This is a genomic window from Halomonas sp. DP5Y7-2 (genome assembly GCF_019802025.1).
Classification (GTDB): domain Bacteria; phylum Pseudomonadota; class Gammaproteobacteria; order Pseudomonadales; family Halomonadaceae; genus Halomonas; species Halomonas litopenaei_A.
This window is the reverse complement of record NZ_JAHVHY010000003.1, coordinates 171,611-229,281: the sequence shown is the minus strand read 5'-3', so window position 1 is coordinate 229,281 and position 57,671 is coordinate 171,611. Positions and strand designations below refer to the sequence as shown.

The following is a 57,671-nucleotide window of genomic DNA, read 5'->3' as shown; positions in this document are numbered from 1 at the left end:
GTCGAGCAGACCGTGCCGCTGTCGCTGGGCAGTCGCGACGGGGTGCTCGAACTGCAGCTCAACCAGGCCGACTTCGGTACCGCCGAGCGCATGGTGCGAGCCATCAATGACGAGTTCGACTACCCAGTGGCGTCAGCGCGCAACGGCGGAGTGATCGCCCTGAATGGGCCGACCAACGCCAACTCTCGGGTCAACTTCATGGCCAGGGTCGAGAGTGTCGAGCTGACGCCAATGCCGGCCCGAGCCAGGGTGGTGTTGAATTCGCGGACTGGCTCCATCGTGCTCAATGGCAGCGTGACCCTGAAGCGGGCAGCGGTGGCCCACGGCAACCTGTCGATCGTCATCGATACTGCCTTTGGCGTCAGCCAGCCTACGCCCTTCAGCGAGACCGGCAATACTGCGGTCGTGCCAGATTCCGATATCACCATCAACGAGGAACAGGGCACCCTGCAGATCGTTGAGGGGGCGAGTCTGCTGGACGTGGTGGACGCGCTGAATGCGCTGGGTGCGACCCCCAATGACCTGATGTCGATCCTGGAAGCGCTCAAGGCGGCAGGATCGCTCAGAGCGGAGCTGGAGATCATCTGATGGCCATATCCGATCTGTCGTCGAGCCTTCCTATGGGTCTGTCCGGGTCTGCCCTGGCGGGAGCCAGCCGTGCCACGGGCAGTGTGGGTCAAGCGGGCTTCGCGCTGGACATGCAGGGACTGTCGCGACTGAAGACCAGTGCGCGCCAGCAGGACCCGACCGCCGCCGCTGAGGCCGCGCGCCAGTTCGAGGCGATGTTCATCAACATGATGATGAAGAGCATGCGCGATGCGGTGCCCAGCAGCGGCCTGACTGAATCCCGCCAGACTCAGTATTACCAGTCCTTGCTCGACCAGCAGTGGTCGCAGACCATGGCCAGTCGCGGCATCGGCCTGGCCGACCAGCTGCTGCAGCAGCTGCGCGGGCCCCAGCAAAGCGCCGAGGCACAGCGCCAGGACGTGGAGGCCTTGATCGCCGGGATACCCCGCGGCACCCCGCGCCCGCTGTCGAATGCCTTGAGAAACGATGCAGCGACTGCTGACGAGGTCGAGATGCCCGCCAGCTTCCTGGATGAACTGGGCGCCGTTACCGCGGGGCTGGATCGGCGTGCAGCGGATGCCCAGATCAGCGGTCGCGATGCTCGCGACACGCCGGCCCATGTCCAGGCCTTCCTCGACAAGCTGGCGGCGCCTGCCCAGGCGGCCAGTCGTGCTTCTGGCGTGCCGGCAGAGCTGATTCTGGCGCAGGCGGCCCTGGAAACCGGCTGGGGACGTCATGAGATCGCGACCGCCGACGGCGGCAACAGCCACAACCTGTTCGGCATCAAGGCCGGTAGCCGCTGGGAGGGCCCGACGACTCGCATCACCACCCATGAGGTGGAGCAGGGTCAGCGCCTGCGCATTCGTGATGACTTCCGCGTCTACGGCTCCTTCGAGGAGGCCTTTACCGACTATGCCCGCTTGATCAGCGACAACCCGCGTTACGCCGCCGTCACCACGGCCCCCGATGCCGAAGCTGCTGCCCACGCGCTGCAGCAGGGGGGCTATGCCACCGACCCGGCCTATGCCGCCAAGCTGATTGCGGTCATGCATACCTTCGGTCCGCTGAGCGATGCACCTGCAGCGACCCAGGTGGCCGCCGTCGAGCGCACTGGCGCTGATGCAAGCGCCAGCCAGGCAAGCGACAGCGGAGACTGGTTGGCGCGGGCGGATATTGCGACAAACCCTACCCGCGTCTTCTAGACCCGCAGCACAGCAACGGATGAAACGGTGCTGTCGGCCTCAAGCCTGAAGCGGTTTGGCCGATAACGCTTCTATCGGCGAAAGGAATTCCACCATGAGCATGTTCTCCATCGGCTTGAGCGGTCTGAATGCTGCCCAGAATGCCCTGTCCACCACCAGCAACAATATCAGTAACGTCTACACGCCTGGCTACAACCGCGAGATCACGGTATTGGGCGAGGGGAACGGCGGTACCCAGGGGGTGCAGGTCAACGACATCGAGCGTCAGTTCAACCAGTACGTGGCGGACCAGCTCAATGGCTCGATCAGCGCCTACTCGGCGTTGAATGCCTATCAGACCCAGGTCAACCAGATCGACAGTCTGCTGGCAGATCAGGACGCCGGCCTGGCACCGTTGATGCAGAACTTCTTCTCCTCGATGGAAGACCTGGCCTCGGCACCGTCCGACCCTGCTGCCCGTCAGGGCGTGCTGGGGTCGGCGGATACGCTCAGTGCCCAGTTCCGTGCCTTTGACAGCTATCTGCAGGACATGCAGGACGGCATCAATGGCCAGATTCGCGATGAGATCACCCAGATCAACAATCAGAGCGAGGCGCTGGCCTCCCTCAACCGCGAGATTGCCCTGGCGCGGGCCAAGACCGGGGAAGCGCCCAATGCCTTGCTCAACCAGCGCGACCAGCTGGTGACCGAAATGAGCGAGCGCATCGGCGTCGAGTTGACGGTCCAGGACGGTACCTCCTATCGCGTCAATCTCCCCGGTGGTCAGCCGCTGGTGGCCGGCACCCAGTCCTATCAGTTGAAGGCGGTATCGTCTCCCAGCGACCCCCAGCGCATCGTCGTCGGCTACCAGGATCCGGGGGGTGGTCTGCAGGTGCTGGATGAAGACGGTCTGCAGGGTGGCTCCCTGGGAGGCTTGATCCAGTTCCGTTCCGAGACGCTTGATCGCACCCAGAATCAGATCGGCCAGCTGGCGGTGTCCATGGCGGTGGCCTTCAACGAACAGCACGCTCTCGGCAAGGACCTGGAGGGTATGGACGGTGGCGCGATGTTTGATATCGGCGCTCCCAGGGTCTTCACCCACGATGCCAATACGGGCAGCGCGACCCTGACCGCGAGCTTTGACACCGCCAATATCAGCGAGCTCAAGGCGGCGGACTACCAGGTGCGGGTCACCGATGCCGCGGCCACACCGCCGACCTTCGAGGTCACCCGCAGTGATACCGGTGAGACGATCACCACGACCTTTGATGCGGTAGAAAACACCCTCAGTTTTGGCGGCGTGACGCTCACCATCGACGATCCCACGGCGCTGGCCGATGGTGACCGTTTCGAGATTCAGCCGGTGCGTCGCGCTGCCGGTGAATTCGAGACCGCCATCAGCGATCCCGACAAGATTGCGGCTGGCCTGTCCGGAGCCAGCGGCGACAACGAAAATGCGCTGGCCATGCAGGGGCTGCAGGATGCGCTCACTGTTGGTGGCAGTGCGACGCTCAGCCAGGCCTACGCGTCACTGGTGAGCGATGTGGGCAACCGGACCAATGTGGTGCAGGTCAATCTGGCGGCACAGCAGGGGCTGACCGAGCAGCTCAGCGCGGTCAAGCTGTCCGAGTCCGGGGTCAACCTGGATGAAGAGGCGGCCAATCTGATCCGCTATCAGCAGTATTACCAGGCGAATGCCAAGGTCATCGACACCGCCACCTCGGTGGTGGACACCATTCTTGGACTGAGAGGCTAAGGAGCATCAGGTCATGCGTATCAGCACCGTTACCATGTTTGACCAGAGCGTCAGCTCACTGAACCGTCAGCAGTCCGACTTTATGCACCTGAGCCAGCAATTGGCGACCGGGCGCCGAGTGGTCAACCCGTCAGATGATCCCCAGGCGGCCTCCCGCGCGGTGTCGGTCAGTCAGGCCCAGGCGGTGACCCAGCAGTACACCGATGCCAGGGTCAGCGCACGCAATGCGCTGTCCCAGGAAGAAAGCGTGCTCAATAGCGTCAGCGACGCCCTGGCCAGTGCCAAGACCCTGGTGATTCAGGCGGCCAACGGCACCCTCAGCGATGCCGACCGTCAGTCCATCGCCAGCGACTTGCGCGGCATCTACGAGACGATGATCGGTCAGGCCAATGCGACCGATGGCAATGGACGCTACCTGTTCGGTGGCTATGCCGATGGCAGCGAACCGTTCAAGGACTCTGGCAGTGGCATCGAGTACGCTGGCTCCGATCAGGTGCGCGAGCAGCAGGTCGACGCCTCGCGCAAGATGCCGGTGGGGGATACCGGTGCCGACATCTTCACCAGCGTGCCCAGCGGGGCGGGCTACGTGGCCGAGCAGGGCAGCACCAATGCCGGTAGCGTGACCTTTGCCGGACCTGATGTCGTCGATACCGCTGACTCGGGTTATGGCGATCGCTACCGGGTCGCGTTCGGTGGCACGGCGGATGCGCCCACCTACAGCGTGGAGGTCGACGACGGCAGCGGCAACTGGGTCAGCGCTGGCGCTGCGTTCGAGGATCAGCCCTTTGCAGCCGACGGCACCACGATAGAGGTCGGCGGCCTGCGCCTCGAGCTCGAAGGCGAGCCTGTGGCAGGCGATACCGTCGTGTTCGGCCCCGCCGATAAGATGAATACCAACGTCTTTACCACCTTCGAGAAGGTGTTGGCGGTACTCGAAGCGCCGGCGGACACACCCGCCCAGCAAGCGACGCTGGAGAACACCCTCAACGGCGCCATGCGCGAGCTGGATGCCAGCCTCGACAACGTGCTGACCAAGCGCGCCTCGGTCGGCGCACGGCTCAATGAGCTGGACGTGATCGACTCGGTCAGCGGCAACCGTGAACTCAACTACGCCCAGACCATGTCGGACCTGGTGGATCTGGATTACAACCAGGCGATCTCCGAGTACAGCCTGCGCCAGGTGGGCATGCAGGCCGCCCAGCAGGCCTTCATCGGCATTCGTGACCTGTCGTTGTTCAACTATCTGTAAAAGGGTGGGGCTTGCCCCCATGTCTCTTCCCGTCCCCATGCAAAAACGGCGCGTCCTCTCCAGGGCGCGCCGTTTTTATGACAGCAAGGGCACCGGCGAATCACCGGTCATCAGTCTGTCCGTGGGGCTTGGGCCGGGCTCCCATCACCGGCTGCTCCATGTCGTTGCCCCAGGCCGTTGCCCCATGCCGTTGCCGCCAGACTAGTCACTCCAGGGTTGACGTATCGATCAATATGTCCATAATTCCGGACATATGGACACTAAAGACTTTCAACCGACTCTCGATACCTTCGCGGCGCTGTCCCAGCCTACTCGGCTGGCGGCCTTTCGCCTGCTGGTGCGGCATGAGCCCAATGGCCTACCGGCGGGGGAATTGGCGCGCTTGCTGGAGGTGCCCCACAACACCCTATCGGCCCACCTTGGCGTGCTCAGCCGCGCTGGGCTGGTCAGCCAGCGCCGAGAAAGCCGCTCGATCGTCTATCGGGCAGATCTGGCGCACATGGCCAGGACACTCGACTTCCTGGTGCGCGATTGCTGCGCCGGACGTCCTGAGGTGTGTCATCCGCTGGCCGACCTGATGACGCCTGGCTGTAGCGACCCCACCTGACGGAGCGACCCCGACCATGACCCTGATCTATCACAACCCAGCCTGCGGTACGTCACGTAATACCCTGGCGATGCTCAAGGCCTCCGGCGAGACCCCAGAGGTCATCGAGTACCTGGTGACGCCCCCCAGTCGCGAACGCCTGGTCGCGCTGATCGATGCCATGGGCATCACGCCGAGGGCATTGCTGCGCCAGAAAGGGACGCCCTACGCAGAACTGGGCCTTGAACAGCCAGACCTGTCGGACGAGGCATTGATCGACGCCATGATGGCGCATCCCATCCTGATCAATCGGCCCATCGTGGTCACCGACCTGGGCACCGCCTTGTGCCGGCCCTCCGAGCGCGTGCTTGACCTGCTGGCGGCTCCGCTGTCGCGGGTGGGGGGCACCTTCACCAAGGAAGATGGCGATATCGTGACCCTCAAGGAGGGCAACTCATGACCGCAGCATCCTTGTTGCATGATCTGCCGAACATTGATCCCGAGCACTTCCAGGCCATCGATGTAGATGCCCTGGTACCCGCCGATGCTCCGCGCCATGCCCCGCGCATTCTGGTGCTGTACGGCTCGCTGCGCGAGCGCTCCTACTCGCGCCTGGTCGCCGAGGAGGCGACGCGGCTGCTGACGGCTTTCGGCGCAGAGGTGCGCACGTTTTCCCCGGTAGGACTGCCGTTGCCTGACGGCGCCGAGGCCGATCATCCCAAGGTGGCCGAGCTGCGTGAGCTGGCGACCTGGGCCGAAGGCATGGTGTGGGTCAGTCCGGAACGCCATGGCGCCATGACCTCGGTGATGAAGGCACAGATCGACTGGCTGCCGCTGTCACTGGGCGGGGTACGTCCCACCCAAGGCAAGACTCTGGCGTTGATGCAGGTATGTGGCGGTAGTCAGAGCTTCAATAGCGTCAACCAGATGCGCATTCTGGGACGCTGGATGCGCATGCTGACCATCCCTAATCAGTCCTCGGTGCCCAAGGCATTCAATGAATTCAACGAGGCGGGCCGGATGCGTCTGTCACCGTTGTATCTGCGTATCGTCGATGTCTGCGAAGAGCTGGTGAAGTTCACCTGGCTCAATCGCGACCGTGCGCGCTACCTGACCCAGCGCTACTCCGAGCGGGTGGAAAGCGCCGAGGCGCTGTCGGCGCGGGTTAATCAGGACAGTCTTTGACAGGGAGTCGAGCATGTTGGCCTTTGCTATTTTTGTGGTGACCCTGGTGCTGGTGATCTGGCAGCCGAAGGGGCTCGGCATCGGTACCAGCGCCCTTGGCGGCGCGCTGGTCGCCCTGGTGGCTGGCGTCGTCGACCTGCCCGATGTGCTGGTGGTATGGGATATCGTGTGGGACGCGACCTTCACCTTTGTCGCCCTGATCCTGATCTCGCTGATCCTGGATGAGGCCGGGTTCTTTGCCTGGGCGGCTTTGCACGTGGCCCGTTGGGGCGGTGGCAACGGCCGTCGCCTGTTTCCGCTGATTATCTTGCTGGGGGCGGTCATCGCGGCCTTCTTTGCCAACGATGGTGCGGCGCTTCTGCTGACGCCCATCGTCATGGCCATTCTGGTCCGCCTCAAGTTTTCTCCCCAGGCGTCATTGGCCTTCATCATCGCCACGGGCTTTGTTGCCGACTCCACCAGCCTGCCGTTGATCATCTCCAACCTGGTCAACATCGTCAGCGCCAACTACTTCGACATTTCCTTCAATCGTTACGCCATGGTGATGGTGCCGGTGGACCTGGTGTCGCTGGCGGCCACCCTGGTGGTACTGGGCTGGATGTTTCGTCGCGACATTCCTGGGCAGTACGACGTGGCCTTGCTGGAAGAGCCGCGTCAGGCGATTCGCGACCCGCTGGTGTTTCGCGCCGCTTTTCCGGTGCTGACGGCGCTGCTGGTGGCCTTCTTTGTCACCGCACCGCTGGGCGTGCCGGTGGCGGTGGTGACCGGATCCGCCGCGCTGATCCTGGTGGCGCTGGCGGGGCGCTGGGTCCAGGGTGGGCGTAGCGTGATCTCCCTGCCCAAGGTGTTCAAGGGAGCGCCCTGGCAGATCGTGCTGTTCTCCGTGGGCATGTACTTGGTGGTCTACGGGCTCGGCAATGCCTGGCTGACGGCAGATGCCAGCGCCCTGCTGACCTGGCTGGGTGAACAGGGCACCCTGGTAGCCACCCTGGGGACCGGCTTGGCGTCGGCGCTGCTGGCGTCGGTCATGAACAACATGCCGTCCACCCTGGTTGGAGCGCTGGCCATCGACCAGGCCCAGGTCAGCGATCTGACCCGGGAGCTGATGGTCTACGCCAATGTGATCGGCAACGATCTCGGACCCAAGTTCACCCCCATCGGTAGCCTGGCGACGCTGCTGTGGCTGCACGTACTGGCCGACAAGGGCACCCATATCAGCTGGGGGCAGTACATGAAGGTCGGCATCGTCATGACCCCGCCCGTGCTGCTGGCGGCACTGCTGGCGCTATGGCTGTGGTTGCCGGTGGTGTGACCTGGTCACACTAACCTCTGAGCCGTGCCCATCCGCTCACCTATCGGCGGCTGAGTGGCTCTGGGCCTGCAACGCGGCATGGGCCAGGGTAAGCTGTGTTGCCTGAACCTTCGGGGAAGATGATCTTCTCCGCTGAATTGCTGGCCTGCCGCCTGGTCGCGGTGGCCCATGAGGAGCCTTCCGTGCCCGTAAGTCTGAGCAGTGAACACAAGGATGCCCTTGTCGCGGGTGTCGAGGACGCCGGTCGCCTGGTGCTCGAGATCTATCAGCGTGACTTCGACGTCGAGCACAAGGATGACAACAGTCCCCTGACCGAGGCCGACCTGGCGGCCCATCACGCGCTGGTGGCGCTGCTGGAACAGCTGACGCCCGGCACGCCGGTGCTGTCCGAGGAGTCCGGCGAGATTGCCACCGAGACGCGGCTGGGCTGGGACTGTTACTGGCTGGTGGACCCGTTGGATGGGACCAAGGAGTTCGTCAATCGCAACGGCGAGTTCACCCTCAATGTGGCGCTGATCGAGCACGGTGTACCGGTGCTCGGGGTGGTGCACGCGCCGGTACTGGGGGTGACCTGGTTCGGTGATCGCCAGCAAGGCGCCTGGCGTACCGAGCAGGCCACCAGCGGCCAGGCGCCCGTGCGCCAGCCTATTCGAGTGCGTGACTTGCCGGACCCCGCGGTAGCGCCGTGGGTGGTGGTCGGCAGCCGGCGCCATGGGGCTGAAGCCTTCGAGGCCTTCTGTGCGGGCCTGCCCGCCAGCGAGTGCACGTCCATGGGCAGCTCGCTGAAACTGTGTCTGGTGGCTGAGGGCAAGGCGGACCTCTATCCCCGCCTGGCCCCTACCTGCGAGTGGGACACCGCCGCGGCCCAGGCCGTGGTCACGGCCGCAGGAGGCGAGGTGCTGGATGCCGAGACGTTGATGCCACTGCGCTGCAATCGTGGCGAGTCACTGCTCAATCCGTTTTTCGTCGTCTGCGGCCAGCGTGACCGGCGCTGGGAACAGGCCCTGGCCGCCGCACTGGCGGACTGAGTCACGCTGTTCGGCCGGCTTCAGAAGGTGTAGGCCAGCGAGGCGCTGATGACGTCATATTCAGTGTCGCTGGCGCCCAGCGTGGTCTGTCCCGACAACGACATGACCACGCCTTTGCCGAGGCGGTGTTCAGCCCCCAGGGTCAGGACGAAACGGTCGTCATTGCTGCCGTCCAGGTGGTCGGCGTCGTCGTCCACGTCACTGGACAGGTCGTAGTGATAGAACAGGTGGCCATAGACCCGTCCCGCGCTGAAGCGGGTGCTCAACTTGGCGCCAGCAAAGACCTCACCGGTCTCCTCACCATAGTCAGTGCGCTGCCCCAGGTAATCGCCGTCCAGGTCGTCCTCAAGATAGGCGCCGCCCAGGGTAAGGCCGGTGTCGACCCGGTGATAGCGCGGTAGATAGTAGGTGCCCGAGGCTCGCCCTCCCCAGCGGTGTCCATCCACGTCGATGGGGGCGGCCAGATAGTCCCGATGTGCCTCTCCATCCAGGTCCTGGTACAGCAGGGTGGCATCCAGCACCAGACGGTCATCGAGCAGGGCCACCGCCGCATAGGGCATGACCAGCTCTCCTCCCAGATCGGTGCGGCCGCCATGGTCGCCATGTAGTTCGATATCGCTGTGGCCCGCGGCGAGGCCGACGAGCCAGTTCCGGTGGCGGTAGTCCACCCCTGCCAGCACCGCCTTGGTATCTCCCGAATATCCTGTGTGGTCTGTTTCCCCGTCCAGATCGCCGACCTCGCTGGTCGTCCAGACGCTGATGCCCGGACCTGTCAGAGCTTGCTGAGCGCGCGGTTGCATATGCGCGTCGATGCGCTGGGTGACGGGCTGGAAGTGGCGTGCCAAGGCTTGTTTGAGGGCACCGTACAGGCTCTGATCGATGTCGAGAATGCCCAGGCGGGACGCTAGTGCCAGGGTCTCGTCGCGATCTAGCTCGCTCATCGTTCCGCTGAACAGCAGCGTGCCATCGTCAGCACGCAGGGATATCGGCGTGGTGGCGTTCACGGCGGCCAGCGGTGTGCCGAGGGGCAGCAGAAGGCTAATGGGACGACCATTGAGCACCGCCGTCACACGGTTGTCCGGGCTGCCAGGAGCCGTTTGCTGGAGGTGCTGCAAGGTGAGGGGCCGGCCTTCGAAGCTCGTGTAGAGCGTGCCTGCTGCCGCGGTTGTCGGAAGCGTCTGGGCCAGCCCTGTAGCAGGCATCAGGCTGAGTGCCAGGCTGGGGACCAACAGGCAGCGAGCCAATAGTGAGGGTGCCGGGGCGACGGAGGGGTGGTGGGGTAGGGTCGGTTTCATGGAAATGCCTTTTCGGGATAGAAACACCTTTGGGGCGGCTGATTAGGGGAAATACATCAGCCTTTTCATCCGATTCTTAGCTGAAAATGCGCATGTTGGATGAGGTGTTATCCAGTATCAGGCATTAGAAAGTAACTAAATGTATATACTGTGCCTAAATGGAATTAGGGTTGCATTTTTTTGCTATTTCATCTTTTTGGTGGCGAAAAAGTGCTCAAAAAAGCAGAGAAGGGTAATTAAGAGCACAGTGTTGGTCGGTGTTTGCTGAAAAAAAGACCCATCGCTGTCTTGGCGAGTCAGCCGGGGCTTTGTGAGGGGGCCGGAGCAGGGAAGGACGTGGGTGCAGGGAAGGACGTGGGGGTAGGAAGGGAAATGGGTGTTGTGAAAAAAACGTGGCGCTGTGATCGAGGGTAGAGCCGTTGCTCGTCAGGGTGAGGCGCCGTGCAGGTCATGACCAGAGGATTACTTGCGCGATATCCCATAGCCAAAAAGCTGCAGCAGGCGCTGGGCCCACGCTGGAGGAAGCAGCGTCAGACCTTGGGTCGCCAGGCACAGCGGCAGTGGAAAGCTGACTCTGGGGCGATTGGCATCCACTGCCTTGGCGATGCGTTTTGCAGCGCGCTCCGCGCTCCACATAAAGGGTTTGGGGCCGGGCATGGCACGCGCCATGTCGGACGCCACGTACCCGGGCATGACCAGGGTAACCCCGACGCCGTCACTGCCAAGGGGGGCCCTTAGCGCCTCGGCGTAGGCCTTGATGGCCGCCTTGCTGGCGCTGTAGCTGGGAACGGCCGGCAGGCCATGCCAGGCGGCCAGGGAGCTGACAAAGACCAGCTGGCCGTGACCGCGGCGGCGCATGGCGGTCGCGAGCTGGCGGCTCATTTCCATGGGCACGCGCAGGTTGATGTCCATCAGCTGACGAGCGGCCTCGGCGCATTCATCGAGCCGAGCGGCGCGGATGCCGGTGTTCATGCCGGCTGCCATTATCACGAGATCTGGCGTCGCGCTGAGGCTGTCCAGCCAGGCGCGACGGGCCTGATCATCTTCCAGGGTAACGCTGAACAGGCTTACCTTGGCCCCCTTGGCGCGGCAGCGTGTGGCCAGTGTGTCCAGGACGTCCTGCCGCCGGCCGTGTAGCAGCAGGTGCTGGCCTGGCGCCGCGTAGTGTTCGGCCAGGGCGCCACCGATGGCCCCGGTGGCGCCGGTGATGAGAATCAGCCGAAGGGGCTCGGTCATCTCGCAAGTCCTCAGTAGGGTCCATGCAGGTAGCGTCGGGTCAGGCGGTAGAGGCGCTGAAACAGGGTGAGTTCCTGCTGGTTCTGGCGCGCCGATGCCAACAGCTGGACGGCGGTTTCGACGTTGATGAGCTGACGACTGCGGGGGTCGACGTAGCGGGGGTAGCGAATCAACGCGGCCACCACCAGCTGCTCCAGGCTGATCTTGCGGCCACGACGATCGGGTGCCGGTGCGTGGTCCTGGGTCAGCCCCCAGCCCGCATAGAACGGCACGCCATAGGTGACCACCCGGCGCTCACGAATCAGCGCTTCAAAGCCGGTCAGGGAGGTCATGGTATGGACCTCATCGACCCTGTCGATCAGGGTCGTGATATCGACGTCGGCGACCAACCTGTCCCAGTCGTCGGGGGGGACCTGCGCTCCTTGCCGCACACCCGCCATTACATCCGGGTGGGGACGATAGACAATGAAGGCGTCAGGCCTCGTCCAACGGACCTCCCTGAGAAGCTGCGCATTGGTGCGGATTCGCCCGGCGCCCAGGCGCACCGAGGCATCGCTTTCCACCTGGCCCACCACCAGTAGCAGCGGTCGATCACCTGGCAGTTCAGGCAGGCGGGAAGGCTCGTGGTGAGGGTTGTACTTGCTTAGCTTGAGCTGTCGCAGCTGCTGGATCAGCCGGGCCGCCCGCGCGAGTTCGCGGCGGCTGAACTGGCCGTGGGCGATCAGCCGTTCCAGCTCGCTGGGGCGGCCAGGATCGTAGTGAATGCCACAGCGATCGATGACCAGCGACAGCGGCCTGACCAGGTCGATGCCCAGCCCCACGGAGCGTAGAAAGCCATCTTCCATGCGTGATACCCCTGTCGCTGCTGGTACCTGGCTTCCCCAGAGCAGCTGCCGCTCCGTGGAGGTGGCCACCGGTGATGGCTTGATGCGCTCGTGTGAGTGATGACTGATACACGCCTTGGGTCCCAGAAAATCCCCGACAAACCGCTGCTTCCAGCGTGACAGGCCGTGGCATCGCCAATGCCCCCTGCCGGCGTCGATCTGACGCTGCTGGTCTTCCAGCAGATCCAGGGTGTCCTCCAGGGTGGAAGGGGCGCCGGTATAGGGGTTGGCGTAGCGGCTGTAATGCAGATAAGCGGCGGCGAACAGACGCGGCAGCGAGGCTCGACGGTGACGCCGAGGACAGCGGAGGTGGTCAGTGGTCAGGCCCCATCCCGCGTAGAACGGGAGGCCGTGGCAGGTGACGGGGAGCCCCGCCAGCAGGGCCTCGAAGCCAAGCTGGCTGGTCACGACGTGAACGGCCTGCACCGCATCGAACAGCGCCCAGGGGTTGATGTCATCTGCCAGCAGTTGGCAGCGAGGGTGGCGGCCCGCGTGTTCCAGATGGCCCTGGCGTCGCCCGGCGATGACCTCGGGATGCACCTTGACCAGGATGTCGGCATCGGGATGACGGGTCAGTGCATGGTCGAGCATCTGTTGAAAACATTGACGGTCGGCCAGGCCACCGACGATCGAGGCGTCGTCCCGGGTCTGGTCGACCACCAGTACGCGTGGCCGAGGGCTCGCCGGTAACGGTATGTCCGGGGCGTGGTTGACCTTGGACAGGCGGGAGTGGCGCAGGCGCGCGATCAAACCGCTGGCGCGAAGCTCGTCCTCGGGTGAAATACGGCCATGCTCGATCAGGGATTCCAGGTCGGAGGGGGCCGAAGCGTCGTAATAGATGCCGCTGTGATCGACCACCAGTGAGTGACTGGCATATCCCTCTGCCGCGGGCCCCCAGGAACGCAGGAAGCCTTCCTCGAGTGCAATAAAGGGGAGTTGGTGACGTATCGCCCACTGTCTGGCCCTGGCGGTGGTGGGACGCTGCCCCCAACCCACCACGGCGTCCGCGCGACAGCCGCGGCGGCGTGGCCAGGGGACGATATCAGAAAACTCCGGCAGGCAGGGAGCCAGCGCCGGCAGTCGGGCCAGGGCGGTGGTGGCAGTCAGCGCACAGCCTGTTGGCGACGTGGCGTCACGAAGCTGTGGCGAACGCATGAGTGACCTCTACCCCTTGGACGAGTGTTCAGGATGCTGCCGTCGAGCAGCAGTCGCTAATGCTATCAGGGTGATAAGGGCATCAGGGCGGCGCTTTATGCCGCAGCCAGCAGAGAGGGTGAAGGCGTCGTGAGGGCTCAGCTCGACAGCGGGGCCAGCGTCTCGAGCAGCGACTGCAGAACGTTCAGACCCTGATGGAAGTGGTGCTGCAGGAAGCGGCCCAGGTCGGTCATCAGCACCATCAACAGCGCCAGTCCAACGGTGAGGGAGGTGGGGAAGCCGATGTTGAACACCGTCAATTGGGGAGCCGCCCGGTTGAGGATGCCCAGCGCCAGGTTGATGGTCAGAAGGGGGGCGACCAACGGCAGAGCCAGCAGCAGGCCGGTGGCGAAGATGGTGCCACCGTAGCGCGCCAGCATGATGAAAGCATCTGGATTGAAGCGTTGGATGCCGATCGGCAGCGTTTCGAAGCTGGTGATCAGCAGCTCCAGCACGATCAAGTGGCCGTTGATGGCCAGAAACATCAGCAGGGTGATCATGTAGAGATAGCGCGAGACCACCACCATGTTGGTGCCACTGGACGGATCGAAGAAGGTGGCGAAGGCCAGGCCCATCTGCAGGCCGATGAATTCACCGGTGGCCTGCACCACGACCAGCAGCACCCTGATGCACAGCCCCATGGCGACCCCGATGACCAGCTGCTCCACCACCAGCCCAAGGCCGGCCCAGGAGGCAATCGGAATATCGGGCAATGGGGGCAGCATGGGGCTGATCAGGATGGCGATGGCGCCCGCCAGGCCAATCTTGGCCTGGGTCGGCACTGCGCTGTGGCCCCACAGGGGAGCGCTCAGCATCAACGCAGTGATGCGCATCATGGGCCATAGGAAGAGGCTGAGCCAGGCGTGTAGCTGGTCGAAGGTGACCTCTACCATGGGAGCCGAGTGTTTCCGGTGGTCATGATCTTCACAGCGCTTCCTGCTATTCGGCCACTTGCCATGTTCCGCTGACTGACGCTATGTCAGGACACGAGAGCCGGGATATTGCTGAACAGCTCCCGGGTGAAGGTGATGATCAGTTCCAGCAGCCAGGGGCCCGCCAGTACCAGCACGGCAAACACCGCCAGGATCTTGGGGATAAAGGACAGCGTCATCTCGTTGATCTGGGTCGCCGCCTGGAACAGGCTGACCAGCAGACCGGTGAGCAGGGCGGTCAGCAGCAGCGGCGCACCCAGCAGCAGGGTCACGCGCATTCCTTGATAGGCCAGGCTCATGACGGTCTCGGGGTGCATGGGGATCTCCTTAGAGCGATGTGGCTGGCGCGTGCTAGAGGTAGAAGCTTTCGGCCATGGAGCCGATGATCAACTGCCAGCCGTCCACCAGCACAAACAGCATCAGCTTGAACGGCAGTGAGATCGTCACCGGCGGCACCATCATCATCCCCAGTGACATCAGTACGCTGGCCACGACCAGGTCGATGATCAGGAACGGGATGAAGATGGTGAAGCCGATCTGAAAGGCGGTCTTCAGCTCGCTGGTGACGAAGGCCGGCACCAGGACCTGCAGGGGCACGTCCTCGGGGCCTGCCATGGGGCCGACGTCAGACAGTCGTGCAAACATCGCCAGGTCCGGCTCCCGGGTCTGGCCGAGCATGAACTCGCGGAAGGGCTGCTGGGCAATGTCGATGAACTGGCCGAAGTCGATGGCATCAGTGGTCAGTGGCAGCCAGGCATCCTGATAGACGTCACTGAGCACCGGCGACATGATGAAGGCGGTCAGAAACAGCGCCAGCCCCAGCAAGACCTGATTGGGAGGCGTGGACGCGGTGCCCATGGCGGTGCGCAGCAGGCTCAACACGATGATGATGCGGGTGAAGCTGGTCATCATCAGCAGCGCGGTAGGCAGAAACGCCATCGCGCTGAGCAACAGCAGCGTTTGCACCGACAGCGACCATTTCTGGCCGCCGTCGGCCAAGGGCTCGCTGATCACGCCAGGGATCTGCTGCGCCACCGCCGGCGTGGCGGCTAGACCGCTAAAGGCCAGCACCAGCACCACGGCCAGCAGCGGTGTCAGTAGTCGCGCCAGTGACCGTCGAGTCAGAGGCTGCCAGAAATAACCCGCGGCAGGGCGGCCGGAGGGGTGGGGCAGCAGGCTGTCGATCATCGCCATACCCATCAACGCGGTCGCTGTCCGAGGTTGGTCTTGAGGGCCTGTGCGAAGCGCTCGCCGAAGCTGTCCGCCGCAGCGGACGATGCCGGCAGTTCTGGCTCCTCGGGTGCTGGCAGGCTGTCGAGGCGATTGACCCGGCCTGCGCCGACGCCGAGCACCAGCCAGCGATCCTGAACCTGCACGACCACGACACGCTCACGCTGGCCCACGGCGGTGCTGCCGATGATCTTGAGCCTGCCAGGCTGGCCATGCAGGCCTCCACTGCGCCGTTTGATCAAGGCCGAGAGTCCGAACAGGATGGCGATGATCAGGGCCAGGGCGGCTGCTGTCTTGCCCAGCATCGCCAGGCCCAGCAGGCCGTCACCGCCCTGGGCCAGACCGTCGATCGCTGCGCTGGTGGTCGTCTCGTTCATCGGTTGAGCTTCTGTACCCGCTCGGAGGGGGTGATGATCTCGGTGATGCGAATGCCGTAGCGATCCTCGACCACGACGACCTCACCCTGGGCGATCAGATAGCCGTTGATCAGGATGTCCATCGGCTCACCGGCCAGGCCTTCGAGTTCCACCACCGACCCCTGGGCCAGTTCCAGCAGCTGCTTGATGGTCAGGCGCGTGCGGCCGAGCTCCACGGTCAGCTTGACCGGGATATCCATGATCATGTCGAGATCACGGGTACCGCTGGCGCTGCTGCTGTCCCCCAGTGGCCGGAACACGCTGTCTCCGGCGGCCTTGGGGGTGGGGCTGTCGGCGGCCGTTGCCGTGTCATCGTTGGGGTCGGCGGCCTGCTGTTCCGCCATGGCCTCTGCCCAGGGATCGTCTTCGGGCGTGGTGGCGTCGTTGTCCTGTTGTTCGGACATGGCGGCGGCCCAGTCATCGTCGCCGACCTGGTCTTCGGGCTTATTGGGGTCAGTCATGCTCTGATTCCTTGGAAGGAGGCCGTGTGCCTTTGACGAAAGCATTGCCGGAGGGATGCCCGGCGGCGTGATCGAACATTCGCAGGACGCGCAGTGCGCGCTGCTCGCGCTGGCTACCGTACTCGCACTCCATCACCGGCACGCCGTCAACCTGAGCGGTCACCGTGTCGGGCAGGTCCAGCGGCAGAATGTCGCCGACGGAAAGCGCCATCACGTCGGCGATTCGTGAGTCGACCGTGGCAAAGTTGGCGACCAGCTCGACCTCAGGGTGGCGCAGCTCACCGGCCATGCGGCGATGAAAGGCGCCGTCCTTGTCACGACTGCTTTCGCTGAGGGGGTTGGTCAGCAGGTCCTTCAGCGGTTCGATCATGCTGTAAGGCATGCACACCTGGAAGGTGGACGACAGGCTGCCGACTTCAAGGTGGAAACTGGTGCTGACCACGATCTCGTTGGGCGAGTTGGTGATGTTGGCGAACTTGGACTGCATTTCCGAGCGCAGGTAGCTGATATCCAGCGGATAGACCGACTTCCAGGCTTCGCTGTAGCCCTCGATGGCGAGGTTGAGGACCCGCTGGATAATGCGCTGCTCGGTATTGGTGAACTCACGCCCTTCGGACTTGGTGACGAAACGTCCGTCTCCACCAAACAGGTTGTCCACCACCATGAACACCAGACTGGGGGGAAACACGATCAGCGCCGAGCCTTTGAGTGGCTTCATGGCGATGATGTTGATGTTGGTGGGCACCGGAACGTTGCGTGAGAATTCGCTGTAGCTCAGATAACGAACGGCATCCACGGTGATATCCGCGCTACGCCTGAGCAGGTTGAACATGCCGGTACGAAAGTGACGAGCGAAGCGCTCATTGATGATATCCAGCGCCTGCAGCCGCTCACGGATGATGCGCTGCTGGTTGGCCGGATCAAAGGGGCGCAGGCGGCCCCGGGGCGCGCTTTCCTCGCCATCGGTGTCATCGTCACCGCTGACACCCTTGAGCAGGGCGTCGATTTCTTCCTGAGACAGGAGATCGTCTTGAGACATGATCGCGACCTATTGGACGATGAACTCGGTGAACAGCACGTCGTCGATACCAATGCGGGCGCGATCGGGGCCGAGCACGTCCTTCAGGGTCGTGACGATGTCGCTGGCCAGGGCGCGCTTGCCTGACGCCGTCACCAGACTCTCGGCGTCCCGGTCCGACAGCAACAGCAGCAGCTTGTTACGCACCTGGGGGCGGTGCTGCTCCAGGGTTTCCAGGCTCTGCTCATCGGTCAGTTGAAGCGTCATGCCGGCATACAGAAGACGCGGAATATCGTCGTCATCTGCCAGGTTGACGGTGAAGGGCTCCAGCTTGAGATAGATGGGCGCCACCGCAGGGTGTGCCGGGGTGCTGGCATCCACCAGGGTGTCGCCGATGGCATCTTCGAGACTGGCGTGAGCGGACGTCTTGGCCTTCTCCTGGTAGAGCAGGTAGAAGCCGGCTGCAGCCCCGAAGGATGCCAGGATGACCAGGATCACCAGCAACCAGATGAGCCGTCGAGATTTCGCCATGTCCTGAAGTCCTGAGCCTGTTGTCCCTGTACGGGAAGTATGGGTACACGCGGATGTGCCGCACCCTCAGTATGCCGCTTGAGGGTGCGTGTCGATGGCAAGAACAGGCACCAAGTTCGTGCTTATCTTGGGATATTGTTTTATCGAGGCGCGATTCCACCAGAGCTCTAGTTCACCAGAGCACTCTTTTGCCAATGCTCTAGGCCTCGACAGCGTTACGCATAGAGATCGACACGCCCCTCGCCGAGGGGCAGTGACGGCGCCTGCTGGGAAGTGGCCTCCTGGAGGCCTGTGTCTGTGGAGGGAGCGCTGGCCAGTGCGGCCTGGCCCCCGCCAGCGGCGCTGTCCTGGCCGTTGCCCTGGGAGCCCGGATGCGTGCCCTGGTCGCTGACCGAGGCGTCACCGAGCTGGATACCCTGCTCCGCCAGCGCTTCGCGCAGCTGTGGGATGGCCTGCTCCAGGGTCTGCCTGACCTGAGCATGGGCCGAGAAGAACTGCGCCTGGGCGCCATGTTCGCCGAGCTTGAGAGTGACGCCCAGGGACCCCAGCTCAGCAGGATGCAAGCGCAGTTCGATCTTCTGTTCAGCATCGCCGGCCTGGCTGGAAAGACGCGCCAGGGTGTGGCCGAGCTGCTGAGGCCAGGCGTTGTGGTTGAGGGACAGTGCTGCGGCGGTGGCGGGAAGCGCTGATGCCGCCAGGGGGGCCGCGCCGCGGCTGTTCAAGGATGCCGGAGCTGCCAGGCCATCGGTGGCTGCACGAGCCTCAAGCGAGCTTTCGCTACGAGGCTGATCGGCAGCCTCGCTGGCACCCTGCAACATGCCGCTGGCCAGGGTCGTTGGCGCTGGCGGCTGAGCGGCGTCGGAGACCGGCGCTGACGGCGCTGACGCGAGCGGCGATGACGGCTGGGCCGCGCTGGTAGTCGCCTGGGTCGGATGCTCGCCGCGAGGCGTCAGATGCAGGGCGAGAGGATCGACGGAGGTGGCCATCGCGCGGCCAGTGGAGCCGTCACTTGGCGCCTGATGAACCTTGGCGGTGTCTAGATGCGGTGGCGGAGTGACCTCCGCCAGCGATGACATCGCCCCCGCGCCCTGGGCCGCGCTGGCCAGAGAAGGGCCCGTCAGAGTGGGGGTGAGCGGATCGGCGGCATGAGAACCTAGGCTGGCCTGACCTGCGGCGAGCTGGGACGCGCTGGTGACATCGGCACGGGCGAGACCAGCGCCCTGGCCAGTACTGGCTGTCGTGGCTGTCACCGTGTGCGCCTGGATCGCCGATGCGCGGGCGATGGCCATGGCAAGCTCACCGCTTGCCGGCAACCCTTCGCCGTGGATAGCGATGGGGGCCATGCTGAGACCAGGCAGCGCGGCATCAGGATGATGGGCCGCGACGAGTTCCCCAGCCATGTTCTGATCGCCGTCCTGCGAGGCTGCGCTGCCCCCGCGATCGCCATTGTGGGACCCCTGCACGCCAGGCTGCGTCGTCGAGGAAGCCACCGCGGCCAGGTGCTCGGCGAAGTCGCCGCCGGAGGAGGCTTGGCCATCCGTTGCTGACGAGGCCTGTGCGACGTTGGTCGTGGACGGGCCGGCGAGGCCCAGCAGAGTCAGGTCCATGGGATATCCTTATCGCTCAGTAACCGCCGGGAATGGCGTTGCCACGCTGCAGGCGGCTGTTGATCAGGTCATCGCTGACGCGCTGTTCCTGGCGGGCCTGATGACGCAAGCCTTGCTGTGCACGGCGTTGTGCCAGGGTGTCGTAGGCGCTCAGGCGCTGTTGTTCTTGCTGCCATTCCTGCTGGCTGCTGGTGACCTTGTCACGCTCGCGCTGGAGCGCGCCGCGTGCCCTGGCCAGGGCGTCATCCAGTGACATCAGGAAGCGCTGGGTGTTATGCAGCGTGGCCGGATCGATGCCACGACGCATGTCCTGGTGCAGGCGCTCGGCATATTCCTGCCGGTAGTGCTCCAGCGAAGTCAGCTGGTCGGCCACCTGGCGCTCGTCGCGGCGGGCGCTGGCCAGATGCTGCAGGGCCTGGTCTCGGGCATCCCGGGCCAGCTCGATCAGGGTATCCAGTGGGGTGCTCATGCTGCTCCTCCCAGAGTGGACGAGAGCGCCTGACGCGAGGCCTCCAAGCTGGCGCATTCGTCGATTCGCTGTTGCAGAAAGGCTTCCAGATCAGGGTAGCGGCGCACGGCATCGTCAAGACGCGGGTCGTGACCCGGCTGGTAGGCGCCGACGCTGATCAGGTCGCGGTTGCGCTGATAGCGTGAAAACATGGCCTTGAAGCCCTGTGCCTGGCGGCGCTGGCCGTCGTCGACGATGGCGTTCATGGCACGGCTGATCGAGGCTTCGATATCGATGGCGGGATAGTGGCCGGCCTCGGCCAGGCCTCGCGACAGCACCACGTGGCCGTCGAGTATGGCCCGCGCCGAGTCGGCGATCGGGTCCTGCTGGTCGTCGCCTTCAGTGAGTACGGTATAGAAAGCGGTGATGGAGCCTCCGCCGGGCGCTGCGTTGCCCGCGCGCTCGACCAGGCTCGGCAGCTTGGCGAAGACCGAGGGCGGATAGCCCTTGGTGGCCGGGGGCTCGCCGATGGCCAGGGCGATTTCGCGCTGGGCCATGGCGTAGCGGGTGAGCGAATCCATGATCAGCAGCACGTTCTTGCCGTCGTCACGAAAACCTTCGGCCAGGCGGGTGGCGTAGGCGGCCCCCTTGAGTCGCTGTAGAGGCGAAGTATCTGCCGGGGCCGCGACTACCACCGCACGACGGCGTCCTTCGGGGCCAAGAATGTTATCGATGAAGTCCTGTACTTCGCGGCCACGCTCACCGATCAGCCCGACCACGATGACATCGGCCTGGGTGTAGCGAGCCATCATCCCCAGCAGTACCGACTTGCCCACGCCCGAGCCAGCGAACAGCCCCATGCGTTGACCGCGACCTACGCTGAGCAGCGCGTTGATGGCGCGGATGCCGACGTCGATCTGTTCGTCGATCGGGGCCCGCGACAAGGGGTTGAGCGGAGGGGTGGCCAGCGGTGCGCGAGGAGCGTCGTCGAGCTCGCCGAGCCCGTCGAGGGGGGCGCCGGTGCCGTCGACAACGCGCCCCAGCAGACTGTCGCCCAATGGAAAGCGGCGCGAGGCATTGGCGCCACCCTCACCCAGAGGCAAGACGCGGGCGCCAGGCATCAGGCCACTGATCTCTCCCAGCGGCATCAGAAACAGACGCTCGCCGGCAAAGCCCACCACCTCCGCCTCGGCGTACTGGCTGGCCTGGCTACCGTCTGGTTGGCGTGGGCCTTCACCGGGGAGTTCAATGCGACAGCTGTCACCCAGCGCTACCTGCAGACCCACCACTTCGATCACCATGCCGGTGGCGCGAATGACACGTCCGGTGGCTCGCGTAGCGGGCAGGCCATCAACCCGTTGGGTGACGGCCTGAAGCACGCGCTGCCAGTGCTGATGATGGGCCTGAGGTGAGTTCATGGGGCGCTGTCCTCGCCGCTAGTGCCGTCGTCGTCCGTCTCGCGGGGGGCGCGGCGGCGGACCTGGGCGGTGACGGCCTGCCAGCGGCGCTCCCAGGTGGCGTCGATATCGCCCTGGTCGCCGCTGACGCGACAGCCACCCCGATGCAGACGTTCGTCGACGCGGAGCGTCCAGCCGGCGGTCTCCAGCTGCTCTCCCAGATGGCGCTCAACCAGTCGCAGGTCCAACGGATGCAGCCATAGGCGTTGGCGGCCCACCAGCGGCGGATCGGTATGCAGCAGCTGTTGCACCAGCTCGACGACCTGGCGAGGGCGTGCCTTCAATGCCTCGCCTGCCAGCTGTCGACCGGTGGCCAGGGCCAGGTCGGTCAGCTGTTCCGCCACGGCATCATCGAGCTGCATCAGCGCCGCCTGGAAGTCTTCGACCAGCTGTGCCAAGGGAGCCAGCGCTTCCTCGCTACGGCTGTCGATCGCGGCGGCGATTTCCTGCTCGGCCTGGGCACGCCCGGCGGCAAGCCCTTGCTCCAGGCCCTGCTGATAGCCCTTGGCATGGCCTGCGTCGAAGCCTTGCTGGTGACCCTGGGCATGGCCTTCACGGTGACCTGCGTCGCGCGCACGCTGGCGCTCTGCAGCCAGCTCGTTGCGCGTAGGTGCGTCAGGCGCGGGCGCCTCGTCTGCATCTTCGGGCAGGGCTCCCATGTTCCAGCGACGCCAATGGCTCATGCCCGCGCCCCCTTGTCATGCGTCTTGTGCACGCCCCTAGACATAGGCTTCGTCCCCTCCACTGAGCACAATTTCGCCGTTGTCGGCGAGGCGGCGCACCACTTGCAGGATGACCTTCTGTTCGGCTTCCACCTGGGAGACCCGAATCGGGCCGCGGGCATCCATGTCTTCCTGCAGCAGGTCGGCGGCACGTTGGGACATGTTGACCAGGAACTTGGCCTTGAGGGTTTCCGGAGCGCCCTTGAGGGCGATGACCAGACTGTTGGTCTCGATTTCCTTGAGCAGCAGCTGGATGCTGCGATCGTCGAGGTCGCCGATGTTCTCGAACAGGAACATCTCGTCGATGATCTTCTGGGCCAGGTCCTCGCTGTGGGAGCGCACCGTGTCGATGGCGGCCTCTTCCTGGGTGGTATTCATCAGGTTGAGGATCTCTGCCGCGGTACGTACGCCACCCATCTTGCTGCGTTTGAGGTTCTGCCCGTCGAGCATGCTGGTCAGCACTTCGGTGAGTTCCTGCAGCGCTGCTGGCTGAACGCCGCTGAAGGTGGCGATCCGCAGCACCACATCGTTGCGCTGCTTTTCGTCGAACAGTTCGAGTACATCGGCGGCCTGGTGGCGCTCCAGGTGCACCAGCACGGTGGCAATGATCTGCGGATGCTCGTCGCGGATCAGCTCGGCCACGGTGGCCGGTTCCATCAGGTTGAGGGCATCGATGCCGCTGCTGGTGCCGGCGGTTTCCAGCACGTCTTCGATCAGGCTCGAGGCGCGCTCGCTGCCTAGTGCCTTGGTCAGCACCGAGCGGATGTGTTCGCTGGAATTCATGTTGAGACCGATGAACTCCTCGGTCTCGGTGTGGAAGTCATGCAGGACCCTTCGCATCTCTTCGTGGGAGATCTGGCCGAGCTGGGCCATCTCCCGCGATATCTGCTGGATCTCTTTGGCATTCAGGTACTTGAATACCTCTGCAGCGCTATCTTCGTCCAGGGCAAGCAGCAGCACGGCGCTGCGTCGAATGCCGCTCGAGGTTTCGATGCTAGTCATTGGCGTTCATCCAGCTGCGCACGATCATGGCGACCAGACGTGGGTCTTCCTGAGCCATTTCCCGCAGGTCATTGAGATTCTGTTCGTAGGCATTGGCCTTGCGCTTGCGTCGGTTGTCACGGCTGTATGTGGCCGCCTCGTCTTCGCCTGACTCGCTGTCGCCATCAGCCTTGTGCTCGCCTTCGGCCTCTTCGTCGCCGACCCGGGCCGAGAAGGCACTGGGCATCGCAGGCGCTGGCGGGGTTTCCGTATAGCGGCGAATCAGCGGGCGCAGGACCAGCAGGTACAGCAGCAGTGCAGCCAGCAAGATCAGCAGGTAACGACCTATCTCCTTGGCCAGCTGGTGGACCATGGGGTCCTTCCACCAGGTCGGCTCGACCAGCGCATCCGGCTGGGTAAACGGACGGTTGACCACGGACAAGGCGTCGCCGCGCTCCTCGGAGTAGCCCATGGCCTGGCGCACCAGGGTCTCGACCTCGGCCAGCTGGGTGTCGGAGAGGGGCGTGCGGGTGGCTTCGCCGGCGTCGTCGACGCCATCCTGATAGTTGATGACCACCGCGGCGGAGAGGCGCTCGATGCCTCCACGCTGGTGCTGTACGTGGGAGACCTGGCGGTCGACCTCGTAGTTGGTGACGTCATCGCGGCGAACTCGCTGGGCGCTGGCCTGTTCGTCGCCGGCGGTGTCCTGGGCGTTCCCCGGCTGCTCGGCGGCCGCCGGGTCGGTCTCTCCGTTGTCAATCGGCGACGCGGCGGTGGTCGGGGCGCTGTTGCTCAGGGCACCCGGGATGCCGCTGGCCAGATCGCCCTGGCCATTGATGTCCAGGCTTGACTGGTGACTGCGCACGGCGGCCTGGTTAGGGGGCTGATTGGGGCCGTAGCGCTCTTGGGTCTCTTCACGCTTGGAGAAGTCGACCTGAGCGGTGATCTGCGCGTGCACGTTGGCAGGGCCCACCAGTGGCGCCAGGATGTCCTCGATCCGTCGCTGATAGGAACGCTCGACCTCGGCGATGTAGTCGAGCTGGGTGCCGTCGAGCCCTAGCCCGCTGTGGCTGGCCGCCGACAACAGACGACCGTTCTGGTCGATCACCGTCACGTCTTCACCGGCAAGGTCGGGCACGCTGGATGACACCAGGTGGACCATGGCGGCCACCTGGCCTTCTCCGACTCGCCTGCCGGGCTCGAGGGTCAGCACCACCGAGGCCTTGGCCGGCTGGCGTTCGCGCACGAACACCGAATCCTTGGGCAGCGCCAGATGTACCCTGGCATCGGCGACCGGGCCCAGCGAGGCAATGGAGCGAGCGAGCTCACCCTCGAGGCCCCGCTGGTAGTTGATCTGCTCAGCGAATTGACTGATACCGAAGGCCTGGTCCTGCATCAGCTCAAGGCCCACGTTGCCGCCGTGGGGCAGGCCTTGTTCGGCCAGCTGCAGGCGCAGGGTGTGCAGTTGATCGTCCGGCACCAGCAGGGCGTGGCCGCCGGCGGAGAAACGATAGGGTACGCCGCGACTGTCGAGCTCGGTGATGATGGCACCACCGTCGGCTTCGCTGAGGTTGCTGAATAGCACGCGATACTGCGGGCGTGAGGCCCACAGCACCAGGGCGACGATGAGCGCGATCGAAGCTGCCCCTGCCAGCAGCAGCGGAATCAAGGGCTTGCCACCCAGTCTTGACGTCAGTCCGGACAGGGGGCCCGCGCTGGTGGCTTTGGCGTCTGCCGTGGCGCTCATGGACGATTCCTGTGCGGAAGAGACGTGTAAAGTCGAGTCATTGGCATGACCGGTGGTCCGTTGGTCGAGTGGCCGCGGGCAATGCCCGGTTCTGTGTTGATGCCTATTATCGCGAGGCCTGGTCGAGCCAATGATTGAAATAGCCCATGTTTTGTCGGCCATTTACGGCGATGAGCAGGACGCAAGACTTGGTAGGCTTGCCTGCGACGATCGGGGAACTCCCTGTAGACTAACGAGCACCAGGACTTCACATGTCGACACCCGCGATGCAATCGGCTCTGGCCCAGATGGCCACCATGGCCCGTGATGCCGGTCAGGTTTCTGCGTCACAGCCTCCAGGCGTGCGCGATGGGGCCGAAGCCGACGGCGGCTTCGCCGATGCACTCAAGTCCTCGATACAGCGCATCAATGAGTTGAAGGCGACGGCCGACACCCAGGCCAAGGCCTTTCAGGCTGGCGTTCCGGGCGTCGAGCTCAACGATGTGATGGTCGACATGCAGAAGGCCAGCGTGGCTTTCCAGATGGGCCAGCAGGTGCGCAACCGCCTGGTGTCGGCCTATCGGGACGTCATGAACATGCAAGTCTAGGCTGGCCTCTTACCAGCCCTATCCCCAGCCCTATCCCCAGCCCTATCCCCAGCCCGAGAGGCGCCTGGGCGCAAGGCAGGCTGTGCGTGAGCCGTAGGCGGTTGCCTCGGGCGCCGAGTCCCGTTTCGACACAGTCTTGTCATCAATAGCTGGTATTCCTGCCGCACCCCTTCGCTCAAGAAACGGGACAACCAGGGAACCTTGCTCCGATGACGCCTCTTCGCTTTCTTTCCATCCGCACCGGCGGCCTGCTGGTGCTGGCGCTGTTCTTTTTCCTTATGGCGGGCCTTGGTGGGCTTGGCCTGTATGCCAACCAACAAGGCCGTGAAGCCTTCGACACGATGCGAGAGGAGCATGTCGAGCAATTTCGGCTGCTCAACCTGGCTCAGACCCAGGTCTTTCGCTCACGCGTAGAGATGGACCGGGCGGCGCGGCTGACGCGGGTCCCTTCCTTCGATCGTCCTGGGCCGGTCATCGAAGCGGCCGAGGCGCTGCTGACGGATGCCAAGCTGGCCTTTGACGATTTTATGGCGTCGGACGCCAGTGAGGCCCTGTCGAACAACAGGTCAACGCTGGAACAGCACTTTCGCTCGCTGGTCGGTACCGGCCTTGAGCTGCAATTGATGCTGCTCAAGGAGGGCGACCTGGGGGGCTACGATGCGGGGCAGTCCCGCCTGACGGCCATGAGCCACGATTTCGTGGAGGGTGTGGAGGCCTTTTCGGCCGAGGCGCTGGCCCAGGAGGCGCGGCTTGCAGCGGGCTTTCGCCACCTGGCGGACAGCATGAATATGGCGCTGGCCGCGACGCTGGGGCTGTCACTGCTGGTGTCTGTGTTGCTGGCCTTTGGCGTGAGACGTCACGTTCTTCAGCCGCTCAAGGCGTTGCTGCGCCACTTTGAGGCTTTGGCTCAGGGGCAGCTCGAGCGGCCACTGCCAGACCGGGGCAACAACGAGGTAGGGCAGTTGTACCAAGGCGTTGAGTCACTGCGTCTGGCCTTGGTGAAGAACGTGCGTGACATGCGTGAGACCAGCGACAGCCTCCGCCACAACGCCGAACGCATGCAGGATGATGGCCGTGAGCTGTCCCGTCGCACCCAGCAGCAGGCGGCGGCCCTGGAGCAGACGGTCGCCAGCCTGGAGCAGTTGACGGCGACCGTGGCGCAGACGGTGGCCCATCTCGGTGAGGCCAATCGCCTGGCCGATGACGTGGGGCAGCGTGCTGCCAGCGGCAGTGAAGGAGTTGCCGCGGTGGCAACGGCCATGGCCGAGATTCAGCGTCACGCGGACCAGGTTCAGGCGATGGTCAAGCTGATCGATGATATTGCCTTCCAGACCAACCTGCTGGCCCTCAATGCGTCGGTCGAGGCCGCTCGAGCCGGGGAGCACGGTCGTGGATTTGCCGTGGTGGCGGCAGAGGTGCGCAGTCTGGCGGCGCGCAGTGCGGAGGCTGCGGGCGAAATTCGTGATCTGACCGGGGCGTCCAGTGCCAGCGTGGCAGTCGGCGCCCGGCAGTCCCGTGACGCTGATGCGTCCATTCAAGGCATTGCCGGTGCAATCGTCGAGCTGGGGGCACGCATGGTGGAACTCGAACAGGCGGCTGGCGAGCAGCATCAGGGCCTGGATCAGCTCAACCAGGCCATGGCCGACATCGACAGCGTGACCCAACGCAATGCCGACATGGTAAGGCGCTCCAGGCAAGAGGCCGAGCGCCTGACGCAGACGGCTGTCGCGTTGACCGAGGCCAATGCGCACATGCGCCTTCCAGACACCTGCACGCATCTCGACGATGAATCTTCCTCCCTGGCCCCGCCGACGTCAGCGGCACGAACACAACGCCGGTGGCTGCCGCTGTTCAAGCGTCGACAAACTCTCAAGCCCCAGGGCATTGGAAGTGCATGACCTGGGTGCTGGCACAGGGACGACCTCAAGGGGGCATGCACCGGGAGGCAATGCTAATAAGTGAGTCGTGATGAACCGGCCTGCCAGGCCGTCAACAGAGCCCTTACCTGCGTTGATTAAAGGTGAGTGTGAAATCGCCGATAGAGCTTTTTGTCGACCTCGCTCACGCGAGGCCCACCCCCCTGACAGAGAGCGACATGATCCATTCATTGAGATTTCGGCTCCTGTTGACCACCGTGGCCGTCATCCTGGCGGCCCTGGTGATCAACGGCCTAGTGAACTTCAGCATTCTTCAGCATCATCAGGAGCGCCAGGTTGGTGAACAGCTGGCGTCCGTTGCCGAGGGCAACAAAGCCGCCATCGACGAATGGGTCGTCGGTCATGGCCGGCAGCTCGAGGCGTTGGCGCCAGCGGTGGCCGTAGCGGATCCGATGAGCGCGCTAGTGCAGCTTCAGGCAGGGGGTGGGTTCTACGCGACCTATATGGCCCACCAATCAAGTGGCGAAGCAGTATTTTCAGATGGCTGGCAAGCGCCCGCGGACTATGATCCGCGGCAACGCCCCTGGTACCTCCAGGCGGTGGCTGCAGAGTCGACGGTGGTGACACCTCCTTACAAGGATGCTGATAGCGGTAAGCTGGTGGTGACCTTTGCCACACCTTTCTATCGTCAGGGGAGCCTGGAAGCGGTAGCGGGTGGGGATATCATGATCGACAGCGTGATCGATGTCGTGAAGGGGATCGCCCCCACACCTAACAGCTTTGCCTTTCTGGTGGACGGGGACGGCAAGCTGGTCGCACATCCCGACGCGTCGCTCAGCCTGGTCCCGGCCAGCGAGCTTGCCGAACGTCTCACGCCAGACTTCCTGGTCCGCCTGAGTGAACAGCCGTCGCCGATCGAGGTCGAGATCGGTGAGCGTCTGCGCAAGCTGTACGCCACGCCCATCGATGGCACGGATTGGCAGCTGGTGATCGCCCTGGATAGCCAGGAAGCCGGTGCCAGCCTCGCCCAGGTGACACAGGCGTCGATCTGGACGCTGCTGATCGTTGGCCTGGTGGCACTGCTGGTGCTGGGTGTACTGCTTCGCTTCGCGCTCAAGCGGCTGTCCACCGCCAGGGATGCCATGGTGAATGTGGCCAGCGGCCATGGCGACCTGACCCGACGCCTGCCTGAAAGTGGCAAGGACGAAGTGGCGCAGATTGCAGCCGCCTTCAATCGATTTGTGTCGCGCATGGAGGCGGTGATGGTCACCATTCGCGAAAGCAGCGAGTCCGTGCGCGTGGCCGCAGGCGAGATTGCGCTAGGCGGTCAGGACCTGTCACGACGCAGCGAGTCGACGGCCTCGAGCCTGCAGCAGACGTCGGCATCCATCGAAGAAATCACCAGTACCGTGGCGCATACCGCAGCATCATCCAGGGAGGCTCGGCGCCAATCGGGTGAAGCGTCCGGAGTGGCCGAGAAGGGCGGCGAGGTAGTCGCTGAGGTGGTGACAACCATGGAGTCCATCACCGAGTCGTCAAGCCAGATCGGCGCCATCGTCAAGGTCATGGATGGGATCGCCTTTCAGACCAACTTGCTGGCGCTGAATGCATCGGTAGAGGCCGCGCGAGCGGGTGAGCATGGGCGCGGCTTCGCCGTTGTAGCAAGCGAGGTGCGCCAGCTCGCCACTCGCTCAGCCGATGCGTCACGAGAAATTCGTGGGTTGATAGAGACGTCCGGCGAGCGAGTCGCCAGTGGCACGGAACTGGTGCGTCGGGCCGGGCAGACCATGGACGAAATCGTTCACCAGGTGGGGCGCGTCGCCTTGAGTCTTGACGAAATCAGCGTGGCTGCCGATGAGCAGAGCGAGGGCATCGCCCAGGTCAACATCGCCGTCGCTGAGCTGGATCGTATGTCTCAGCAGAATGCCAGCCTGGTCGAAGAGTCCACTGCTGCCACCGAACGTCTGCTGGAGCAGGCAGACCGGCTGGGTCAGCTCGTCTCGGGGTTTACCTTGGGGACTCCCGCGACCTTGACCCAGACCAGAGGGCCATCGCCGGCGCATATGCCTGATCTGTCTTCGTCTACGAGTGGCTCCGCTGCTACGGCCGTCTAACCCTTGGGGACAGCCCGCTGACCATCCTACGGAGGAACGATGCTTATAAGAAGCGCCTATTCCGAGGGGCTGTTCTAAGGGCGGAGTGCTCTGAGAATGATGGGTCAGCGTGCCCGTCGCTTCCCTGGACATCTGGAGTCGTCGCCAGGCTCGGGGAGCGATGGGCATCGTACTTGTTCAGCCCATCCATGACATCGTACTTGTGACTGAGGCGTAGGGCTGAGTGGCGATGGCGCCCCGCCGCCGGCGTCGGGGCTGGTCATTCAGGACTCGGGTTTACGGCTAAGTGCACAGGGGGAATGAGAAATGTAGGTACCAAAGGTCTGTTGTGTCGATATCGTGTCAATGTCATTTCGCGCTTGCCGATCGAGGCTGCGGCCCTTCCATGCTTCCCCTACTCATTGGCGTCTGACTTTCGTCGACTTCCTACGTTTAATGCCGTAGAGCCAATGTGTGTCCGAGGATTGTCCTTAAGGACGAGGGGATGAACGGGTTTTTTAAAATTATAGAAATTAATATATTAATCCCGTCACGTTAAAATATTAGTATGATGACGTGGTTTTTTTAATTACCCGGCAGCTTTGCATAATCAACTTCGAATAAAGCGTCCTCACTTCTCCCGTGCCATTACGCCGTGCTCTTAGCCATCGCCATGGCTTAATTCCATTCAGCAAAGCGCTGAGGTTGTTATATGTACAACAGTCGTAGGAAATAAGTCGATTACTGTGCTTTCACGAGGCTTTCTTTTTCTTTATTGTTCGTATCTCATTGTTTTTATATTATTTTTTGTTTATTTTCATGCGCTTGTCGGTGCCTTTTCGCCTTCGTTGTCGGGGCGTGAAGTTCATGTTTATTTGTATCGGCATAATTGTATGTCGCTGGATTACTCATTATGCCGAAGTCGTTTTATTTTCGTAGTGAATGGCAGGGTTGGCTGGATGATGACAGACAAGATCATTAACATCCTCGGTTGTAACGTAAGACGGTTCTTTTGTTTCAAAGTGTATGAAGAGCCGCGTAACAGAAAAAATGTGCAGAAAGTGCTGTTGGGCACTGAAGTGGGCGAGGGGAAACGTCCGTGACATCCCCGGGGCGGTAGCGTGCTTTTAGCATTGTTCACGTATATATCGTCCCATCGGCACGTCAGAGTCTGGCAACGACGCGTTAACACATAAGCCTTATCACTCAAGGCGCCATCACACAGGCACCAAGATAAGGGCTGCAGTTGTTGCAGTTGGGTAAGGGGCAGAAGACAGGGGCAGAAAAAAGGGTCAGAAGACAGGGGCAGAAAAAAGGGTCAGAAAAAGAGGGCTTGGCATGGCGTTCACGAACCTGCTGTTTCCATGCCGCCGCAGGCCCCTGACGGTGTCTCCGCCGGTCCTGCTCCTTCCCCGGATGCTTGCTGACACCCTTGCTCACACCTCCTCTTTCACTCTTGCTATAGCAGCCGGCCCCTCCAGCTGTCTCGCCGACGCGCCATGGCCGAACCGTTCCCCTGTACTTCCGATGTCATCTCTCATCACTTTTCTGATGACCCCCTTGCGACCGTATTTCTGGCAGGCATAGGCCGGCCTCTGCTTTCTTGAGGATTAGCTTCCATGGATCTAGCACCCGACAGGCAGACTCACCTGAGACAACTCGAGGCTGAGTCGATCCATATCATCCGAGAGGTGGCGGCCGAGTTTCGTCGGCCCGTCATGCTGTACTCGATTGGCAAGGACTCGTCGGTGATGCTGCATCTGGCTCGCAAGGCGTTCTTTCCCGGGACGCCCCCGTTTCCCCTCATGCACGTCAACACGACCTGGAAGTTTCGGGAGATGATCGCCTTCCGGGACCTCATGGCCAAGCAGTCAGGCATGCAGCTTATCGAGCACATCAATGAGGAAGGCGTCGCTGCCAACATCAACCCGTTTGACCATGGCAGTGCCAAGTACACCGATGTGATGAAGACTGCCGCACTCAAGCAAGCGTTGGACCAGCATGGTTTCGATGCTGCATTCGGTGGCGCTAGGCGTGATGAAGAGGCCAGCCGTGCCAAGGAACGCATCTTTTCCTTTCGTGACCGCCACCATCGCTGGGAGCCCAAGAGCCAACGTCCCGAGCTATGGAGTCTGTACAACGCCAAGATCAACAAGGGTGAGTCGATTCGCGTATTTCCTCTCTCCAACTGGACCGAGCTGGATATCTGGCAATACATCCATCTCGAATCGATTCCCATCGTCCCGCTGTACTTCGCTGCGCCACGCCCGGTGGTCGACAGAGACGGAATGCAGATCATGGTGGACGATGAACGCCTCCCCCTGGCCCATGATGAAGTCCCTCAACAGCGCTGGGTGCGTTTTCGCACTCTGGGGTGCTACCCGCTGACCGGTGCGGTCGAGTCACGGGCATCGACACTACCCGAGATCATTCAGGAAATGCTGTTGACTCGCACCAGCGAGCGAAGTGGCCGCGCTATCGACCATGACCAGGCCGGTTCGATGGAGAAGAAGAAGCGCGAAGGCTACTTCTGACATCACGTCATAGCAACAAGCCTACTTGGCAGCAGATGTAGGCCGCCGCTCTAGGTTGCAAGCATCGAGATGACGGCACCTCGACACCTGAGCGCGGCGGTCAACCCGTGGATGTTGGCTCTGCCTGGGCAGCGTTGCTGCCGCGTTTACCCCCGGCCGTTTTGCATGGCGGCATTCTCTCTTTCAACAGGAATTCTGCATGTCCCACCAGTCCGAGCTGATTGCCAGCGATATCGAGCGCTACCTTCACGAGCATGAAAACAAGGACCTGCTGCGGTTTATCACCTGCGGCAGCGTGGACGACGGCAAGTCGACCCTTATCGGCCGCCTGCTGCATGACTCGAAGATGATCTATGAGGATCAGTTGGCTGCCATCACTCAGGCCTCTCGGACCAGTGGCACGACGGGGGATGAGGTGGACCTTGCCCTGCTTGTCGATGGACTGCAGTCCGAGCGAGAGCAAGGGATTACCATTGATGTGGCATACCGGTTTTTCTCCACCGACCGGCGCAAGTTCATCATTGCTGATACGCCTGGTCACGAGCAGTACACCCGCAACATGGCGACTGGGGCGTCGACGGCAAGTCTTGCCATTATCCTGATAGATGCGCGACATGGTGTGCAGACTCAGACACGGCGCCATAGCTTTATCTGTGACCTGCTGGGTATCCAACATCTGGTGGTAGCGATCAACAAGATGGATCTGGTGGGCTACGACCAGCGGCGCTATCAAGAGATCGTTGAACAATATCAGTCAGTTGTCGATCGCGTCAGCGCTCGGGATATCCGCTTTATGCCGATTTCAGCGCTCAAGGGTGACAATGTGGTGGAGCCAAGTAGCGAGATGCCCTGGTATGACGGGCCGAGCCTACTGGAGCTGCTGGAAACGGTGGAATTGCAGCATGATCAGAATTTGCGTGACCTGCGCTTGCCCGTGCAGTTCGTCAGTCGCCCTAACCTGGACTTTCGCGGTTATGCCGGCACGCTGACGTCCGGGATCTTGACGGCAGGTGCCACGATCAGGGTCCTGCCCCGGGGAACCACGAGCCAGGTGAAGCGTATCGTTACCATGGATGGGGATCTCGAGGCTGCGTTTCCGGGGCAGGCCATCATGGTCACTCTGGCTGGCGACATCGATGTTTCGCGAGGAGACTGGATCGTAGCTGCCGATGACCCTGTGACTCTATGCGATGGTTTCGAAGCCGATATCGTGTGGATGCATGAAACGCCGTTGGAGCCCGGCAAGCTCTACGACATCAAGCTGGCTACGCGGGACCTGGCCGGGAAGGTAGTGGCCATCGATTACCTGGTCGACGTCAACACCTTGGAGCAAAGACATGGTGTACAGCTCGATCTCAATGCCATTGCGCGCTGCCGCCTGGAGCTGACAGCCGAGGTGCCAGTAGATGACTACCGCCGCTACCCGGGTACCGGGTGTTTCATACTGATTGATCGGCTCACCAACCTGACCGTTGGTGCAGGCATGATTCATAGCCCTGTGGATAGCGAACTGCCATATGAGTTTCGCAATCATGACAGCAAAGCCAGCGTGGTCTGGAATCGCACCACGGTCACCAAGGCCATGCGTGAGCGAACCAATGGTCATGCTGGCCGATGTGTCTGGTTCACCGGTCTATCTGGCTCCGGCAAGTCCACACTGGCGAATGCTCTGGAAGTCGAACTGAATCGACGTGGCTATCACACCATGATTCTCGATGGAGACAATATCCGTCACGGGCTGTGCAAAGATCTCGGGATGAATGAGAGAGATAGAGCAGAAAATATTCGGAGAGTCGGTGAAGTAGCACGTCTCTTCGCAGAATCCGGCGTCATTGTGATAACGGCGTTTATTTCACCTTTTCGCGCAGACAGAGAAGCCGCTAGAGCTCTGTTCGATCAGGATGGTTTTGTAGAAGTGTTCGTGGATACGCCCCTGGATGTGTGTGAGAAAAGAGACCCTAAGGGACTGTATCAAAAGGCAAGAGAGGGAAAAATTGCCGATTTCACTGGCATCAACAGCCCCTACGAAGCACCCGTCGATGCCGAAATCGTTGTGGATACTGAGAAGATGAGCGAGAAGGACATTATTGCGAAGTTGCTGAAATATATGTAAGCGTCTACCTAAAGCCATTTGGCGGGACAATCTCAGTGTTTTTGTCACGATGATGTCGGGGTTATACATTTCTGTTAAACACGCTTTTCTTTCTGTGCAGACATGCCATAGAAAGCGACATTATCGCGAGCTCAGAAGCATGGCCGGACAATGCAGGGGACGAAAGGTAGATGCGATGGATGATAAAGGGATGAGTATAGGGGTAGGGGAAGAAAGAGCAAAAAGCGCTGGCAGCAGGGCAGTGTACCAGCGCAGTCAGATACGACTGTCTGCATTAGCACTGCTGTTGCTGTGGACTCTGGGGGGATGTACTCATTCGCCCATGGCGCCGACCCGTGTTGACGCCAGCATTATGGCTACGCCGACTGGGCGGCCGTTAGATGCATCGCTGGCACGGTTTCTGACAGACGCTAGTGCGGGTAGCGTCACGGTCTTGCCGAGCAGCCCCTGGGGAGCCAATGCCGAGGTACAGGCAGATGCCCCCTATTTTGCTGCGAGTCGGCGAATCTGCCGTCATCTCACGATACGTCGCGCCAACGCAGAGCGGATGGTGGCAGTGGCCTGCCGGGATGAGCAAGGTAACTGGACCAGTGATCGATTGGTGACGGCGCTGTATAACGGAGCGGAGACCTGGTGATGGCGTACATGGACGGTACGAATGGGGGAAGCGAGCTGGGTGGACGAGCTGGAACAGTTGAAGCAGACCGCAAAGGGGGGAGCTGTCGAACCGAGGTAGGCCTGCGGGCACACATCATGTCTCTTATCATGTTGGTGTGGCTTATTTTGCTTCCGGTTGCCGCCATGGCACAGAGCCTGGTGCTGCCGGATGACATTCTGCCAGACGCCCAACGACAGGAAGGTGTTGAGGCGATTGACGACCGGCCCCGCACAAACTGGCATAACGATCACTATGGGCCTGTGGCTTCTTCGTCTATCTCCAGTACAACCCCCGGCGTTGACCTGTTGCCTCCCTTTGGCGACAACCTTTTCGCGGGAGGGTTCCGCGGCACTATGGCGGACGGCTTGAATCGCGACTACCGGATCAAGCCTGGTGACCAGGTGACATTGAGGGCCTGGGGCGCGGTAGAGTTTGATCGCGTGGTGCCAGTTGATGCGCAGGGAAATATCTTTCTGCCCTCGATAGGGCCGCTTGCGGTGCAAGGCTTGAGTCACGGTGAGCTGGATGCCAGGGTGCGGGCTGCCATTCAGAGCATCTACCCCGACAATGTGCAGGTCTACACCAATCTTCAAGGTGTCCAGCCCGTGGGCGTCTATGTGACCGGCTACGTTCATAGCCCGGGTCGCTACGCAGGCACACCATCAGACTCGATTCTGTACTTTCTTGATCAGGCCGGCGGCATCGACAACGCTCTTGGCAGTTATCGTCGGGTCAAGCTGATGCGCCAAGGCCAACACTTAGCCAGCTTCGATCTTTATCGTTTTCTACTGGACGGCAGAATTGCTCGGCCCCAGCTCCGCGATGGCGACACTATCGTGGTTGAGGAGCGTGGGCCCTCGATTGCGGTAACGGGAGACGTGGAGCGTGCCTATCGCTACGAGCTGTTGACGAACCAGTTGAGTGGCAGTGAGCTGGTCACCTTGGCACGTCTGAAAAGTGGGGTATCGCATGCACTGCTCAGGGGACAGAGAGCGACCGGCCCGATGGCGACGTATCTGACACTGGCGGAATTTGTGGGCCGCCAGATCAGGCCCGGCGATGAGGTCATCTTCAGCGCTGATCATCAGGAAGACACCATTGTGGTGACGTTGGAAGGGAGCTTTATGGGGCCGTCTCGATTTGCTCTCCCTATCGACGCTCGCTTGGGTGAGTTGCTGGATGCGGTCGCCGTCCAGCGAAACCTGTCTGCTAGCGGCAATGTCTCGATTCGCCGAGAGAGTGTCGCTCTCCAGCAGAAGCAGGCATTGGAAGATAGCCTGCGTCGTCTGGAAACAACCTACCTTGGAGCATCATCCGCTACTGACGAGGAAGCGCAGATACGGGTTCGTGAAGCTGAGTTGATTCAGACCTTCGTAGCTCGTGCCCGTCAGCTGGAGCCTAGTGGGCGGCTCGTGGTGGCAAGTGATCAAGGGGTTGCGGACATCAGGTTGCAGGATGGTGATGTGGTAACCCTGCCCGAGGCGTCTGACTCGGTGCTGATCAGCGGTGAAGTTGTCGTTCCCCAGGCGATGGTCTTTCAGACGGGAGCTGGGCTTGATCACTATCTTGAGGCTGCAGGCGGGCTGACGCAGAGGGGGGATGACGACCATATTCTGGTGGTGAGGCAGAACGGCGCCGTTCGGAATGCGGATGATGTCGCGCTCCAGCCTGGAGATGAAATTCTGGTGATGCCCAAGGTACCGACCAAGAATCTCCAGCTGGCGACGAGCCTGACGCAGATTCTCTACCAGATTGCCGTGGCCACCAAGGTTGCGGTCGATCTCTAGTGCAATGGCGGATCGTGGGGAGAGTGCAAATATGACTCGTACGGCGACGCGGCATCCCTGGGTGGTGACACGCAGTGTGTGGTATGCGCTTTTCCTGCGGGAAGCGATAGCCCGCACCATGACCGACCGCATGGGCTGGTTCTGGATGGTAGCAGAACCGGTTCTCTTCACGCTGATCATGGTAGGTATCCGGAGTTTTATTCATGCGGATAGTCTGCTGATAGGTGCGCCTTTTCTGCCATGGATGGTAGTCGGCTTGATGGGGTTCTTCCTAGTGCGAGAGGGCATGACCAGAGGTATGGGGGCCATAAGGTCGAGTCAGGCACTGTTTGCCTATCGCCAAGTCGTGCCTAGTGATCCTGTGATAGTGCGGGTTGCCTTAGAGGGGCTGCTACGGTCTTTTATTTTTCTCATTTTTATTGTTGGCGGCTTGCTTCTCAAGGAAGAAGCTATGGCCCCAGACGATGCGCTGATTGCACTATCGTGGTGGCTGGCGCTGTGGTTTCTCGGGCTGGCACTCGGGTTGGTTGTATCTGTATTAGCCACTCTGGTTGTTGAATTGGCTATCGTGCTAAAGATGGTAATGATGCCTCTAATGATATTGTCAGGCGTCATTTTTCCTATTCAGGTAGCCCCACACTGGGCACAGCAGTATCTGCTACTAAACCCAGTGGTACACGGGCTTGAATACCTAAGAACAGGCTTTTTCTCGTCCTACGGGAAGGTGTCGGGTACCAGTGGGGTTTATTTCTGGTTGGTAACGCTAGCATTAATGTCACTTGGCTTGATATTGCATCTTCGCTTCAAGCATCAATTAGTGGCTCAGTGATCAAGGCGCCATGATTGAGATAGAGCATCTGTATAAGCGTTATCACCATCACTTAGTCAGGGACTGGGTGCTGAAGGATATCCATCTGACGATCCCGACCGGGGTCAGCGTGGGCGTACTGGGGGGGAACGGTGCTGGCAAGTCCACGTTGCTTCGACTGATTGCGGGAATGGATACGGCAGAGCGCGGATGCATACGCCGTCACGCCCGGGTGTCCTGGCCGATGGGACTTGCGAGCGGGTTTCAGGCCAGCCTGACTGGGCGTCAGAACGTAAAGTTCGTAGCACGCATTCATGGCGGGCGCAGGGATGTCAGTGATGTCATTCGGAAGGTTGCAACATTTGCTGAGCTTGGCGAGGCCTTTGATGAGCCGATTCGAACCTATTCAAGTGGTATGCGCTCGCGACTCAATTTTGGCCTCTCACTCGCGTTCGACTTTGATGTCTATCTGTCGGATGAAGCGACGTCCGTCGGGGACCGGGCCTTTAGGGCCAAAGCCACTCAAGCCTTCAAGGAACGTGTAGGCCGTTCAAGCCTGATCATGGTCTCTCACAGCGAGGGAATATTGCGAGAACTTTGCCAGGCCGGGATCTATTTGAAGGAAGGCCAGGCCTTCTGGTTTGATGATATTGATGATGCTATAGCCGTGTATCATCGTGACAGCGATCAGAAGTCAGTAGCGCGTCAGCCAGCTCCTCCTAGTGAGACACAGCCCCGCTCCCTGCAGCCTACAGCGGGACTTGACCGTATGGCACTTGAAGATCTTAGAAAGCTACTGCGCAAGCGACGTCATACGATGATGCGTTGGCAGGGACGTCTGGACGAGATGGAACAAGCTGCTGCTTCCGGCAACACTAAGAGCGATGAAAAACTGCAGGAAAGCCTGATTCTTCGGCGCAATGTCGCAAGGGATCGTCTACACGAAATTCGTCGAGCGATTCAGGCAAGGGATCCGGCACATCAAGGTCATGGAACATCATCATGATGACAGGCCCTGGGGGTGAGCTTCTCTGGGGTATCGCTACCAAGGAAGAAACAAGATGCTGCGATGGTTTATAGGGCGACCTCACTGGTTGTTGGCTTTTTCTTCGATCGCTATCATGTCGTACTATTGGCTGTTCTGGGCCGAAGATCGCTATGTTTCAGAAGCCGTTGTGGTGCTGGAGAGCCCTCAGATCGCGCCTCAAACGTTTAGTTTGTCGAGTCTTCTTTCAGGCGGGAATGTCGACAGTGATATGTTGCTTTTGAGAGAGTATCTGCTCTCTGTCGACATGCTGAAATTAGCGGACAGACAGTTAGACTTGCGTTCCCACTACAGTAAACATGGAGATTTTCCAGCAAGGTTATGGAACGCGGATGCACCGATAGAAGATATGCACGAGTACTATTTAAAGCGTGTGCGGGTGTCACTCGATGACTATGCAGGTGTTCTAAAGATTGAAGTACAGGCGTTTACTCCTGAGTTTGCTCAGCGGCTAACGTCTCTTCTGCTTGAGGCCGGCGAGTCTCATATGAACGCCATCGGACAACGTCTTGCCGAAGAGCAGGTACGATTTCTTGAGGTGCAGGTTGAGCGTCTTTCTCATAGACTTGATGAGAGTCGGGAAGATCTACTCGATTATCAGAACACTCACGGACTAGTATCGCCGACATCTACCGTTGATAGCCTTAATCAGGTTGTTGCAAGTCTGGAAGGCGAGTTGGCTAGAATGCAGGCACGAAGGAGTGCATTGGCTAGCTATTCCAGCCAACGCTCGGCAGACATGGTCAGAGTAGAGAGTGAAATCACAGCGCTACGGCAACAGATCGATCAGGAGCAGGAGCGGCTGGCCAAAGCAACAGGAGACTCTCTCAACCGGCTATCATCTGAATATCAGCGGCTTGAGTTGCGCGCCCGATTTGCTCAGGAAACATACTCGAGCGCACTGACTGCCTTGGAAGGGACCCGTATAGAGGCCGCTCGCAAGTTGAAGCAAGTGAGCGTGTTGCAGAGTCCCCTTCTGCCAGAATACGCCACCCGTCCAGAACGACTTTATAACCTTTCGATCTTTACCATCGTAGCAATATTTATTTCCTTCATTGCTAGTATGCTGTGGATGATTATTCAAGATCATAGGGATTAATGCGAAGCCAGTAGTGGCAACGACCATTGGTCACATTCATTCTGCTCTGATGCGAACACCTCTGACATCTATGGAGTGATAAGCGAATAATAGCTTGTCGGCCATCACGCCTGGTCAGTGTTATTCGCACGACTCTTACCTTCTATCGGCTAGCAGTGGTCATCCCGAAGGGATGCTGTCCACGGAGCCAGGCCGACCACTTGCACGACTACCAGGGGCGCTATATGACCAAGACCTTTCTTGTTACCGGAGGGGCTGGCTTTATCGGTTCGGCCGTTGTCAGAGAGCTGATTGCCAATACCTCACACCGCGTGATCAATGTGGACAAGTTGACGTATGCCGGGAACTTGGCCTCTGTCGCCTCCGTGGCGTATGACGCTCGCTATACCTTCGAGCGAGCTGACATTTGTGATAACGACGCCATGGCAAGACTTTTCGAGCAATATCAGCCTGACGTGGTCATGCACCTGGCTGCAGAAAGTCATGTTGATAGATCCATTGATGGGCCGCGAGAGTTTATCCAGACCAATGTAGTGGGAACGCTGACATTGCTTGAGGTGGCACGTGCGTATTGGGAGCGCACCAAACAAAGCGAAGAAGACAAGGCCAGGGGGTTTCGTTTTCATCACATCTCTACGGATGAGGTGTACGGTGACCTGGATGATGATGGTAGTCTTTTTACTGAGCAGACCCCCTACGCCCCCAGCTCACCTTACTCGGCTAGCAAAGCAGGATCAGATCACCTTGTTCGAGCATGGCTTCGTACCTATGGCTTACCATGCATTATCACCAACTGTTCCAACAACTATGGCCCTTACCACTTTCCCGAGAAGCTGATTCCGTTGATGATTCTCAAAGCGCTACAAGGCAGCCCCTTGCCGGTTTACGGTGACGGAGGGCAGGTGAGGGACTGGCTATATGTGGAGGATCACGCCCGTGCCTTGGTGCAGGTAGCAACGGAGGGTGTAGTGGGTGACACCTACAATATTGGTGGTCATAACGAAAAAACCAATCTGGAAGTGGTGCACATGCTCTGCGATCTTTTGACGGAGATGGCGCCGTCAACACATCACTATCGGGATCTTATTACCTACGTGAATGATCGTCCAGGGCATGATCGGCGCTATGCCATCGATGCTTCCTATATACAGCGAACGCTAGGCTGGGCACCTCGCGAAACCTTCGAATCAGGCTTGCGCAAGACCGTCTCCTGGTATCTTGCCAATGAGCGATGGTGGAAGGCAGTCCAGGATGGAAGCTACCGCGCCGAGCGGCTGGGCGTATTGTCATGAGCGTAGTGTTGCTGGGAGCCTCTGGTCAGGTAGGGCATGAGTTGCGCAAGGCCCTAGCGATTCATGCTGACGTGCAGGCACCCTCTCGATCCGAACTAGACCTCGCCGATATAGATCAGGTGCGCACCTATCTATCCCATTATCATCCTCAGTGGGTGATAAACGCCGCGGCTTACACCGCAGTGGATAAGGCAGAGACCGAGACCGAGCTTGCCTTTCGACTCAACGCTGGGTTACCAGAGTGTCTGGCCAAATACTGTGCCGAGCGAGATATATTGCTGACGCATTACTCTAGCGACTATGTGTACCCAGGTGATGGAGAGCAGTCCCGGAAGGAAGATAGCCCGACAGGACCATTGTCCTATTACGGGAAGTCCAAATTGGCGGGCGACGAGGCGGTGCAGGCCAGTGGCTGTGCAAGCCAGATATTCCGTACCAGCTGGGTGTACAGTGCCAGGGGCAATAACTTCATGAAGACCATGCTGAGACTTGGTCGAGAGCGTGAGTCGTTATCTGTCGTCGATGACCAAGTTGGCTCACCGACGCCCGCCCGACTGATTGCGGACATGACGGTATGGGCTTGGCAGCGCTATCTGGATGACCAGGAACTGACAGGGTTTTTTCACCTGGCGCCAAGAGGAGAGGTGTCATGGTACGGTTTTGCCTTAGAGATCTTTCGTCTAGCGAGAGAGGCGAATATCCCACTCGCGATAGATGAGGCGGCGCTGGCGCCTCTTGCGACAAGCGAATATCCCACCGCGGCGACGCGCCCTTCGAACTCCCGTCTTTGTCTTAGCCTTATTGAGAAAACGTTCGGTGTAAAAATGCCACACTGGAAGGACCAGCTGGCGCTAACGCTGACAGATTACCTGAAATAAGAAAGCGTTCGAAGTTAATGCTGTTGGCGTTTTGGAAGGGAGCGTATCTTCGCGGCTCTGAGTATAGCTTTCCCTAACGCTCATTCTCAATTTGCCTGATTCATTCCAGACTCTATCATTCCGACCTTCCGTCGGCTGAAAGATGTGTTTTTTTACAACAATACTCCGAGACTGGATCCTTTATATGGTCGATATCGCTCGATGAGCTAGAGGGTCGGTTAAACGATTGCAAAAATTGCAAATTAATTAACTGGTCCGTAAGTTGTTTAGAAAGGCAGCTTCTATATCCGTCTAACTTATGTCGAAGTATAGTGTACTGCTTTCTTTGATATGTAATTTAGTCTCTCCCTCCGTCGCGCTTCTACCGTGTCCCGTATGTCGTCGACAACTCACTGAATATGATAGTCAACCCGCTTATAAAAATAGCGTGCCCAGTGGTCAGTATCCCCAGAGGTCTTCACCATGAATCGTAAGGGTATTATCCTTGCCGGAGGTTCCGGCACACGTCTACATCCCATCACCCACGGCGTGTCGAAGCAGCTGCTTCCGGTCTACGATAAGCCAATGATCTACTATCCACTATCCGTTCTGATGTTGGCGGGAATACGTGACATTCTTGTAATTTCCACGCCTGAGGATCTACCCGTATACCGTCAGCTATTGGGGAACGGTGAAAAATTCGGTGTTTCCCTTAACTATGCCATTCAGCCGAAACCCGAGGGGCTTGCCCAGGCGTTCATCATTGGCGAGGACTTTATCGGCAGTGATCCGGTCTGTTTAGTTTTGGGCGATAACATTTTTCACGGGCAACATTTCTCAGAGCAGCTGCTGAGGGCGTCGGATCAATGCCGTGGAGCTACTGTCTTTGGATATTTCGTTAAGGATCCCGAGAGATTTGGTGTCGTCGAGTTCGATCAAAACGGCCGTGCCATATCGATCGAGGAAAAACCGACACGTCCGAAGTCATCCTATGCAGTGACCGGTCTCTATTTTTACGACAATGATGTTGTCGATATTGCTAGAAGTGTGAAGCCTTCCGCCAGGGGAGAGCTGGAAATCACCTGTATCAATAATGAATATCTAGACCGTGGCCTACTTCACGTAGAACGCCTGGGAAGGGGCTTTGCGTGGCTCGACACCGGGACACATGACAGCCTTCTCGAGGCTGCTCAATACGTACAGACAGTAGAGCATCGCCAGGGACTGAAGATTGCGTGCCTGGAAGAAATTGCCTGGACTCAGGGATGGATTAGCGACGAATTTCTCTTATACCAGGCCGCAGGGTTAGCGAAAACGGGCTATGGAGTTTATTTAAAACAATTGGTGTCGTCCAAGGCAGTCGGGCTCTGACAGGCCGAGCATAGAGGAAAGGAATGGGTCGATGAACGCAGAGAATCTGGCAATACCCGATGTCATGCTAATGACCCCTCAGGTGTTTGGAGACGAGAGGGGATTCTTTATGGAGACATTTCGACAAGAGCGCTTTAATGAGCACTGTGGCGAGCAGATGTTTGTGCAGGATAATCATAGCCGGTCAGAGCAATATATCCTGAGGGGACTGCATTATCAGCTTAAACAACCACAAGGTAAGCTGGTGCGCGTCATCCGCGGTGAGGTGTTTGATGTAGCAGTAGATATGCGACGTAAGAGTGATACCTATGGGAAGTGGGTGGGCGCCTTTCTTAACGAGGATAACCGGAAAATGCTGTGGGTTCCTCCGGGCTTTGCTCATGGCTTTTATGTTACCAGTGATCAAGCAGAGTTTGTCTACAAATGCACCGATTACTATGCCCCAGGTGATGAAGTGTCGATTCGCTGGGATGACAAGACGCTAGCGATAGACTGGCCTTTGGGTGACGGTACTCCGCGTGTGTCTGAAAAGGACGCCAGGGGCTTGGCATTTATCGACGCCCCCGGCTACTAGATGATAGATAGGGAGAGGAAGTAGTGGATGATGAATCAGGGCAGGGGCAGGGGCAGGGGCAGGCCACCCCACAGTATAAAGACCTGACGAACCTGGCGCTGTCAGCACGATTACGGCGCATGCAGACTTCATTCAGCTGGCGCGCGACCAAGCCACTTCGCGATCTAGGTGGAATGTATCAGAAGTACGTCAGAAAGAGTAGTCGTGTTGATCTATTGCCTATACATGAGCTCCAACTCATCACAAAAGATAATAAAGTTGTATGGGTTTCTGTGGGAGAAGATCCACAGTTCCTGCTGACCCCACTAAACCCGGCTGTTCTAGGTCAAGGGGGCTGGTTTAATTTGGAGTATGATTTTTCGGCACGATTTCCCGTGGAGCAGTGCCTTTATTTGGACTACGGCGACGGCTTTCAACCTGACGTAGTGTGGACCCGCAACATCGTCAAGCAAGGCCGACAACGCCTAACACTATATATACCAAAAGGGTTACAAGGTCTTCGCCTAGATCCCATGACTCGGCCGGGTGAGTTTCGACTAGAGAATCCAGTACTAAGACGTGTTGATCCTCCTCAGCTGGACTGTCCGTGGTCAGGCATCGAGGGATTTCTCAAATGTTGTGAGGGCTGTGCGGTTACATTGGTAGAGGCTCAGCAGCTTGAGCGCTGTATGGAGGGAGAGTTTCATTGGCAATCTCATGGCACAGATCCCGCATTTACCGTACAACGCCGTAGTCATGACCCGCTCACTGAGGGATGGTGTCGAATAGAGTTCACTATTGCGGGGGAATATGAATACGAAGTCGCTAAAGTCTACATCGACTATGGCCAAGGCTTTACAGAAGAGGAATCCTTTCCGATACCATTTCAATCTGGGACCACAAATAGCAGGGTTCTACGGCTGACCGGCGATGTTGTGAATGTCCGTTTCGATCCATGGGAGCGTGAAGGGAAATTTCGCCTTGAGCGACTGTGTTTCGACAATATCACTGAGGAAGAGGCGCAGCAAGAGATTGCGTCAAGGCTTTCAAGTAAAAGGCTAGAGTATTCAGGTTTAAGTACATCCGATATTTGGGCAGGCTCCATGAATGCGGATGCTTTCGATGGGTATGGCGGTGCAATTTTACATGGATGTGATGAGGATCAGGAGTCACAGCTCCAGGCAGACGAAAGTCATGATATTGTCGTAGAACGGTTGTTATCAGATTATGCTGAGACGTTTGTCGATCGAGAGGCCGAGCTTTCGTATCGCAAGTGGATTTATGAGGTTGAGTCTGCATCACTTCCAAGTGATGAGAGTGTAAAGAGCTTTGTATCTGGTCAGGAAAATCCGATAGTAGTTTCTATACTGGTGCCGGTTTACAATACTGATGAGAAGCTGCTATCCAGATGTATTGAATCAGTTATCGCACAGTCCTATCCGTATTGGGAGTTATGCCTTGTTGATGATGCATCACCTTCTTCTCACGTCGCAAGAGTTCTCAAGTTTTACAATGAACGGGACAAGCGTATAAAGATACTTCTCCGGCAGGAGAATGGGCATATCTCCAGGACGACGAACGACGCACTTTCCCTTGCCACTGGGGAGTTTGTTGCGTTGCTGGATCATGATGATGAGCTTGCAAGAGATGCATTGTACTTTGTGGCCCGTGAATTACATGAGAACACTGATGCACTCATTGTTTACAGTGACGAAGACAAGATTGACTCTGCGGGAGTACGCTATGATCCCCACTTTAAGCCTGACTGGAATGTAGATCTTCTCTATTCGCAGAACTATATATCACATCTTGGTGTATATCGTCGTGAGTTACTGGAGAGGATTGGGGGATTCCGTACAGGAGTTGAAGGCTCTCAGGACTACGATCTTGTGTTGCGATGTTTGCCGCATACTTCCCCTCATCAAATTCTTCATATCCCTAGAGTTTTGTATCACTGGAGAGCTATTGAAGGCTCAACGGCTTTATCGCAGGGAGGAAAAGACTATACGACCTCCGCCGGTGTAAAAGCTCTCAAGGATTATTTTGCTGAGCTGGATGATCTTGGTGCAACGATAGAGCAAGGGATGGTAGCAAATACTTACCGCGTGTGTTGGCCTATTCCTCATCCCGCGCCGCTAGTCAGCCTTCTGATACCCACACGGGATAAGGTAGAGGTTACCGAGTTAGCGGTGCGAAGCATCCTAGATAAGACTCTATACACTAACTACGAAATCATCATCCTTGATAATGGTAGTGTTGAGCCCGCGACACACACTTTCTTCGAAGAGATTCAACGAGAAGATTCACGCGTCAGCGTCGTGCGTTACGACCATCCCTTCAACTACTCGGCTATTAATAACTTTGGTGTTACCTTGGCGAAAGGTAGTATTGTGGGTCTTATAAATAATGATGTCGAAGTTATTTCGCCGGAGTGGTTGGGTGAAATGGTATCTCACGTAAGCCGATCAGATGTCGGTTGTGTAGGCGCCAAGTTGTATTATAGTAATGATACTATCCAGCACGCAGGGGTTGTCGTTGGTATCGGCGGTGTTGCGGGTCACTCGCATAAGTATTTTCCCAAAGAGTCCGGCGGCTACTTCAGCCGGCTCAAGATTGTCCACTCCGTTACGGCGGTGACGGCTGCTTGTTTGCTAGTAAGAAAGGACATATATGAAGAAGTCGGTGGATTAAATGAAAACGAACTGAAGGTGGCGTTTAATGATGTCGACTTCTGTTTGAAAGTCCATGACGCAGGATATAGGAATATCTGGACACCTTATGCTGAGCTTTATCACCATGAGTCTATTAGCCGTGGTGCTGAGGATAATCCCGAAAAGATCGCTAGGTTCAATACCGAAATCGATTATATGAAGAACGCCTGGGGTCATATCATCGATCATGATCCCAACTATAACCCCTGTCTCACCAAAGTTCGCGAGGATTTCTCCATCGGTGGATGATAATACCAGTCTTAATATTGTGTGCTTGTCGACCTAATAACAGAGCGTGGAGAGATGATGGCCAAGAATGATGCCTTGATCAACAAGGGAATAGTCATAGTCGGAGAACCGGATTCTAGCAAGGTATCTCCTATTGTTGTAATCGGTACAGCACGCGGTGGAACATCAATGGTAGCGGGTGTGTTGTCCAGGCTCGGTGTGTACATGGGAGACCGTGCCAATCATCCGGTCTATGAGGACGTACGGCTGTCAGAAGCCTTTGAAAAGAAGCAGATTGCCAGATTTAAGCATATTGTCGAAGAGTATTCGATGAAACATACTCACTGGGGTTGGAAGCGACCTTCTATCATTGATCATCTATCAGAAGTCAATAGTCTGCTTTCTCCTAGTGCTCGATATATCTTTATTTATAAAGATATTCTCTCGATTGCTCAGCGGAATTCTATCTCTATGCTCGATGAAGTCACCCATGGGATGGAGCGAGCGTTAAAACAGTATCACAATACACTCACGCTGCTAGGTAGTGATTCCATCCATGCTATGCTGGTTTCTTACGATAAAGCAACTGCTTATCCCGAAGTCTTTCTCTCCATGCTTGAGAATTTTTGTTCGATTCAACCTACTCGCGAGCAGCGCGATGCTGCGCTTTCTTTCATCGATCCTGAGCCCGAGGACTATATCGAAGCAACCAGAATTACCAAGTCCGAGGGTAGGCTGATTGCCTTTGACGGGCAGCAGGTCAGTGGCTGGGCTCATTATGTACACAAGAGGCAGCATGCTGAAGTAGAAATTTTTATTGGCGAACGTTCGGTAGGTGTCGTTACTGCCAATGAGTCTGTTCGCGGCGGTGAAGGTCCTGATAATTTAGCATGTGGTTTCTCCTTCACCATACCCAAGAATGAGAAGATTTTGCCTGGTGATTGCGTCAGGGCTAGGGTAGTGAATGATGTTGTTGACCTGGTAAACTCGCCTATGAGGATGAGTTAGCATGGAGAAATTCTGTTTAGCGGGTATCGTGAAGGACGAGGCCGATTACATCATTGAATGGATAGCCTGGCATCAGTTAGCCGGGTTCAATAATATTATTTTGGCTGATAATTCTTCCACCGACGGTACAAGGTCGCTACTTGAGGCTCTTGAGACGATAGGTGTCGTCCGTGTTATATATCAACCTAGTGTTGCTGGCAATACCCAAGTACACGCCTATAATAAGGCGCTGGAGATCGCATTAGGTAGATATGAGTACGTGATGTTTCTTGATGCGGACGAATTCTTAGTCCACGAAAGCCAGAGGCATGGAGAAGAGCGGAGATTGCTCGAGGAGCTGGTTGCATCTGGCGATGTTGGTAGTATAAGTGTTAATTGGCGCTGTTTCGGTTCCGGTGGCCATGAAAGTAAGTCTCCAGAACCTGTTCTGAAACGTTTTACTCACTGCTCAGACAGTCCAGACTTTGCAGCAGATCGGCATGTAAAGAGCATGATTAAGGTCAATCATGTTCAGCAGGCAGGTATTCATACATCTTTGCTTATATCTGACCTCAGATATATTGATTGCGCTGGTGAGGATGTGTTGGATTTTTCGGATCGTCCTGATATTGGGGGAAAGCCTGATCCTCGAAGTGGTAAGACCGATTCTATTAGGCAGGGTCCGTTGCGGGTGCACCATTATGTGGTTAAGAGCAAGGAAGAGTACTTGCTTAAATGTCAGCGTGGGACTGCAACAAGGGCTGGAACTCCTTCTCGTGGAGATAAGTACTTTAACTATCATGATGTTAATGGGGCAAAGTTTCTATTTGAACCGGGGAAATTGAGCCGCCTTGAACGTGAAATGTCTGCTTTCAAGCAGCGGCTCAACAACGAGACGCCATTTGGTCGCTCCTTGACAGGCACAGTGGGAGTATCAAACGCCAAGAGTGTGATCGGTTGGATCACTGATGACACAGGGTATGCGAAAGATCTTTTTGTGAACATATTTGTCAATGGCGCGCATGTGGCTCGTGTTTCGGCTGACATGTTTCGTCCTGATCTACTACAGTCGGGTAAATCTGCTGACGGCTACTGCGGCTTTCGCTGGACCCATCCCTGCTTACTTGGGTGTGGAGATCGGGTTACCGTCGAACCTCATGCCAACATGTCGAAGCTGGCAGGCTGTAGTGACGTAGTTATTGGCGATGACTGAATATTTTATAAGGACGGTCAATACTGACAAATTCATGTTCATCGTTTTGATACTGATGATAGGCGGTATGACTATTTCCGGTTGCCGGTGAATGTCACGTTACCTCCTCAATGGCATAATGTGTGCTGTTTTACGCTGCATGAGAAAATACTTCGTATTCAGAGAGGTGGCTGTGAGCCCGTTATTTTTTATTCACATACCAAAGACGGCAGGGACTAGCTTTCGTTTAGGGATGCAGCAGGCTCTTGGTGAACAGTCAATTATATATGATTATGGTTCGCATTCGTTGACTACGCACCCACTAGTTCGTGAGTTTATTTATGAAGGACGTGAGGATGCGTGGCAGTTTTATCGGGGGTGTCTCGATATACAGGCTAAGGTTGTGGCTGGCCACGTTGAAGCCACCAAATACATTCCTGTCTTCGGGGCGACTCAGGCCTTGACGTTTCTTCGTGAGCCCCTCCAACGAGCCGCCTCTGAATACTGGCATTTTCAGCGACATGATCGGTATAAGGGATCCTTTTCTGAGTTCATTCGCTTGCATAGTTTTGTCAATCGACAGAAGACGATCCTTAACGGTGTAGATCCTGAAGCGTTGGGGGTTATCGGATTGACAGAGCGATATTCCGAAAGTCTTGAACTGATAAATACCCGCTACGATATAGATATCCCCCCTAAGGAGGCTAACCTTTCTAGTCGTCAGTTAGGAGCACGTCATGAGATTGAGCCCAAGGATGAGCGAGATTTCTATCAGATAAATGCGCAGGAGGTAGAACTCTATCAGCACTGTTGCAAACTATTCGACATGCGTATGGAACTTTACCGGCGTAACCTGCGCTATTCCCATTGTAAGATGACTTGTTGTAATACAGAGAGCGTATCAGGTTGGGCTTGGTGGGAGACGGACGCGGATGACCCCGTGGTGATTGATGTTTTGGTCAATGGCGAGCGAGCGGTTACGGTGCCTGCTATGCAGCCTTGTGATGACGTGCAGAACTGGTTAGCACCGAGAAGCGGTTGTGTAGGGTTCAAGGTGGCGATCAAGTTATCAGCGGGTGATGAAGTGCAGTGTCGAGTCGCAGATACCGGTCAATGTTTCCCCATCGAACCTTACCGAATAGCGGCACCACATTGACGTGGAGCATAAGACTATCTGCAGACTTGAGCACGCAGCATGAGTGAGGATAGTACGTCTTCGGTGGTGTTACGACTTCTTGAGCGAGCGAACTTTATCGTCCACCCTCAGCGGTATTGGCGGCCTTGGAGTGGTTTGGGAAAGCTCGGGAACGGTCGTCTCGACTGGCAATGGGAGGCTCTGGATGATGATCCCCAGTTTCTTCAGCGCAGGCACTTGCCCCTTCCCGGGTGGCATATGGTTGAACTCGACCTGGACCATGATCAGCGACACGCGCTAGTACGTCTGTATTTTGATACTGGTAGTGGCTTCAGTGAAGAGGAGTCACTCGTAGTGCCCTTGCGAAACGGGCGCATCAGTAAGCGTCTCGTGTATGTCAAAGGATGGCTGAAACGCCTACGCTTTGATCCTCTTGATTCGCCTGGTCGCTTTGCCGTCAGACATTTTCGTATCGTCTGGCTGACACCCTGGTTTGCCCATGATCGTCTGAGTCAGCGACTGGTGAACATGCATCATCGTTGGCGAAATGTCCCACGGGCAAGTGTGATACAAGGCTGTCGTCAGCGCGGCAGGTTGGAGCGGCGGCACTGGCGTGAATTGGCTTTGGCTGACTACGAAGAGACGTTTGAGTGGATGTGTTCGGGTCAAAGCTATCCCCAGTGGTTACGCGAACGTGGCTGGGAGGAGGCGTGGGAGCGTCTAGACGAGCAGGATACTAGCGTATCTTCTTGGCCTGTTGGGCCAGTGATTTCTCCTGTTCATCGTGTTGTGGCTCGGTCCGCCACGCTAATGGGTGAGGGCAACCTATATGACCTCGAAAGGGTAGATGGACGGGCGGAAAGACGGGATGAAGAGACGGTCAGGCAGCAAGATGCCCATCCTCCACTGCCAGCGCGTGAGGCGGTAAAGGCTGGAGAGGTCATCTATCGCCAGAATTGGCGGACGACCAGCCGACAGGCCGATTTTGGGGAAATTCGCGCCGGTACCGAGGGGCTCCGTGGCTCCCGCGCACGTGATCGTTCAAGAACCCGTCAGTCGAAAAGGAAGGCGGGGGGGGCGCGATCTCGCGATGACAGTCGCAGTCGACAGCGGGTGATGCTGGAGCACAAGAGATCGTTTGGGCGTATGGATGTTCAGGGGGAGTCGCGGTTGGTCCGTTCACAGGCCGGCCCCAGGTTCTCCGCTCGGGACGTGCCTGGTGCGGCCCAGGCAGCCGACGCCCATAGAGTCTGTCACCCTACGACACCGCAGGTGTCGATTCTGGTTCCCGTCCACGACCCCGTGCCGGCTCATCTGCGTCAATGCCTTGAATCGGTACTGGGGCAGGACAGCCCCCATTGGCAGCTGTGCCTGGTAGATGATGCTTCCCAGGACCCTCAGGTGATTGCCCTGCTTGAAGAGTTTGCTGCAAGGGACAACAGAATCGAGCTCGCACGCCTCGAGCAGCATGGGCACGTATGCGCAGCCAGCAACAAGGCGCTATCCATGGCCAAGGGGCAGTACATCGCCTTGTTAGACCATGATGACATGCTATCGCCGTGCGCCTTGAGCTATGTGCTTGAGGCTACCAGCCTGTTTCCCGCGCCACTGCTCATGTATAGCGATGAAGACAAGATCGACTCCCGTGGCTATCGCTGCGAACCACACTTCAAACCAGGATATAACCCAGACCTGCTGTTGGCACAGAACTACATCGCTCACTTGTGTGTGTTTGATATCGAACTGGTACGTCAACTTGGGGGCTTCCGCCCTGGCTTCGAGGGTAGCCAGGATCATGATCTTGCGTTGAGGGTGTGTGCTGCGGCGGATCCTGATCGCGTCGTCCATATCCCACGCGTGCTTTATCACTGGCGTGCTTCTCCCGGCTCTACGGCCTTGTGCAGCGACGCCAAGCAGTACGCCTTCGATGCCGGACTGCGCGCCGTGGCAGACCATTTGCAACAGGCCCGCAGCGGGGCTGAGGTAGAACCAGGGCCGTTGCCCCATACCTACCGAGTTCGCTGGCCGTTGCCTGACCCTCTACCATTGGTCAGCCTGCTGGTTCCCACCAAGGATCGTATCGATCTGTTGGCGCCCTGCGTTGAAGCGATTCTCTCGCGCACCCGTTATCCGCACTTCGAACTGCTGATTCTCGATAATGACACTCGCTGTCCAGAAACGCTGGCATACCTCAAAACCGTCGCTGAGGCGGATAAGCGTGTCAGAGTAGTGGCGTGGAACCACCCGTTCAATTATTCGGGAATCAATAACTTTGGCGCCCGCCATGCTCGGGGCGAGTTGCTCGGTCTACTCAATAACGATATCGAGCCGATCAACGAAGATTGGCTAGATGAGATGGTACGTCACGCGGTGAGGCCAGATATCGGCTGTGTCGGTGCCAAGCTCTACTATCCCAACGACACGATCCAGCATGCGGGCGTTGTACTTGGCATAGGGGGAGTGGCTGGGCATGCCCACAAGTATTTCAGTCGTCACGCTAACGGTTACTTTTCGCGGTTGATGCTGGCTCAGAACTATTCTGCGGTGACGGGGGCCTGCCTGCTCGTTCGAAAGTCGCTGTTTGATCAGGTAGGCGGACTGGATGAGCGCCACTTGCCTATCGCCTTCAATGATGTCGACTTTTGTTTGCGAGTCCGCGCTGCCGGTTATCGCAATGTATGGACGCCGTATGCCGAGCTGTACCACCACGAGTCTGAGTCTCGTGGTGCCGATGACAACGCCAGCAAGCGGGCCAGAGCCAGTGGTGAGGTGCTGTATATGCGCAGCACCTGGAAAGAGCAGCTCGATCATGACCCCGCCTATAACCCCAACCTGACCCTGGTTCATGAAGACTTCTCTTTACGCTGATAGTGGCCGTATCGGGGCGCTGGGCGATGTCAGGCGAGACACTGGGCACGTTGGCTGTCGTGGCATTTCCTGCTGGAGCTTTTCTGGGGGGGAACCCAGCGTGTGAAAGCTGATGATCTGAAAGGCGCAGTCGGGCGGCGCCATGCAACGGGAAGCCTGAGCGCCGCCCGAGCAAGATGGCTATTGCTTAGCGATGGTGCGCTGCCCACTGAGGATATCTACTTTATGGCGACGGCGGCGCCCGGGTTGCGCAAGGCCGGCGCCAACGTGACTCGATTGAATACTCGACGATGGGTGACCCCCAGACTATGTTGGCCTTGGCTCGGGCGCCTGTTGTCCGGGGCACAGGTCATTGTCTGCAGAAGTCTGCCTCGCCCCTGGCTTGAGCTGCTCGAGTCGCAGCGTGGCCTTTTGGCGAGTCTGCATTATCTGCTGGACGATGACATCGGGGCAGCCGCGGAGGATGCCAGCCTACCGCCGCCCTATCGCGAGCGTATGGCCTTGCTGTCCCGCTATTGCGTGCCACGGCTATTGGCCCTGGCTGATGAAGTCGTGGTGGCAAGTGAACGGTTGGCCCGTCGTCTCAGTAGCCACCACGGGACGGTGACGGTGTTGACGCCGGCTCTAGGCTCATTGCCTGGCGCGGCGACTCCGCTGCCGGGTGACGGGCAGTGGCGGCTGGGATATCACGGTACCCGAGCCCACCGAGAGGACCTTGCAAAGATCAGCCCAGCCCTCGTCAATGTCTTGTCGTCGTTTGACAGCGCCTCGCTGGAGGTGGCGATGGGGGCATTTACCCCTGAACCGCTGCGCGACCATAAGCAGGTCATGATCCTTGCCCCCATGGGATGGCATGCCTATCGGCGACGGCTCGGCCAGACGCGCCTGCACGTAGGGCTTGCTCCGCTGTGGCCATCAGCCTTTAACAGCGCCAAGTCACACCTCAAGTTTCTCGAGATTGCTCGCATGGGAGGGGTCGGTGTCTACAGCCGCCGTTCGCCATATCAAGAGATCGTCGATGATGGCGTGGATGGTGTGCTGGTAGATGATGATGGTCTCGCCTGGCAGGAAGCCCTGGAGCGGTTGCTGACGTCCCCTGAACAGATGCAGGTCATGGCTAGGCGTGCCTTGGAAAAGGCCGCGGATATAGGTAACCCGGCGAGGCACGAAGCCTTTTGGCGCGAGCGACAATGCTAGGAAAGTGTTTGCAATACTCAAGGCTTGCCTGACTAGGGCTTGTACGAAAAGTGCCTGCGCTTGGTGATACGGCGTTAAAAATCGGCTGGTACGCCAGCCCGGTCAAAATGCTCATTTACACCTCGTAAACTGCGCTTTCTCACCAATTTTTGCCTTGTCTAACCTTCGCTCGTCGACTTTTCGGACAAAGCCTAGGAAGCTCACTTCAATCTCTCTTCTCTCTTCTCTCTTCTCTCTTCTCTCTTTTTCCCTCCCCTCGCTTTCTCCCCCTTTCTTCTCTCTCCTCTACTGCTTCTCCCTACGTTGATGGTTCCCCATTCACGCTGTTGCTGCTCACAGGCTTGGGTGGCTTCTTTGTTGGATCATTTTGGTTTTCCGTTGCTGGGACAAAGGTCAGGATCCTTCAATCACTACCATTTCATGACGATGTCGCCATCAATCCACCCAGCGTTTGCAGGGTGACGTCGATCTGCTCGTGTGTATGTTCGCTACTGACGAAGAAGCGCAGGCGAGCGCTTCGCTCTGGCACGGCGGGATAGAGAATTGGCTGGACATTGATGCCAGCCTCCAGCAGTCGGTGAGAGAGCTGGGTAGCCTTGGCCGAATCTCCCAGAATAACTGGAATGATGGCATGGCCTTGGCAATGTCCTGTCTCCAGTCCTAGCGCTCTGCAACCTGCCAGTAGACGCTGAGCGTTGTGCTGCAGGGCGATGACGCGCCACGGCTCCTGCTCAAGAAGCTCAAGCGCGCGAATCGCTGGGGCCCCGAGCTGTGGCGCCAGGCCAACACTGTAAAGGAATCCTGGCGCCAGATAGCGCAGGGTGTCAATCAGCGGTTGGCAGCCGGCAATGTAACCACCGCTCGATGCCAGTGCCTTGCTGAGCGTGCCCATCCAGATATCGACCTCGGCGGCAGGTACGTCGCAATGCTGGTACAGCCCTTTTCCGGTCGCTCCCAACACCCCTAGTGAGTGCGCTTCATCCACCATGAGCCAGCACTGATGGTGACGCTTGACGGCAATGAATCGGGTTAGGTCCGGCGTATCACCATCCATCCCGTAGAGCCCTTCGATCACCACCAGTACCCGCTCGAAACGTTGGCGGTGGCGTCGAAGCAGCTGATCCAGGGCGTCGGGATCATTGTGAGGAAAGCTCATGCGCGTGGCCCCGGATAGCTTGGCGCCGACGAGCACGCTGTTATGGATCAGGCTATCGTGAACGATGAGATCGCGTGGCCCGACCAACATGGCAATGGTGGACACATTAGTCGCGTGGCCACTGACGAAGACCAGGGCATCGTCGCTCTGATAGTGCTGGGCCAGCGCGCTCTCCAGTTTTTGGTGGAACGGCCGTTCGCCGGCCACGATGCGACTGGCGGAAACGGAGGTCCCATAGCGTTCGATAGCGTGACGCGTCGCGGCGATGACCCTGGAGTCTCCTGCCAGTCCCAGGTAGTCATAGCTGGCAAAGTTGATGACATCGCGGCCCTGTAGCTGACTAATGGCCCCCGCTCTGGCGTCATGACAGCGGAAGAAGGGGCTGGCGACACCTGCCCCGCTGGCGAGTGAGCGCATCATGCTGATCTGGCGGTAACCTTCCAGCGTGCTGAAGTCGGTGAGGTCTGGGTGGGCATCCTGGCGGCCAGGCCGCTCGCTGTGGCTCGCATCCTGCCGCCTGGCCTGATCGAGCCATTGTCCCTTGAATGCCTTGCGTTCGTCAGGCGTCATGACCCCTCCTTCTCGGCCTCCGCGCTGGCACCGTGACGGTGGGCCAGGTGGGTCTGCTCGTCGTGTACCGTGTCGGATGGGCCCATCGCCTGTTCGCAGATCAGGTTGACGGTGCGCTTGAGCGTTGCAGCGTCTGCCAGGGCCATGGGAGACAGTGTTACACCCAGCTGGTGATCGATAGCCGTCACCAGCTCGACCCCCATTAGGGAGTCGAACCCCAGTTCAGAGAGACGCTTGTGGCCGTCGATCCGCTCCGGCTCGAGCATCAGGATGCTGGCGAGCTGCTGACGTACCACGCTTTCCACGATCTCCACCCTCTCGTTTTCGTCCAGGGTCGCCAGGTCGATGTGGGGGAGAGGCGCTTCCGAGCTATCCGTTCGTTGCCACTGCTGGCGCAGGTCGTCAAAGCGGCGCTGGGCGGGCAAGCCATCGACGGGGCCAATCACCGCGCCGACCACGATATCCTCGTTGATGGCCTGTTGCAGATGGTCCAGCGCCTGGCTGGCACGCAGCTGACTGCCTCCCATGCGCTTGGCCAGTGACTGTTGAAGGGAGGGATGGCGCGCGAGAAAGCCGGTGTCCTCGATGATGCCCCAGCTCAGGCAGGTAGCGGGCAGGCCCGCCCGACGTCGTCTCACGGCAAGGGCTTCCAGCGCCGTATTGGCGGCAACGTAGGCGGACTGCCCAGGGCTGCCGAAAACGGTGGTGGCGGAGGCATACAGTACGAACAGCTGCAGTGGGCAGTCGCGGGTCAGGTGATCCAAATGCAGTGCCCCCAGCAGCTTGGCTCCTAGCGTTGTCTCCAGGTGGGAGCGCTCCAGATGGTGCACCAAGGCGTCATCGATGGCGGCCGCCGCATGGATGACCCCTCGTAGGGGAGGGCGCTGCTGTTGCGGGTCCTTGATCAGCGCCGCGAGCGCTGTGCCATCGGCAAGGTCCACGTAGGGAGTCTCCACGGTAATGCCCTGGCGATGCCAGCGATCGACTGCCGCCTTGGCTTCGGCGCTGCTGGCGCCTGATCGAGTTAACAGCATCAGGTGGCGGGCACCGCAGTCCACCAGTCGCTGGGCAGTCACCAGCCCCAGCCCCGATAGCCCTCCGGTGATCAGGTAGCAGCCGGCTGCATCGAGCCAAGGTTCTCCAGAACTGACCTCATCCTCTGCCAGTGAGCCCGGCTCGTGGTCGCTGTGCTCAACGCCTGTCCTGATCACGTGAGAGGCGGGAGCGGTGGCGACAGCGCTGTCCGGTAGCTCGCTCTGGTGGGCCGTGTCAGGGGCGGTCACGATGATCTTGCCGATATGTGCGGCCTTCTGCATGTGGCGAAAAGCATCGACCACGCGATCTGCAGTGAAGACGGTACATGGCAAGGCGTGAAAAGCACCCGAATGGAAGCCTTCCATCAGTTGCCCCAACAGCTTTCCGGCGAGAGCGGGTCGATGGGACAACAGCTGGTCGGAGTCGATGCCGAAGTAGCTCAGATTTTGGCGAAAGGGTCTCAGCCCCATCGGCGTATCCTGGTAGAAGTCGCGTTTGCCGAGTTCCAGGAAGCGACCGAACGGCGCCAGCACCCGCAGGCTTTGGTGAATCGCCTCGCCAGACAGGGAGTTGAGCACCACATCGACGCCATCACCTTGAGTATCGTCGAGGATCTGTTCAGCGAAATGCAGGTTGCGCGAATCGTACAGGTGGTTGACGCCAAGCAGGCTCAGCATATCGCGCTTCGCCGGGCTGCCTACCGTCGCAAAGACCACTGCTCCCTTCCACTGGGCGATCTGTATAGCAGCAAGGCCGACGCCTCCGGCGGCTCCATGGATCAGTATTCGCTCGCCCGGAGAGAGCCGAGCCAGATGTTCCAGCGCGTAGAACGCGGTCAGAAAGGCGGTGGGTACTTCGGCGGCAGCGATGGGGTCGACACCAGGAGGAATTCGCG

General features: G+C 59.2%; 47 protein-coding genes (2 of these 47 running past the window's edge). 29 read left to right on the top strand and 18 right to left on the bottom strand.

What is annotated here, in order from left to right; genetic code table 11:
• From KUW18_RS04600 to cysQ, 9 genes are all read left to right on the top strand, one after another.
• A protein-coding gene (locus KUW18_RS04600) for a flagellar basal body P-ring protein FlgI (RefSeq protein ID WP_261396095.1) crosses the window boundary here: on the top strand, positions 1 to 588 show its 3' portion. The gene continues 552 nt to the left of window position 1, outside the view; 588 of the gene's 1,140 nt are visible here — the last part of the coding sequence; its start codon lies beyond the left edge, outside the window; the stop codon is at positions 586 to 588.
• Positions 588 to 1,769 (top strand): flagellar assembly peptidoglycan hydrolase FlgJ, encoded by a 1,182-nt coding sequence (gene flgJ, locus KUW18_RS04595; RefSeq protein ID WP_409995821.1) that lies wholly within the window; start codon positions 588 to 590, stop codon positions 1,767 to 1,769. The genes KUW18_RS04600 and flgJ overlap by 1 nt, the downstream gene beginning before the upstream one ends.
• Positions 1,770 to 1,863: 94 nt before the next feature.
• Complete coding sequence (gene flgK / locus KUW18_RS04590) at positions 1,864 to 3,504, top strand: flagellar hook-associated protein FlgK (protein ID WP_222560909.1); 1,641 nt, start codon at positions 1,864 to 1,866, stop codon at positions 3,502 to 3,504.
• Positions 3,505 to 3,517: 13 nt separating this feature from the next.
• Positions 3,518 to 4,753: a flagellar hook-associated protein FlgL gene (flgL, locus tag KUW18_RS04585; RefSeq protein WP_222560908.1), complete on the top strand. Its 1,236-nt coding sequence runs from the start codon at positions 3,518 to 3,520 to the stop codon at positions 4,751 to 4,753.
• Between the two features lie 253 nt (positions 4,754 to 5,006).
• Positions 5,007 to 5,360 carry an ArsR/SmtB family transcription factor gene (locus KUW18_RS04580; RefSeq protein ID WP_206941852.1) on the top strand — a complete coding sequence of 118 codons (354 nt, stop codon included), beginning with the start codon at positions 5,007 to 5,009 and terminating at the stop codon, positions 5,358 to 5,360.
• A gap of 16 nt (positions 5,361 to 5,376) precedes the next feature.
• Positions 5,377 to 5,799: an arsenate reductase (glutaredoxin) gene (gene arsC / locus KUW18_RS04575; RefSeq protein ID WP_222560907.1), complete on the top strand. Its 423-nt coding sequence runs from the start codon at positions 5,377 to 5,379 to the stop codon at positions 5,797 to 5,799.
• Positions 5,796 to 6,524, top strand: coding sequence for an arsenical resistance protein ArsH (gene arsH / locus KUW18_RS04570; protein WP_222560906.1), 729 nt, complete (start codon positions 5,796 to 5,798; stop codon positions 6,522 to 6,524). Before arsC ends, arsH begins: the two co-directional genes overlap by 4 nt.
• A gap of 13 nt (positions 6,525 to 6,537) precedes the next feature.
• A complete protein-coding gene (locus tag KUW18_RS04565; RefSeq protein ID WP_222162362.1) occupies positions 6,538 to 7,836 on the top strand; it encodes an arsenic transporter in 1,299 nt (432 codons plus the stop codon).
• Between the two features lie 182 nt (positions 7,837 to 8,018).
• Positions 8,019 to 8,864, top strand: coding sequence for a 3'(2'),5'-bisphosphate nucleotidase CysQ (gene cysQ, locus KUW18_RS04560; RefSeq protein ID WP_315900642.1), 846 nt, complete (start codon positions 8,019 to 8,021; stop codon positions 8,862 to 8,864).
• A 20-nt stretch (positions 8,865 to 8,884) separates the two neighbouring features.
• Here cysQ and KUW18_RS04555 read toward each other — a convergent pair whose 3' ends face one another.
• The 16 genes from KUW18_RS04555 to fliF form a co-directional block, all read right to left on the bottom strand.
• Positions 8,885 to 10,159, bottom strand: coding sequence for an autotransporter outer membrane beta-barrel domain-containing protein (locus KUW18_RS04555; RefSeq protein WP_222560905.1), 1,275 nt, complete (start codon positions 10,157 to 10,159; stop codon positions 8,885 to 8,887).
• Between the two features lie 462 nt (positions 10,160 to 10,621).
• Entirely contained in the window at positions 10,622 to 11,395 is a 774-nt protein-coding gene (locus tag KUW18_RS04550) for an SDR family NAD(P)-dependent oxidoreductase (protein WP_222560904.1), read from the bottom strand.
• An 11-nt stretch (positions 11,396 to 11,406) separates the two neighbouring features.
• Positions 11,407 to 13,434 (bottom strand): capsular polysaccharide biosynthesis protein, encoded by a 2,028-nt coding sequence (locus KUW18_RS04545; protein WP_222560903.1) that lies wholly within the window; start codon positions 13,432 to 13,434, stop codon positions 11,407 to 11,409.
• Positions 13,435 to 13,571: 137 nt separating this feature from the next.
• On the bottom strand, positions 13,572 to 14,366 hold the full coding sequence (fliR, locus tag KUW18_RS04540) for a flagellar biosynthetic protein FliR (protein ID WP_222162366.1): 795 nt from the start codon (positions 14,364 to 14,366) through the stop codon (positions 13,572 to 13,574).
• An 86-nt stretch (positions 14,367 to 14,452) separates the two neighbouring features.
• Positions 14,453 to 14,722 (bottom strand): flagellar biosynthesis protein FliQ, encoded by a 270-nt coding sequence (gene fliQ / locus KUW18_RS04535; protein ID WP_206943660.1) that lies wholly within the window; start codon positions 14,720 to 14,722, stop codon positions 14,453 to 14,455.
• A 34-nt stretch (positions 14,723 to 14,756) separates the two neighbouring features.
• Complete coding sequence (fliP, locus tag KUW18_RS04530) at positions 14,757 to 15,605, bottom strand: flagellar type III secretion system pore protein FliP (RefSeq protein ID WP_315900641.1); 849 nt, start codon at positions 15,603 to 15,605, stop codon at positions 14,757 to 14,759.
• Positions 15,605 to 16,012, bottom strand: a complete 408-nt coding sequence (fliO, locus tag KUW18_RS04525) for a flagellar biosynthetic protein FliO (RefSeq protein WP_222162367.1) — start codon at positions 16,010 to 16,012, stop codon at positions 15,605 to 15,607. The genes fliP and fliO overlap by 1 nt, the downstream gene beginning before the upstream one ends.
• Positions 16,009 to 16,512: a flagellar motor switch protein FliN gene (fliN, locus tag KUW18_RS04520; protein WP_222162368.1), complete on the bottom strand. Its 504-nt coding sequence runs from the start codon at positions 16,510 to 16,512 to the stop codon at positions 16,009 to 16,011. The genes fliO and fliN overlap by 4 nt, the downstream gene beginning before the upstream one ends.
• On the bottom strand, positions 16,505 to 17,551 hold the full coding sequence (fliM, locus tag KUW18_RS04515) for a flagellar motor switch protein FliM (RefSeq protein WP_222162369.1): 1,047 nt from the start codon (positions 17,549 to 17,551) through the stop codon (positions 16,505 to 16,507). Before fliM ends, fliN begins: the two co-directional genes overlap by 8 nt.
• 9 nt (positions 17,552 to 17,560) lie before the next feature.
• Positions 17,561 to 18,061, bottom strand: a complete 501-nt coding sequence (gene fliL, locus KUW18_RS04510) for a flagellar basal body-associated protein FliL (protein ID WP_206943669.1) — start codon at positions 18,059 to 18,061, stop codon at positions 17,561 to 17,563.
• A 215-nt stretch (positions 18,062 to 18,276) separates the two neighbouring features.
• Positions 18,277 to 19,668 carry a flagellar hook-length control protein FliK gene (locus tag KUW18_RS04505; protein WP_222560902.1) on the bottom strand — a complete coding sequence of 464 codons (1,392 nt, stop codon included), beginning with the start codon at positions 19,666 to 19,668 and terminating at the stop codon, positions 18,277 to 18,279.
• A gap of 16 nt (positions 19,669 to 19,684) precedes the next feature.
• Complete coding sequence (gene fliJ / locus KUW18_RS04500) at positions 19,685 to 20,137, bottom strand: flagellar export protein FliJ (protein ID WP_206943671.1); 453 nt, start codon at positions 20,135 to 20,137, stop codon at positions 19,685 to 19,687.
• Entirely contained in the window at positions 20,134 to 21,534 is a 1,401-nt protein-coding gene (gene fliI / locus KUW18_RS04495) for a flagellar protein export ATPase FliI (RefSeq protein WP_222162372.1), read from the bottom strand. Before fliI ends, fliJ begins: the two co-directional genes overlap by 4 nt.
• Complete coding sequence (fliH, locus tag KUW18_RS04490) at positions 21,531 to 22,256, bottom strand: flagellar assembly protein FliH (protein ID WP_222560901.1); 726 nt, start codon at positions 22,254 to 22,256, stop codon at positions 21,531 to 21,533. The genes fliI and fliH overlap by 4 nt, the downstream gene beginning before the upstream one ends.
• Positions 22,257 to 22,292: 36 nt before the next feature.
• Positions 22,293 to 23,297, bottom strand: a complete 1,005-nt coding sequence (fliG, locus tag KUW18_RS04485; protein WP_222162374.1) for a flagellar motor switch protein FliG — start codon at positions 23,295 to 23,297, stop codon at positions 22,293 to 22,295.
• Complete coding sequence (gene fliF, locus KUW18_RS04480) at positions 23,290 to 25,023, bottom strand: flagellar basal-body MS-ring/collar protein FliF (RefSeq protein WP_222484817.1); 1,734 nt, start codon at positions 25,021 to 25,023, stop codon at positions 23,290 to 23,292. The genes fliG and fliF overlap by 8 nt, the downstream gene beginning before the upstream one ends.
• Before the next feature lie 251 nt (positions 25,024 to 25,274).
• Here fliF and fliE point away from each other — a divergent pair, with 251 nt between their 5' ends.
• From fliE to KUW18_RS19855, 20 genes are all read left to right on the top strand, one after another.
• Entirely contained in the window at positions 25,275 to 25,610 is a 336-nt protein-coding gene (gene fliE, locus KUW18_RS04475) for a flagellar hook-basal body complex protein FliE (RefSeq protein WP_222560900.1), read from the top strand.
• A 209-nt stretch (positions 25,611 to 25,819) separates the two neighbouring features.
• Entirely contained in the window at positions 25,820 to 27,508 is a 1,689-nt protein-coding gene (locus tag KUW18_RS04470) for a methyl-accepting chemotaxis protein (protein WP_222560899.1), read from the top strand.
• A 197-nt stretch (positions 27,509 to 27,705) separates the two neighbouring features.
• Complete coding sequence (locus KUW18_RS04465) at positions 27,706 to 29,601, top strand: methyl-accepting chemotaxis protein (protein ID WP_222560898.1); 1,896 nt, start codon at positions 27,706 to 27,708, stop codon at positions 29,599 to 29,601.
• A gap of 1,598 nt (positions 29,602 to 31,199) precedes the next feature.
• The gene (cysD, locus tag KUW18_RS04460; RefSeq protein ID WP_206943683.1) at positions 31,200 to 32,114 is read left to right on the top strand and encodes a sulfate adenylyltransferase subunit CysD; all 915 of its coding nucleotides are present in this window, start codon (positions 31,200 to 31,202) and stop codon (positions 32,112 to 32,114) included.
• Positions 32,115 to 32,313: 199 nt separating this feature from the next.
• On the top strand, positions 32,314 to 34,227 hold the full coding sequence (gene cysN / locus KUW18_RS04455) for a sulfate adenylyltransferase subunit CysN (RefSeq protein WP_222560897.1): 1,914 nt from the start codon (positions 32,314 to 32,316) through the stop codon (positions 34,225 to 34,227).
• Positions 34,228 to 34,276: 49 nt separating this feature from the next.
• Complete coding sequence (locus KUW18_RS19865; protein WP_315899920.1) at positions 34,277 to 34,864, top strand: DVU3141 family protein; 588 nt, start codon at positions 34,277 to 34,279, stop codon at positions 34,862 to 34,864.
• Between the two features lie 116 nt (positions 34,865 to 34,980).
• On the top strand, positions 34,981 to 36,672 hold the full coding sequence (locus KUW18_RS04445; RefSeq protein ID WP_222560895.1) for a polysaccharide biosynthesis/export family protein: 1,692 nt from the start codon (positions 34,981 to 34,983) through the stop codon (positions 36,670 to 36,672).
• 4 nt (positions 36,673 to 36,676) lie between these two features.
• Positions 36,677 to 37,501, top strand: coding sequence for an ABC transporter permease (locus KUW18_RS04440; protein WP_222560894.1), 825 nt, complete (start codon positions 36,677 to 36,679; stop codon positions 37,499 to 37,501).
• A gap of 10 nt (positions 37,502 to 37,511) precedes the next feature.
• Positions 37,512 to 38,486, top strand: coding sequence for an ABC transporter ATP-binding protein (locus KUW18_RS04435; protein ID WP_222560893.1), 975 nt, complete (start codon positions 37,512 to 37,514; stop codon positions 38,484 to 38,486).
• A 55-nt stretch (positions 38,487 to 38,541) separates the two neighbouring features.
• Positions 38,542 to 39,624, top strand: a complete 1,083-nt coding sequence (locus tag KUW18_RS04430) for a chain-length determining protein (RefSeq protein ID WP_222560892.1) — start codon at positions 38,542 to 38,544, stop codon at positions 39,622 to 39,624.
• Between the two features lie 224 nt (positions 39,625 to 39,848).
• Positions 39,849 to 40,916 (top strand): dTDP-glucose 4,6-dehydratase, encoded by a 1,068-nt coding sequence (gene rfbB / locus KUW18_RS04425; protein WP_222560891.1) that lies wholly within the window; start codon positions 39,849 to 39,851, stop codon positions 40,914 to 40,916.
• A complete protein-coding gene (rfbD, locus tag KUW18_RS04420) occupies positions 40,913 to 41,794 on the top strand; it encodes a dTDP-4-dehydrorhamnose reductase (RefSeq protein ID WP_222560890.1) in 882 nt (293 codons plus the stop codon). Before rfbB ends, rfbD begins: the two co-directional genes overlap by 4 nt.
• 462 nt (positions 41,795 to 42,256) lie before the next feature.
• Positions 42,257 to 43,144 carry a glucose-1-phosphate thymidylyltransferase RfbA gene (rfbA, locus tag KUW18_RS04415; RefSeq protein ID WP_206943700.1) on the top strand — a complete coding sequence of 296 codons (888 nt, stop codon included), beginning with the start codon at positions 42,257 to 42,259 and terminating at the stop codon, positions 43,142 to 43,144.
• Between the two features lie 31 nt (positions 43,145 to 43,175).
• Positions 43,176 to 43,718 (top strand): dTDP-4-dehydrorhamnose 3,5-epimerase, encoded by a 543-nt coding sequence (rfbC, locus tag KUW18_RS04410; protein WP_206943701.1) that lies wholly within the window; start codon positions 43,176 to 43,178, stop codon positions 43,716 to 43,718.
• 23 nt (positions 43,719 to 43,741) lie between these two features.
• Positions 43,742 to 46,657: a glycosyltransferase family 2 protein gene (locus KUW18_RS19860; RefSeq protein WP_222560889.1), complete on the top strand. Its 2,916-nt coding sequence runs from the start codon at positions 43,742 to 43,744 to the stop codon at positions 46,655 to 46,657.
• Between the two features lie 57 nt (positions 46,658 to 46,714).
• Positions 46,715 to 47,644: a hypothetical protein gene (locus KUW18_RS04400; protein ID WP_222560888.1), complete on the top strand. Its 930-nt coding sequence runs from the start codon at positions 46,715 to 46,717 to the stop codon at positions 47,642 to 47,644.
• A gap of 1 nt (position 47,645) precedes the next feature.
• A complete protein-coding gene (locus KUW18_RS04395; RefSeq protein ID WP_206943704.1) occupies positions 47,646 to 48,836 on the top strand; it encodes a glycosyltransferase family 2 protein in 1,191 nt (396 codons plus the stop codon).
• Positions 48,837 to 48,927: 91 nt separating this feature from the next.
• Positions 48,928 to 49,971 (top strand): hypothetical protein, encoded by a 1,044-nt coding sequence (locus tag KUW18_RS04390; RefSeq protein WP_206943705.1) that lies wholly within the window; start codon positions 48,928 to 48,930, stop codon positions 49,969 to 49,971.
• Positions 49,972 to 51,222: 1,251 nt separating this feature from the next.
• Complete coding sequence (locus KUW18_RS04385) at positions 51,223 to 52,818, top strand: glycosyltransferase family 2 protein (RefSeq protein WP_206943706.1); 1,596 nt, start codon at positions 51,223 to 51,225, stop codon at positions 52,816 to 52,818.
• 102 nt (positions 52,819 to 52,920) lie between these two features.
• Complete coding sequence (locus KUW18_RS19855; RefSeq protein WP_222560887.1) at positions 52,921 to 54,015, top strand: glycosyltransferase; 1,095 nt, start codon at positions 52,921 to 52,923, stop codon at positions 54,013 to 54,015.
• A 418-nt stretch (positions 54,016 to 54,433) separates the two neighbouring features.
• On the opposite strand, the gene KUW18_RS04375 is transcribed toward KUW18_RS19855, so the two are convergent.
• Positions 54,434 to 55,741 (bottom strand): aminotransferase class I/II-fold pyridoxal phosphate-dependent enzyme, encoded by a 1,308-nt coding sequence (locus tag KUW18_RS04375; RefSeq protein ID WP_222560886.1) that lies wholly within the window; start codon positions 55,739 to 55,741, stop codon positions 54,434 to 54,436.
• Positions 55,738 to 57,671, bottom strand: partial view of a type I polyketide synthase gene (locus KUW18_RS04370; protein WP_222560885.1) — the end only. 5,755 nt of this gene lie beyond the right edge of the window; 1,934 of the gene's 7,689 nt are visible here — the last part of the coding sequence; its start codon lies beyond the right edge, outside the window; the stop codon is at positions 55,738 to 55,740. Before KUW18_RS04370 ends, KUW18_RS04375 begins: the two co-directional genes overlap by 4 nt.

Excerpts from the sequence above, each read along its gene's own strand:
- KUW18_RS19865 (WP_315899920.1), top strand. The coding sequence starts at position 34,277 with ATGATGTCGGGGTTATACATTTCTGTTAAACACGCTTTTCTTTCTGTG.
- fliO (WP_222162367.1), bottom strand. The coding sequence starts at position 16,012 with ATGAACGAGACGACCACCAGCGCAGCGATCGACGGTCTGGCCCAGGGC.
- KUW18_RS04580 (WP_206941852.1), top strand. The coding sequence starts at position 5,007 with ATGGACACTAAAGACTTTCAACCGACTCTCGATACCTTCGCGGCGCTG.
- KUW18_RS04545 (WP_222560903.1), bottom strand. The coding sequence starts at position 13,434 with ATGCGTTCGCCACAGCTTCGTGACGCCACGTCGCCAACAGGCTGTGCG.
- rfbB (WP_222560891.1), top strand. The coding sequence starts at position 39,849 with ATGACCAAGACCTTTCTTGTTACCGGAGGGGCTGGCTTTATCGGTTCG.
- rfbD (WP_222560890.1), top strand. The coding sequence starts at position 40,913 with ATGAGCGTAGTGTTGCTGGGAGCCTCTGGTCAGGTAGGGCATGAGTTG.
- fliM (WP_222162369.1), bottom strand. The coding sequence starts at position 17,551 with ATGTCTCAAGACGATCTCCTGTCTCAGGAAGAAATCGACGCCCTGCTC.
- fliR (WP_222162366.1), bottom strand. The coding sequence starts at position 14,366 with ATGGTAGAGGTCACCTTCGACCAGCTACACGCCTGGCTCAGCCTCTTC.
- flgJ (WP_409995821.1), top strand. The coding sequence starts at position 588 with ATGGCCATATCCGATCTGTCGTCGAGCCTTCCTATGGGTCTGTCCGGG.
- KUW18_RS04440 (WP_222560894.1), top strand. The coding sequence starts at position 36,677 with ATGGCGGATCGTGGGGAGAGTGCAAATATGACTCGTACGGCGACGCGG.
- fliQ (WP_206943660.1), bottom strand. The coding sequence starts at position 14,722 with ATGCACCCCGAGACCGTCATGAGCCTGGCCTATCAAGGAATGCGCGTG.
- rfbA (WP_206943700.1), top strand. The coding sequence starts at position 42,257 with ATGAATCGTAAGGGTATTATCCTTGCCGGAGGTTCCGGCACACGTCTA.
- fliL (WP_206943669.1), bottom strand. The coding sequence starts at position 18,061 with ATGGCGAAATCTCGACGGCTCATCTGGTTGCTGGTGATCCTGGTCATC.
- cysN (WP_222560897.1), top strand. The coding sequence starts at position 32,314 with ATGTCCCACCAGTCCGAGCTGATTGCCAGCGATATCGAGCGCTACCTT.
- KUW18_RS04430 (WP_222560892.1), top strand. The coding sequence starts at position 38,542 with ATGCTGCGATGGTTTATAGGGCGACCTCACTGGTTGTTGGCTTTTTCT.
- arsC (WP_222560907.1), top strand. The coding sequence starts at position 5,377 with ATGACCCTGATCTATCACAACCCAGCCTGCGGTACGTCACGTAATACC.
- fliN (WP_222162368.1), bottom strand. The coding sequence starts at position 16,512 with ATGACTGACCCCAATAAGCCCGAAGACCAGGTCGGCGACGATGACTGG.
- arsH (WP_222560906.1), top strand. The coding sequence starts at position 5,796 with ATGACCGCAGCATCCTTGTTGCATGATCTGCCGAACATTGATCCCGAG.
- KUW18_RS04435 (WP_222560893.1), top strand. The coding sequence starts at position 37,512 with ATGATTGAGATAGAGCATCTGTATAAGCGTTATCACCATCACTTAGTC.
- cysD (WP_206943683.1), top strand. The coding sequence starts at position 31,200 with ATGGATCTAGCACCCGACAGGCAGACTCACCTGAGACAACTCGAGGCT.
- fliF (WP_222484817.1), bottom strand. The coding sequence starts at position 25,023 with ATGAGCGCCACGGCAGACGCCAAAGCCACCAGCGCGGGCCCCCTGTCC.
- KUW18_RS04550 (WP_222560904.1), bottom strand. The coding sequence starts at position 11,395 with ATGACCGAGCCCCTTCGGCTGATTCTCATCACCGGCGCCACCGGGGCC.
- KUW18_RS04465 (WP_222560898.1), top strand. The coding sequence starts at position 27,706 with ATGATCCATTCATTGAGATTTCGGCTCCTGTTGACCACCGTGGCCGTC.
- fliH (WP_222560901.1), bottom strand. The coding sequence starts at position 22,256 with ATGAGCCATTGGCGTCGCTGGAACATGGGAGCCCTGCCCGAAGATGCA.
- KUW18_RS04395 (WP_206943704.1), top strand. The coding sequence starts at position 47,646 with ATGGAGAAATTCTGTTTAGCGGGTATCGTGAAGGACGAGGCCGATTAC.
- KUW18_RS04390 (WP_206943705.1), top strand. The coding sequence starts at position 48,928 with ATGTCACGTTACCTCCTCAATGGCATAATGTGTGCTGTTTTACGCTGC.
- KUW18_RS04555 (WP_222560905.1), bottom strand. The coding sequence starts at position 10,159 with ATGAAACCGACCCTACCCCACCACCCCTCCGTCGCCCCGGCACCCTCA.
- fliE (WP_222560900.1), top strand. The coding sequence starts at position 25,275 with ATGTCGACACCCGCGATGCAATCGGCTCTGGCCCAGATGGCCACCATG.
- fliJ (WP_206943671.1), bottom strand. The coding sequence starts at position 20,137 with ATGAGCACCCCACTGGATACCCTGATCGAGCTGGCCCGGGATGCCCGA.
- KUW18_RS04565 (WP_222162362.1), top strand. The coding sequence starts at position 6,538 with ATGTTGGCCTTTGCTATTTTTGTGGTGACCCTGGTGCTGGTGATCTGG.
- KUW18_RS04470 (WP_222560899.1), top strand. The coding sequence starts at position 25,820 with ATGACGCCTCTTCGCTTTCTTTCCATCCGCACCGGCGGCCTGCTGGTG.
- KUW18_RS04400 (WP_222560888.1), top strand. The coding sequence starts at position 46,715 with ATGGCCAAGAATGATGCCTTGATCAACAAGGGAATAGTCATAGTCGGA.
- fliG (WP_222162374.1), bottom strand. The coding sequence starts at position 23,297 with ATGACTAGCATCGAAACCTCGAGCGGCATTCGACGCAGCGCCGTGCTG.
- fliP (WP_315900641.1), bottom strand. The coding sequence starts at position 15,605 with ATGGGTATGGCGATGATCGACAGCCTGCTGCCCCACCCCTCCGGCCGC.
- KUW18_RS04375 (WP_222560886.1), bottom strand. The coding sequence starts at position 55,741 with ATGACGCCTGACGAACGCAAGGCATTCAAGGGACAATGGCTCGATCAG.
- flgK (WP_222560909.1), top strand. The coding sequence starts at position 1,864 with ATGAGCATGTTCTCCATCGGCTTGAGCGGTCTGAATGCTGCCCAGAAT.
- rfbC (WP_206943701.1), top strand. The coding sequence starts at position 43,176 with ATGAACGCAGAGAATCTGGCAATACCCGATGTCATGCTAATGACCCCT.
- fliI (WP_222162372.1), bottom strand. The coding sequence starts at position 21,534 with ATGAACTCACCTCAGGCCCATCATCAGCACTGGCAGCGCGTGCTTCAG.
- KUW18_RS04505 (WP_222560902.1), bottom strand. The coding sequence starts at position 19,668 with ATGGACCTGACTCTGCTGGGCCTCGCCGGCCCGTCCACGACCAACGTC.
- KUW18_RS04445 (WP_222560895.1), top strand. The coding sequence starts at position 34,981 with ATGTCTCTTATCATGTTGGTGTGGCTTATTTTGCTTCCGGTTGCCGCC.
- flgL (WP_222560908.1), top strand. The coding sequence starts at position 3,518 with ATGCGTATCAGCACCGTTACCATGTTTGACCAGAGCGTCAGCTCACTG.